A 57,671-nucleotide genomic window follows, 5' to 3' on the forward strand; every position below is an offset into this window, starting at 1 on the left:
TTGTTATGCACTAACTACCACATTTAAATTATTGAAAGTTATACTAAATATTGAATGGTTAATCAAACTTGAAAACCGGCAACCGTTAATAGCGGTTCTAGGGTTCAAATCCCTATCTCTCCGCCACATTTAAACGGAACCCCCAGCCTAGCTAGGGGTTTTTTCGTATCTAGAGCCTCGAAAATCATCTTACACATATAGATGGCACAGATGTACTTATTGAGACTTCCAAATAGCGTTTACGACACTCGTATCGCGCCTCCTCTTCCATTATGTGAAAGCGGCTACCCTAAAGAGTTCACATTCTCCTTTCTTACCCGTGATCGAAAGATTGCTTACCTAAGAAATATCGAGCAGGTTCAACTACTTCATGCACTGTTTGATAAGGCCAAATCTACAAAACTCTACTTTGCACAATTCAAAGTAGAGCTTGCTGATGCCATTAATCAATTGCGCCAACAGTACCGCTCTCTGTCAGGGACCTCGACTCACGCCCCAACGCTTAGCGGCACTACGCAGTAAAGACAGCATCACCCCGCTCTAGTGTTGGTAAAGAAGAGCTTAACCGACTCACTAAAGTGGCAGCGTATCGCTACCTGAAATACTCCTAACTGGGTATAGCGTCCCTAGAAGTGAGACCGGTTAATAATGAATTAAAATGAGCCCATCGTTTGGGTCTGATTACTCGTATTTACCGTATTATTGCTACCAGACTGCCACTCAATGAGAGCACCAGTATCGCTTTCCGAACGTTTTAAGCATTTCCATTCTAATAACTCGCCATTGGGTACTTGAACTGTACCTTGCCATGTCGGGTATGCCGATGGGTCAAGTTCAACGGCTTGAGCCGAAGCCCAGTTGCCAAGCTCACTAACACTGCCAACGGCATAGACGCTTTGCCCCCACTGGGTATAACCGTTATTACAAGTAAAGGTCACGTCGATGAGGTCTGCATTACCACCACTTCCCGCCTTGCCATGCAAGACAATCGCTTCATTCTGATCAAGGTTTAGAGTCGCAGCCCCCTGCGAAACTGTAACACCATTGCTACCAACCAGACTGGTATAGTCGTTATCAGCTAGAGACAACGCAGAGATATTAATCGTGGTCGCGGCACCTCTATTTAATGCAACTAACACCACATCATCTTCAAATTTACGTTCATAAACCAAAACATCGTCATTGAGCCATTTCTGGTTGTAATCACCTTTCTGGATAGCGGTACTGGTTTTTCTCAATTCAGTCAGTGATTGAATGATCTTAAATGCATCGCTGTCCTGAGCGAAACTCGGCATAACTTCGCGGTTGTATGGATCACTACCAACTTGACCGAACGCATTAGTGGTAAAGTTAGCGCTATAGTGCTCGGTGCCGTAATAAATCGCAGGAATGCCGCGAACCGTCATCGTAGCGACTAAACCGAGATCGACGCGTTTTTTAGCGAAAGCTTCTGACTGACCTCCACCAGCTTCATTATTTCCTGGACCGAAAGTGTTTGCAGTCGAACGGAGCGCGGTCGAAATACGGGCCATATCGTGGTTATCCATAAATACGACCTGCCAGTCATCGCTGGTGAACACTTGGTTTCGGGTTTTAAGATAGCTATTGAGAGTCTGCATGGTATTGCCGCTGCGGCCAACCAGAACTCGTTCTAAAGTGTCACGGAAACCAAAATCAAGTAACGCAGAACCAGAATTGTTGGCATAGTCGATCGCGTAACTATCAATGCCTGTCGTTGTCGCTGCGCTAGCACCGAACCACTCGCCAAAGAAGTAAAAACCGTCGCGGCCAATGATCGAAGCGTAGTTGTAGATATCACCTGTCCACTGCTGGATAAATTCTTTATCCATGTGCTTAATTGCATCAATACGAATCGCATCAACGCCCGCATCAACCCAGAACTTTGCGCCATCCAACAAGTAGTTATAAACCTCGGAATTGGACTGGTTAAAGTCAGAAAGGTTAAACAGATTATAGTTGCGAACCTGATACCAGTCATTCCAGTTGGTAACACCGCCATTGTGGTGATACCAGTTAGTACCTGCGGCAACATCAGTGTTGTAATCGGTAATATACGCACCATCACGATACAGAGCGCCGTACTCGTTTTCATCATTACCGTTTGAGTGGTTAGGCGCATAGTCCAGTACCAACTTCATGTTGTATTCCGAGCTGTGCATTAACTGGCTCAATTCTTTAAAGTCGTCCATTGTGCCCAAGTGCTCATCAACCTTAAAGAAGTCTTTGCCCCAATATCCATGGTAGCCAGCGCCACCATTTACATCGACATTATCAGCGTTATCGACTGGCGGAGTAATCCATATCGCAGTGATCCCCAAGGATTTGAGGTAAGGCAGCTTGTTAATTAAACCTCTAATGTCACCACCGACGTACTTCTTCAGATTATTTGGGTCATACGTTAGTGGATTGTGTCCACTGTTGTTGCTGACATCACCATCACTAAATCGATCTAAGAAGACAAAATAAATTGTCTCTTGTCTGAAGTCATAAGTGCTGTCTACTGTGGTTGCGGTTTCCGCACTCATTGCAGGTGCTGACAGCCCACTTCCTATTGCCAGCGTCGCAAGCAACGCGCTGCAAATCAGTGTCCGTTTTTTCATTAGAGATTCCCCGTTGTTATTATTAACTATGCCGAGTAGGGTCGACGATGGATTAAATTATTTTCATTATAAAAATCAAAGATATGACAAAATTCAGTATTGAGATTGAAGCGGAAGGTTCGACCAATATCTGCAGTGGTGATCGACTGATCTTGCACACGGGCAATCAGCTCTTTGCCACCAACTGTAAAGTAGAGGTATTTTTCGTTACCTAGGTTCTCTACCACCGATAATTGGCCTTCAAAGGTGTTCAGTGTTTCACCCTCATGCGCCAGCGATATATGCTCTGGACGGATACCGAAGCAGACAGGATTATTCACGTACTGATCCAGTTCCGCTTGCATTGCTTTAGGGATCAGAATTCGAGCAGATGGCGCAATTTCGACCATCAGATTTTCACCATCACAGCGTAGTACGGTGTCGACGAGATTCATCGCAGGAGAGCCGATAAAGCCTGCTACAAATCGGTTCGCGGGGTAGTTGTATAAGTTGGCAGGTGTATCAACCTGCATGATTTTGCCCTGATTCAATACACAGATTCGGTCACCAAGCGTCAAAGCTTCAGTCTGGTCGTGAGTCACGTAAATCATGGTGGCCGGGTTGCCTTCATCTTTGAGAGATTGATGAAGCTGAGCAATTTTTACTCTCATCGAGACACGAAGCTTGGCATCCAGGTTCGATAACGGTTCGTCAAACAGAAACACATCCGGTTTGCGAACAATGGCCCGACCTACCGCAACACGCTGACGCTGACCACCGGACATCTCTTTGGGCTTACGGTACAGCAGGTCGGTGATTTCGAGCTTTTCTGCCGCTTCCTCAACTCTTTTTTTAATCTCTTCTTTAGGCTTTTTAGCCATCTTGAGGCCAAAAGCCATGTTGTCGAAAACCGTTTTGTGTGGGTAAAGCGCGTAGTTTTGAAACACCATCGCAATGCCACGATCCTTAGGGGGCAAATCGTTCACTTTGCGCTCACCAATATAAACGTCCCCTGATGAAATCGATTCAAGCCCAGCGATCATTCTCAACGTGGTCGATTTAGCGCAACCTGATGGGCCGACAAACACCATAAATTCGCCTTCATTGATTTCGAGATCGATCCCGTGCACTGCTTTAAAGCCGTTTTCATACTGTTTTTCTACTTGTTTTAGGCTAACTGTTGCCATGGGTACTCCAAATATAGCTTGATAAACTCATCGCTTACGGCACAGCTATTGTGCGTTAAGCGATGAACTTAACACCGCCAGAGTCACTCTGGCGGTGTGGGATTACTGACAAGTGGCTATCATGGCTCGAACGGGGGTTTTGTCTTCACCAATTTGAATTGACCAAACGTATTTACCATCTACGGGAATATCGACGCGGGTATTTTTAGCAAAGCCACCACGCTTGAGGGCAACTTCTTGGTCGACGCCTATTTCTCGTCCTGAAACCGTGTATTGTGGATTCCAGTTCATAGTGGCGAACTGAACATTGACCATTCCCGCTTTCTCTTGATGAACAACCTGATAGATACCATCACCTTTATGGCTCATTTCACGGTCCTCAAGGTGAATCCACTGACCTTCATCAAATGTCCCAACCACAAACAGCGATGGGCGAATCGGACCGCGATCCTCAACCGTTGGCAAATCGCATTTCGCCAGCAGGTTATCCGCATTGGTTGGTAATACTTGACTGGTCGTGTCACTGGTACTGGAACAACCAGCAGCAAACGCACTAAGTAGCAGAGGTAGCATGATTTTTTTCATCATAAATCCTTATTTTTAATTCAGTTTAACGGCCAATGAATAGGCGTTTTAACCAATGGGTTGGCTGGTCAGTTTTTTGGCCACGATTAGATTGTTTGGCACGATCAAACTGACGAGTAAGCTTGTTGAGAACAGCGAGGTTCTTGTAATACGCACGAGCCTCCTTGGCCGGATAGCCAAATAGATCACTATGAGCAGGAAATGACTGACTAACGCCAGATTTAGCTTTGATAACAGAATGATCGCCAATGGTAATGTGGCCTGCGGTGCCAGCCTGACCATGAACGATGACATGGTTACCTAATCTGGTATGTCCCGCTAAGCCGACCTGAGAAACCAGTAGACAGTGTTGGCCTACGTGACAGTCGTGACCAATTTGGACCAAATTATCTATCTTAGTCCCTTTACCTATCACGGTATCACCTAACGTTCCTCTATCGATGGCGTTATTGCAGCCGATCTCGACATCTTCTTCGATGATAACGCGTCCAATACTTTCCACTCGCTCAAACTGACCATTGAGACCATTCATATATTCGAAACTGAAGTTACCAATAGCGTTGTTGGAATCAATGGTGACGTTATTGCCAATCACAGTCCCCTCTTTAACCACGGTGTTAGCATGAATGGCAACATTGTCACCGATAGTGACACCATTCATTATTTTAACGCCGGGCATAAAATGGCAATTTTTCCCTATTTGGCAGTGCTGCCCTATATAGACATCTGGATTGTCCGAGGTATTACCTTGTTCAAACAATTGATACTTATGCACTTTGTAATAACGTAACAATGCATTAAGTGTGTCCGCTTTAAGTGACTCAATCACTATTTTGCATTTTGCTTGGCTAGATAAGATGTTCGATGGTCCTATGATCACGTCCGCTTTTGATTGATCAATGAGCTTGAGTTCAGCTTTAGAGAAGACAATCGCCAATCCACCCTCATTAGGGCTGTTGAGCGGCACAATCGTATCCACAGATAAACTCGGGTCACCATCTATCTGACCCCCCATCAATTGAGCAATTTCTGAAACCGTGATCATAGGAATTCCTTATGCAAATAAACCTGTTTTACAGGCGGTAGATAGCCTGAAGCAAAAAGGTGTTTTGCTCGACAACCTTTTCTTCGCCAGCAAGTTGGGTGAAAGTCTCAGTATCTTGTGCCCATTCGTATTCACCTTTAAGTAGCCAGTTGTCACCAACAGACTGCTCGTAACCCATGGTCGCTTTGCGAATATCTTTAAAATACTGCTCTCCCGAAGCCCAACCTTCTGTATGTTTGGTTTCGTTATCACCGTATCGAGCGCGCACGTATAAGGTACCGGCATCTTCAAAGCTGTACTGCACAATCGGTTCAATATACTTCTCGGTAAAATCGCTCACTTCGTTGATTGAACCCTGGCCGTTACGCGCTTCATTATCTTTGATCTGGTAATAAAACTCTGCGCCGAGTTCCCAGTTACCAAAGCGCTTATAAGGTTTGAACAAAATGGAGTAACCTTCTTCAACACGAGTTCCCCACGCCGATTTATCTTCATCGTTGTAGAGATACTCAAGGTTAAACTGGAAACCCGCATCATGCTCATTGCTGTAGTAATTGAAGTAAGGGCGTAAGCTGTGCTCAGCGTTCTTAGTACGTAGGTTGCTCACGCCAGCAGTGGTCGCAATCGTACCCAATGTATATTCAAGGTCGTAAATAACCCCGGTTTCAAAACCATTCGGCAGCGAGAATTTTTTGTCTATTGAAATGAGGTGCTTAAAGCCATCTTCTGTCTCTGTATACGATCGGTCCTGACTGCGTTTGACGCGGTCAGACAATTTAAATGCGTACAGAGCAGAGAAATTCCAGTGAGCATTTTTATAAAAAACCCCAAGGACTTCATGGGTGGTCGTACGTTCATTTTCAGTCTGGCCGCCCCACGTTTTATAATTCGTGATGTCTTTATCTTCAATTTCAATCGACGTTCCAACATGCCCGCCAAAATCTAGGGCCTGAGTCAGAATGTTGCCTCCCATTGGTTGGGGAGCTGGGCCGTTATCCGCAGCAAAGGCAGTGGGTGTAGTACTCAGAGCGCAAGCAATACTGAGCGAAAGTGCAGTCCTGTTCACAGTATGTCCTTAACCTCATTGAGGTGGATTCTATCTATATTAATCGTATGTAAAGTAGTAGTTCAGCCTGAACGCCTAACCATTGTTCTGCATCTGAATAATATTTGCTCGGTGAATAAGAGTTAAATGAGATCTTGGTCACTGGCACTCAGATAAAAATTTGACAGAAATCACTAAAAATAAGGTTTAATCAGAGTTAATACTCACTGACGATAGAAATCACACTAATAATATAACTGTGCATAAACTTGTCAAAAACCCTTACAAGACAAACACTTTAATCGATTTAGATCACATTTATACGCTATTTTAAGCAATTTTCAATTGACTAAAAAATCGATCGGGCTCAATTTAGTAGTATACCTTGAACTACTAAATTGGATGCAGCAATGAAAACCAAATTATTGACCAGCCAAATACTACTTACCACTCTTGTTAGCGCCTCTGTCATGGCACAACCGATTGAACCTGAACCAGATGCAAATTTGTTAATCTGGACCGATCACACCACTGTCGATTACATGAAGTACGCCGCCCACCAATTCAATCAAGACCTTGGCTACCAGGTGACGTTTGATTTCCGTGGTCTGGCACCGATTGATGCAGCTTCAAGATTAATTCAGGATGGAGGCTCCGCTCGCGTTGCAGATGTGGCCGAAATTGAGCATGACCTACTTGGCAGATTAGTGGTCGCCGGTGGTGCGATGGAAAATTTAGTCTCTGCGGAACATGTCAATTCACATTTTTTACCAAGTGCGGCCAATGCAGCCCGATCTGAAGGCAAGGATTACGGATTTCCGGTCAGCTTTGCTACCATTGCTCTGTTCTACAACAAAGATCTTCTTCCACAAGCCCCTGAATCATTTGAAGAGATCATTGAGTTCTCTAAGTCATTTAATGACAACAAAGAACATAAATATGCTTTGTTGTGGGATGTGCAGAATTACTATGAGTCACGCATGTTTTTGACCCTATATGGTGCCTACGAGTTCGGTGATAATGGTACCGATGCCAAGGATATCGGCATTGCATCTGAAAAAGCGCAACAAGGCTTACAAGCGATGAAGAAACTGCAAACAGCCAACAGCGCTAACCCAATGGATATGCGTAATCCACAGGTTAGACGGGGTTTATTCAGCGAAGGTAAGGTTGCGGCAATTATCGATGGCCCGTGGGCAATTCAAGGCTATCAAGCATCTAAGGTTAACTATGGTGTGATTCCAATCCCTACTCTAGATGGTAAACAGCCAAGAACTTTTTCGACGGTCCGCCTAGCCGTTGTCTCCTCTTTTACAAACTACCCTAAGGCTGCCCAACTGTTCGCGAAATACCTCAGTAGCGACAAAATGCTCAAAACACGTTATGAGATGACCAAATCTATCCCACCAGTCCAATCGGTGATGGAAGAGATCATCGTTGATGCCGATGAGGCCACCTACGCGATCATCAGTCAGGGTTATTTTTCAGATGCAATGCCGTCAATACCCGAAATGGGCTACTTGTGGTCACCAATGGCCAGTGCGATGACTTCGTTATGGGTCAACGACAAGTCACCAGAGAAGGTGTTAAAGCGCGCAGAGTCAGTGATCAAAGAACAGATCAGTTTACAGGAGTAAGACATGTTGTTGTCTCAAACTCGAATGCAACCAGTGTTCAATATTTCCGCTTTGATTATGGGCTTAACGCAAATGCGTCAGGGCCACTGGGTCAAAGGGTTGGTTTGGTTGCTGATCCAAATACTTTTTGTCGTCAACATTCCAGAGCTTAGCCTAGCGTTAAAGCAACTTATAACTTTGGGAGATGTCGCCCAAACCCGTGAAGGTTTTACCATTATTCAGGGCGATCATTCTGTATTTCTATTGGTAGAAGGGGTCATTGCTCTCATCGCGGTGTTTGTCTTCCTTTGTCTTTATGTACTCAACATCAATGACGCTAAGTCATGTCAACCTTGCCAGCTGTCAGCGATTGAGCAAATTAAAGCGATATACGACCGACAGTTTGCCTTACTGGTACTTTCACCAGCGATGTTAACCAGTATCGCTTTTATCATTATGCCCATTGTCATCACGGTACTGGTCTCTTTTACCAACTACTCAGCGCCTAACCACATTCCGCCAAGGAACTTGGTTGACTGGGTCGGGTTTAAAAACTTTATCGCCTTGTTTGAACTTAGAATTTGGTCAAATACCTTTATTGGCGTTGCCACCTGGACGGTGATGTGGGCCATTTTAGCCACCATCTGTACCTGCGGCTTTGGCTTTGTACTAGCACTCGCGTTATCAAACAAAAATATTAAGGCGAAAAAGGCTTGGCGCTTTGTGTTCATATTACCTTATGCCATCCCTGCATTTGTTACTTTGCTGATGTTCCGGTTGCTACTCAATGGCATTGGTCCGGTCAACGCGACCCTAAATAGCTGGGGCTTTGATTCGGTCGCTTTTCTGTCTGACCCGTGGATGGCTAAAGTGACCGTGATTGCCGTAAGCGTCTGGGTAGGTGCTCCCTACTTCATGCTGCTCATTTCCGGTGCCTTAACCAATATTCCTCAAGATCTTTATGAAGCCAGTGAAGTCGATGGCGCAAACAAATTCCAACAGTTCAGGGAAATCACTCTGCCGATGGTATTGCATCAAGTGGCCCCCTCTCTGGTTATGACTTTTGCACATAATTTCAATAACTTTGGCGCAATTTTCCTATTGACCGAAGGTGGCCCTATCAACCCAGAGTATCGATTTGCCGGACACACTGACATCTTGATCACTTGGATTTACAAATTAACGCTCGATTTCCAGCAGTACCAAATCGCGTCGGTGATTTCGATAATTATTTTCTTGTTCTTGTCAGTGATTGCAATCTGGCAATTCCGACGGATGTCCTCGTTTAACGATGATGTAGGGATGAAGTAATGAAGTTTCTATTGCAAAAATTAGCCACTGGCTTGATCTATCTGTTCCTCTTTACCAATGCGGCACTCGTACTAGGCCCGGTTCTCTGGACAGTACTGGCGTCATTCAAACCGGGAAGCAATATGTTCAGCTCATCGTTTTCCGGATGGGACTTTTCGCTAGAACATTATGTAGCACTGTTTCAAGACACTCCTTACCTCCAGTGGTACCTCAACACCTTCGCACTGGCGACTGCGAATATGATCATATCGCTAGTGGTGGTGACCATGACCGCCTACGTATTTTCACGCTATCGATTCAAAGGTAAACGCAATGTATTGATGGGCGTTCTCGTCTTGCAGATGTTCCCAGCCTTTTTATCGATGACAGCGATTTACATCCTGCTCTCCAAACTCAACATGATCGATACCTACGCGGGGTTGCTATTCGTCTATGTTGCAGGTTCGCTGCCATTTATGACCTGGTTGGTGAAAGGCTACTTTGATGCGATTCCTACTTCGCTCGATGAAGCTGCAAAAATCGACGGTGCGGGACACATGACTATTTTCATCGAAATAATCTTACCTCTGGCTAAACCTATATTGGTGTTTGTTGCTCTGGTGTCGTTTACCGGCCCATGGATGGATTTCATTCTGCCGACACTAATCTTACGTAGTGAAGAGAAAATGACCTTAGCCATTGGTATATTCAGCTGGATCACCTCTAACTCTGCAGAAAACTTCACCCTATTCGCCGCAGGATCGCTGCTTGTCGCAGTGCCGATTACTTTGCTTTTTGTCGCGACTCAAAAACACATCACCACAGGCTTGGTGAGTGGCGCAGTAAAAGAATAATAACAGGACCATTATTTATGATTACCCGAAGCTCGCTTATACACACCGTCAAAAGTGCTGACAGCTACGCCTATGATGAGAAGACTTTGCACCTCCGATTAAAAAGTGCCAAAGGCGAAATTGATCGTGTTGGTTTATGGATAGGGGATCCTTATCGATGGGCTGAAGGAGGATTAGACGGTGGTAACCTAGGTGGCAGTGATGCCCACGGTTGGGTCGGTGGCAATGAAATTCCCATGCAACTAGAAGGTGTCACTGAGCATCACGACCACTGGTTTGCGGAATTTACACCACCAAAGCGCCGTAGTCGTTACGGATTTATCCTGTATGGCAAAGAGGGTGAGAAGATAGTGTTTGGCGAAAAACGTACTGTTGATCTCGACTGTCAGGCAATCGAAGAAAAAGAACTGAGTAATCTGAGCAACTTTTTCTGTTTCCCTTACATCAATCCCAAAGATGTTCTTAAGACACCTGACTGGATTAAATCAACCGTTTGGTACCAGGTTTTTCCTGAACGATTCGCCAATGGCAGGCCAGAAATAAGCCCTAAAGGTGCCGAACCATGGGGCAGTGTGCCCACGTCTCGCAACTTTATGGGTGGCGATCTTTGGGGAGTGATTGAACACCTTGATTACCTGCAGGAATTAGGCATCAACGGCCTCTATCTCTGTCCTATTTTTACCGCGAATACCAACCACAAATACGATACCGTAGATTACTTTAACGTCGATCCTCATTTTGGTGGCAACGAGGCATTTAGAACTCTGATTCAAGAAGCCCACGAGCGAGGCATGAAAGTCATGCTCGATGCAGTCTTCAATCACATCGGGGACCAACATCCATTTTGGTTAGATGTGGTGAACAATGGTGAGAAATCGCCGTACGCAGATTGGTTTTGGATCAATCAGTTCCCAGTTTACCCTGAGACTGACAAGTCAGAATGGGATTGCTGGAACTTTAACTACGAAACCTTCGGTAATGTACTTGAGATGCCCAAACTCAACACTGAACATCCGCCGTGCCGCCAGTACCTGTTAGAGGTCGCCCGTTATTGGGTCGAAGAATTTGACATCGATGGCTGGCGACTGGATGTGGCCAATGAAGTCGATCATCAATTCTGGCGCGAATTTCGTAACGTCGTCAAACAGGTGAAGCCCGATTGTTACATTCTCGGTGAGATTTGGCATGAAGGTATGCCTTGGCTGCGTGGTGATCAGTACGACTCACTGATGAACTACCCGATGACTCAAGCCATCACCGATTACTTTGCGCTTGATGCACATAACAAACAGCAGTTTATGGAAACAGTGACCAGTGCTTATTTGGCCTATCCGCGTAACGTTAATGAAGCGATGTTTAACTTGCTTGAAAGCCATGATACGACCCGATTGATTAGCCTTTGTGGTAAAGATCTTCGTCGAGCGAAACTGGCGTATCTGTTCATGTTCACTCAGGTTGGCGCTCCCTGTATTTATTATGGTGGCGAAGTCGCTATGGAAGGGCAAAAAGGCATGGGGCTTGAAGATAACCGCCGCTGCATGAACTGGTCTCCTAATCAGACAGAGCTCGATTTCAAAGCCTTCATTCAACACCTAATTGAACTTAGAAAAAGTGATGATTGCTTTAACCTGCCATTTATTAACTGGCTCGACACTCATCATCCAGCTGTCGTCGGCTATCAACGCGGTTCAAGACGCTTCTTGCTCAACAACAGCGAATCGCCAGCGACCGTAGAGCTTGATGGTACTGACATCAACTTAGCGGCTTACGGATACTGGTACAACTAAGCGAGGACAATGTATGTATCTAGGGATCTCGATAGATAAGATTCAACTCAAAGCGACGGTACTCGATGCGCAACTTAATACCTTGTATTCAAGTCAGCAGAGCCTTGCTCACACCGCACAAGCGGTGAAGCAGCAGGTATTTCAGGTAGTAGACAACTTCCAATGGATTTACAGTTCCTTCTGTTACATTGGGTTGGCGATAACCGGTGAAGTCCAAGATCAGCTTGAGCAGCATCAACTGGTTTTAGACACCTTGATTGAACAGCACTATCGAATCCCTTGCAGTCAAACTAACTTTGTTGAGGCTGGGTTACACAACTCTCCTGAGGTGTTATCGGAGATAAAGATTGGAGATGTACTCTGCGTTGTGGTTGATAATGAGTGTGAACTTTACTGCTATACCAGAACTCGCAGAGGCATCCCCCAACGCACTATGCGATCTATCCCATGGGCACACGTTGCTTTACCTGGCTACGATTTCGTCCTAGATGGTCTGGTCCCCGCATGCCCCTGCAACAGTGAAGCGTGCACTGAACAGTTTGTTTGCGTCTCAGGGTTAGAGCGACAGTATGAACAGATCCTGCTTCAACGAGCAAACGTGAAAGAGATTTTTAGCGCTCTGGATTCTGGCGACCTTATCGCCGCGCGTACATATCGACGCTACATTGATCAGTTAGCGCGCGCGCTCACACCACATATCGAACAGAACTTGCCCAAAAGTGTGTTAATGCTTGGCAGCGTATCGCGCTATGCGCCGATCTCAAGTGACCTCAGAGTGGCACTAAGTCGCTATTGTGCTCTCTCTCCGCTTCCGACAATAATGGCTCTGCCTTATGAGGATTTTTCGATTGCTCGCGGCGCAGTTCAAACAAAACCGCAACGACTTGCACGTCAAGTTAGGCTCAGAGCTTAACCAGTGATAACCTAACCAAAATGGAACACAATATTGAATAATTTTAGAGGGCAAACCGTGTCAGACTTGGTGACAAAGTTGATGAATTTTGGTTTTACAAAAACGGACTCCTTGGTATATATCAACCTTCTCAAAAACGGTTGTGCCAGTGGTTACAAGATCGCGAAAGATATCTCGTTGTCGCGTTCTTCTGTTTACTCTTCCATCGACAACCTATACAAGAATGGTTATATCTTTATGTCTGATGGCGATACCAAAGAGTACGAAGCCAAATCACCTGAACTTATCTTTAACCAGATCGAGAAAAACACGGTAGAAAACATTCATATCCTCAAAAAAGAGCTGTCACGAATGATGCTCACTGAGGAAAAAGAGTTTGTTTTCAATGTCTCTGGTATAGACAACTTGGTGCAAAAAGCCAAAGAGGTGATCGAATTGGCGCAGGTGGAAATATACTTAAACACCGATTTCCAACTCGACCCAAGATTCTCGCCAGAATTAAACGATGCTGCTGAGCGTGGGGTGCGCATTATCGCTTTCTCGTTTAATCGCATTGCTGTACCTCATGCAAAGATTGAACTTTATGCTCGCTCTGATATTGAAGAAACCGAATACCCTTCGCACCGCTTTATGCTCGTTGCCGACATGAAGCAAGGCTTAATGTTCTCACACCGTGAAGAAGCTGTCGGCTTGTATACCAACAACCGCCTGTTGGTCAAGATGATTGCTGAACACATCCACAGTGATATTTACCTCACTGAATACGAAAAGCTGGCTCCTGAAAAGCGTATCCGCATCGGCACAATTCACGAACTGGACAATGCGATGGTTCATGATGATATGAAACGTCAGCCCCATGAAATTACTCCGTAAAGGCAGATAGCTCTACCCAGTACACATTGTAAACACTTCAAATACAGAATATAAAGATATTGGACTTCCATCTTTATTGCTGCGATTAGAAGATAATTGTTGGATTATAGCTACTGTAGAAGCTCAATTTAGTCGTGGTATGCATTTGTAAAGATCGCCATAGGATATAGCGCCAGTTTATGACCGGTTAAATTAACTGAAGTGACGCCATACCAGTAATTTAAGGCTTCAAGATACTTTTTCTAATCACGCAGAAGCTTGTTATGCAATAGCTCTAGCTCGTTCTGTCCAAAAGTGTGACAGGTATTAGTTGAGCTTGGAAGGTTAGTAAGTTCAGTAACTAACTTGCTAAACTAACGTTATGAGGTAAGTCATCGGATTTATCTTGACGCTAAGCTATGAAGCGAGCTTTAATCTGTACCAGACAGATGACTAAATTGATTTTCTTTAAATCTAGATAACCAATTGTAAAATAATCGTATTTTTGTTTTTCCGTTGAATTTAAATCTCTATCTCTCCGCCACATTTAAGCCCTTGATTTATCAAGGGTTTTTCTCGTTTCAAGGCGATCAAATATCACCTAACACAAATAGCTGATACATATGTATTGGGCTGATTACTACCCTACTGATTTGCTTATTTATCCTCTTTTAAAGGATAACCAATATGTTAATGTAGGACCATACGCCATAACTTAGTCCTATATCTAACAATGACTAGTAAGACAACTAACCAGCTTACACTCCCACCACTGTCTTGTTGTGGTGCAATACTTGGTTTCGCTTGCTCAACCAAAGTCCGTACACCATTTCGGGTTTCGACATAATACTTGGGTAGTTCAACATTGGTAATGACTCGGTTTATCCAGGACTGATAGTCATAAAGTTCCGTAAATACCGAAGTTACGGGTTGGCTGCTGTCGCCACAAATTGCCGGGCCAAAGCTAGTTAAACCGATTTGTATATATTGAAAGCCGTTAAACCAATACACTGGACCACCTGAATCACCTGAGCAGGTGGAATTCTTATAAGAACCATTTAATGCCCCATCAAAACAGATGTGAGTTGATGTCAAAGCTGAGCCATAATATGCAGCGCACGTTGCATGATCGACAAAATCAAGCGTTGTCTCTTGCAGTCGAGTACTACCGAAAACATTCCCAGCAATAAGACCATGACCGATAGTTCTATAAACACCATTTAATGGATAGCTGTCATTAAGTTGAACATTGAGAAGGCTAGAATAGTCAGTAACGTTTAGGGGCGTTTCTAACTTAATTATCGCAATATCATCTTGCCATAACGTTTCTTCAGTACCGACGTAGCTATCGAGGTAATAGAAAGCCGACGCACGTGACTGTTGGATATTGCCGTACGGAAAATCTGCGGCATCATCAAGTTGTGGTACAACTACGGTATAAAGCATCGTGTCTGGTTCATTATAAATACAGTGGGCTGCTGTCAGAATGAACTGGTCGTTGATAATACTTGCACCGCAAAAACTATGAGTACTGTACTGCGTAGTAGTTTGATAGAAAAGACTCGCGAATGAAGGGTATGTTGCCGAAGTGGTATCCGTACCATTAACAATATAAGGTTGAATGTCGACTGCGCTTACGCTGGCAGAAAAAAGTAAAACCAATAATATCCGTTTATGCATAAGCTCACATCTTCGTTTTAAGATCATATTAATCGTCACCGATAATAAGTATAGCTGTGAATAGGGGCTATACCCTTCCTACTTGAAGTTGCAGCAGTGTTGGCTACATTCGCTCACCCCAATCACATAGTTTATCTATGCTCATGGGGATGAACTCACTTGCCGCCTACCTGCAACTTCAAGTTGTTTGGGTATATGAATGTAGAATTAAACGACCTAACTAACATAGATTCCTTGAAAAGCCAGTCAGTTGACTGGCTTGATTGCATTATACGTCAGGATAACCCTGTGGATTGTTCGATTGCCAACGCCACGTATCTTCCGTCATTGCTTGTAAGGTTCGCTTAGCTTCCCATCCAAGTTCGGTGATTGCTTTAGTTGGATCAGCCCAACATTCAGCAATGTCGCCTGCACGACGTTCAACTAATTGGTAAGGTATGGTTTGACCTGAAGCTTGTTCAAATGCTTTGACCATATCAAGTACACTGTAGCCATTACCTGTTCCTAGGTTATAGATATGCAGGCCTGATTTTTCACCCACTTTTTCAAGAGCAGCAACATGTCCATCCGACAAATCCATCACATGGATGTAATCACGAACACCAGTACCATCTTTTGTTGGGTAATCACTACCAAATACCGACAAAAATTCTCGGCGACCGACCGCGACTTGTGAAACGAAAGGCATCAGATTATTGGGAATTCCTTGTGGATCCTCGCCTAATTCGCCCGATGGGTGTGAACCAACAGGGTTAAAGTAGCGAAGTAGCGTAATGCTCCAGTCAGGGTTAGCTTTTTGAAAGTCGGTCAAACACTCTTCCACCATCAATTTACTGCGGCCATAAGGGTTGGTGGCACTGGTCGGGAAATTTTCGGTGATCGGCACTGAAGCTGGGTCGCCATAAACGGTTGCAGAGGAACTGAACACTAATGTCTTCACCTCTGCTTCTCTCATCGCTGACACCAGTACCAATGTACCGTTAACGTTATTGTCGTAGTATTCCAGTGGTTTCTCTACTGACTCACCCACTGCTTTCAAACCAGCAAAGTGGATTACCGCTTGGATATCATGCTCTTTCAGAACATTGATAAGTTGTGATTTATCACGAATATCCCCTTGAATAAAGGCTGGTTTTACACCAGAGACTTTTTCTATACGTTCTAACACTGACGATTTGCTGTTATACAAGTTATCAAAAATAACTGGTGTCATTCCTGCTTGAATCATTTGGATGCAGGTATGGCTACCGATATAACCCATCCCGCCCGTTACTAATACATTCATTTTAATAAACCTTCCGACGTTGATGGCACAATGTTAACCAGTTTCCACCAAAATTTCATTTATAAATCAATCTTCTTTAAACTTTCTCTATCAACCAAAATATAACGCCCTTTACCAGACGACTTGGCCATATACATCGCAGAATCTGCCGCTTTAAGGATGCTATCTAAGCTTTCGTTGGCATCATCAATGAAATAAACACCAATACTCACACCAACCTGCAATACTTTGCCATGATAAACGATATTCTGTGTCAACAAATCTAGTAAGCGCTGCGCCAATAATGCGACATTCATGCGATCACTCGGAATAACAACAAGCACAAATTCATCTCCCGATAACCGGGCTACCATATCTTGGCTCCGTACCTGTGACAACAAACGCTCTGCCACTTGTTTTAACACCTCGTCCCCAGCATCATGTCCATGCGTATCGTTTACTTGTTTGAACCCATCTAAATCAAGATAAAGCAACGAAAAGCTCTGCAGTTGCTGCTTATTTTTAACTAAAATTTCATCTAATCGACGATAAAGATGGGCGCGGTTTGCTAACCCCGTCAGTGAGTCATGATGAGCCAAGTGCTCAAGCCGCTCCATTTCTTTCAGGTTAGACAAGTCAGATAACATGAAAACAAAGTCATAACGATGGTGATTATCTTGCCGAGTAATGCGATTCACTTTGACAAACATCGGTACTAACGTGCCATTTTGATGCTGTTCCCAGATCTCGCCCTGCCACTGGCCATAATTCATCACAGAGGATGTAATGGTCGGCATTAATGAGGTGAACTGCTGCCATGACAACACCGTGCTCGGCTTATGATTCACTAATCTCTCAGCAGGATAACCAAGTAAGCGCGTCACGGCAGGGTTAACCATGGTAATCACGCCGTCTTGGTTAATCACCATTAACCCATCTTGACTGTTTTCAAATACTCGTGCCGCCAATCGTTGACGACTAAGCGCCGCCTCGATATCGGTGACATCTTGAATGGCGAAAAGCATTTGACCAGGACGAGATAAAGCTCGGCTGCTCAGTTGCAATAGCTGCAGTTGTTGAAAAACGTCTTTTACCGTAATAAGTTGTTCATCCAATTGCGCTCGGTTGATGATTGCACTTCGGATAGTATCAATCTCATCGCTATTCAGTATATTGAGTAAATTTTCACCTTTTAGATACCCAGGTGTACATTTAAATACGTGATTAGCCGCACCATTAAAATGGAGGATCACGCCAGAATCATTGACCACAATCAACGCATGCTGAACCGTTTCCACCACTTCATTGGCAAATGATTTTTCTTGCTCGAGTTTATCTAAAGTAAATAGAACCTGAGTCTCTCTTTTTTCCAGCCGGTCAAGCATCGTATTGAACGCGGTAACTAACTCTCCAATTTCATCATCACTGTGGCTAACCAACTGTTTACGCTCGCGGTGTTCAATAAATAGACACATCGCTTGATTGAGCGAAAAAACCGGGTCAACAATCAGTTTTTGCACCATCAAATACAGCGTAATACCGCACACAAGCAGCAATACGAAAAAGAAAAAGGCGTTATACAAAACAGTTTGGTAAATTTCATCAAACGATTGTTTCGATATCGTCACTCTTAAAAAACCAGCCTTCTCATTTTCAATAATTATTGGGACGCGTAAGTAAATAAAATTTTTCGAGACTACGTAGCTGCGCAGTCTAATGTGATTGCGTTGAGCTTCGTTAGGTATCGGCGCGATAAAATTGTTGCTTTCGTATATTCCTGTTAATTGTTCATTGTTATCAAACAGCTTTACGCGCACCACATCGCTATCGGCAGCAAAAGCCGATAATATCTCTTGAGCGGTGTAACTATCACCAAATAGCACCGCAATCTGCAGGTTATACGCTACCCCTTTAGATAGCACTTGCACCCGTTCAATCAACTCCGCTTGCTTTTGCTTTAATTCCGTTGAGATGCTGAACCACTGAGAGCCTATGAAGATCGCTGTCATAAAAAATAAAATGGGGAGCATCAATTTAAATCGTAGGGATAAATGACGAAACATAGCTATTGCCCCTCGACTGTCTGCACAATGCACCGAATACTCATTACGTTTTTATTTTCCATCGAATCCTTTACCAACCAGAATGACTCCGCGGAGCAGTAAGCTCTATAAGTACTAGCAACCTCCAAAGCCTCGCCTTTCATGCAATAAATCGACAGGGTAGCGACTTTCGCAATTCTTATATAAGGAATGTCTATTATTTCATTTATCAATATCTTATTGTGGCAAAAGGTATAGGTAAGTGATGGATAATTCCTCAAACAATGAATCGGATCACTGTTTATTGGGCACAATTCCTGCAATTTAATCAGAAATAAGGCAACCGGGACGACATTATTGGTGACAAAACGAATAATTACGCTTAATTGCGATATGGGAGAAAGTTTTGGTGCTTGGAAAATGGGCGCCGATGAACTGGTGATGCCTTGGATTGATATGGCCAACATTGCCTGTGGTTTTCATGCTTCTGACCCACATGTAATGAGCCAAACCATCGATCTCGCCATTCGTCATGATGTCATGATTGGGGCGCACCCAGGCTACCCTGACCTACAAGGCTTTGGCCGCCGTTCAATGCGCTTTAATGAAGAAGAAATTTGTGAGCTTCTAATCTATCAAATTGGTGCACTCAAAGCCTTGTGCGAAAGTAAAAACACGCAAGTCAGCTATGTGAAACCACACGGTGCGCTCTACAACGACATGATGCGTGATAAATCTATATTCCGCGCAGTGGTCGATGCCGTTTCCTGCTTTAATGTTCCACTTATGATATTGGCATCCAGTAATAATCAAGATTACCTTGATGTAGCAGACCATTACGATGTGCCACTACTGTTTGAAGCTTTTGCTGACAGAACTTATCTTGCTAATGGCATGCTAACACCAAGAGCGCAAACCAATGCAGTGCTTAGCAATGAAGAGGCGATTATTAACCAAATTAAACAGATCGTTCACTATGGCAAAGTAACCAGCGCTGATGGTTTTGTTATCCCAATTGAAGCGGACACCATATGTGTTCACGGCGATAACCAAGATGCCATTGAGCTGATTGAAAAAATTCGTCATTGTTTAGAGTAGAAATTGCTCCGTACTTATCACACTGACAAGGAACGTCCATTGAAACTCAATTTCTCCATTGAACCCATCGCGGAATGCAGCCTTCTTATCCGTTTTGCACACCCTGCATCGACGCGGCTGTCACTGGATATTGGAAATATTGCCCAGAACATCACGGAGCAACTTCAGCATTGCATCATGAATGTCACGCCATCCTATAACTCAATATTGATCGACTACCTCCCCTATCGAATTTCACAAGCCAAACTTGAATATCTGCTACTCAATACTCTACAAGCCGTGACGTCACACGATACAAAATTACCTGACTGTATTGAGTTGCCGGCCTATTATGATCTGCAAGTCGCACCTGACTTAGCTCGGTACCATCAAAAGGGGCTCTCCACTGAACAGGTCATTGAACTGCATACTCAACGAATTTACACCGTTTGTGCGATTGGCTTTACACCCGGCTTTGCCTTCATGACTGATGTTCACGATGACTTAGTCATGTCTCGTCATACAACACCTCGCTTATCGATTCCAAAAGGCAGTGTCGCCATTGCCGAGTCACAAACAGCGGTCTATCCAAGTCGTTCCCCGGGAGGCTGGAATATTATCGCCAATTGCCCCTTATCTCTATTTGATGCAAACCGTGACCCAATGACGCCTTTTACCATCGGGGCACAAGTGAAGTTTACGTCCATTTCTAGCGAGGAATATAGCGCACTCGGTGGGCAACTTATTGATCGTGGGGATTTCAAGGAGACCAAGGCATGAATGCGGCTTTACGTGTAATCAAACCTGGACAGCTCAGCTTAATTCAAGACTTTGGGCGCTTTGGCTTAAGCCATATTGGCATTACTCAATCAGGCCCTGTTGATGACTATGCGTACAGTTGGGCAAATCATTTATTAGGTAACGAGGTTAACTTACCCACCTTAGAAATAACCCTTGGACAAGCCGAATTCAAAATAGAGCATGCCTGTATGCTCGCCATTGCTGGGGGGAACTTGTCAGCAACCTTAGATGGAAAGCCTATCGGCAACTGGCTAACTTTTAGCGCGCAAGCTGGGCAAACGTTAAAATTTGGCTTGCCGAAAAATGGCTTGAGATCTTATCTAGCCGTGCGGGGAGGTTTTGCTGTCACTGCTCACTTGGGCAGTGTATCAACCAGTTTAAAGGAAACGTTAGGTGGCTTGAACCAAAATGGCGAACCTTTGCAAGCAGGAACTGCACTCAGTTTCAATCCACACCTTATCGATCACAAACCCACCCATATTACTTTTCGTTATAAGCCGGACTATGATTTACCACTCAAACTTCGAGTCATAGAAAGCTACCAAATCGACTCATTTGATCCTCAGATTATCGAGCAGTTTTACCATTCTAATTTTACGGTCAGCCAACATGCCGACCGAATGGGTTATCGCTTAAGTGGGGCAATTATCAGCCCACCAAGTGAACCGATTTTGTCAGAAGGTATCGCTTTGGGTGCAATCCAAATCCCCCCTGATGGACAACCGATTATTTTACTCAACGATAGACAAACCATTGGGGGTTATCCGAAAATAGGCTGCGTAGCGCGAATCGATTTACCGCGTTTGGCTCAAGCAAAACCGGGACAAAAAGTGCAGTTTGTTCGGGGGGACTTGCAAGGACTTCAGGAAGTGTGGAGCCAATGGGCGCTATTTTTTGGTTATTAGTTTTACTTACACTAAAAAGAATTAAGGAAGTCGCTTATTAACCGCGACTTCCTTGAACAAAAATAATGCCTTTGTTAAACGACTCCGGCTACTTTGGCTAACGCTTCAGGGTAGGCTCGAAGTCTGGCTAGTTCTATCGCCTTCTCTTCAATCTGTTCAAGGCTAAAGCTCATGCTGATCGGGTGACGATCTTCAATGGTGTCAGACACGTCGTTGTTATCGGCTAACTGCCAGTGCTTAACGATTTTTGTGGCAGCTTCTAACGCCGACGAACCTTTTACCACTTCAATGCGCGCATAATGGTTCGCTTCAAACGTGACATCAGCAGCTCTTAACGTTGCATCTTGCCCGGGAATTTGCTGAGCACCAAACAGTGGCTTACCACCCACCTTAGCTTGTGCATAAGCGGGAATGAATTGGCTCATGTGCATAATCGCACGTTCACTACGCTCTTGTAACGCTTCTTGTTGCCAACCTTGTTTGATTTTGCGCTCTAAATAATCAGGCAGTAACGGCTGTGATGACTCTGAATTCGACGCAACCAAACCGTCCTTAAACAAGGTTATACCTTCTGTCATGCCGTGCAGTTGGAATATACCATCAGCATAGGGCGTTAACTGTGCCATACCCTGAGGAGTGCCTCTCGGGCCATGGAAAATCACTTCCGGCCAGTGTTGATGACATTGTGTCCACTGCGTGACATAGGCAGCTTTAAACTCAACAAGCCTCTGTCGAGGCGCTCGAACTAAGTCATCAACCTTACCCGTCTCATAGCCACAAGCATTGATTAGGTAATCAACCGATAGCTCTTGCTCTACACCTTGTGCATCTTGATAGGTAAGTTGCCATTGATTATCGACAAAATCGGATTGAACCAAGGTCGCTTGTGTCAGGACTTGGCAATTAGGCATTGCTTGCAGCGCTAACTCCGCACTGGCCGCTAAACGAAAAACACTCCAACCGTATTCTTGTACCGCCACGACTGGGAACTTGAGTTTGCTTAAATCCGTATGTTGGGCAAAGGGGATTAACCAATCATCAAAGGTTTCCGGTGTTTCATTTTGCTCCAAAGCCACCAGCTTTTGCAATTCTGCTTGGCTGTATAACTTAAAGTAATCATCAGGTTCACCGAGCTGTTTATTTCGACTGTCTTCATCCACCAGTTGTTGATAACTGCGCTGAATAAGCTCGAGTCGCGGCAGTAAATCATGCGGGTTACCACCATCACTATGTGGCACTGCAATCACGGTTGGACGTCGGTTTAAGGTATGCGGATAAAGGCGCACTGTATCAATCGACTGTTTCAATAGTTCCAAACATTGCTGCTGAGAAATTTCACGATACAGATTGCCCCCCGCATGTAAATGACAGATAGGTGGCCCGCTCACCAACCCCTTGCCTTTTTCCAACAGTATTACATTTAACCCTAACTCTCCCATGTGGACGGCGGCCGTCGCACCGGCTACACCACCACCAACGATAGCGATACTAGGGGACTCTGCGTTTAACTTTTTATATAACATAGAATTAGGGCTACTCTTGAAATCTCGGACGTATTCTAAAGCTTATAAAGCGTTAATAAAATCACATTTTTTACGCGGTCTTATCCGTTTTATATCTAACAATCAATACGCAAGAATGATAAATAATATAAAAAATGACTTGACTCAATAATGCCAAAACGATGATTTTTCAACCTTGTGAATAACAAAACTGCTCAACCCAACGTAACCACGGGGCTAGACGAGAATAAGCAGTTATCAACATGCTAAGTTATCCCAAACTTTATCCACTGTTTTTGTGGATAACTAGGTAAGAGTTCATTCTCGCTTCTAGCTAAACTCTTTATTTATAGGGGTTAGCAGCCTTTTAATTAAACTGTTAACCACTAGCGCTAGTGTGCAAAAAGTCACGAAAGGTAAGACAAGCCACATACTGTAATGCGCTACCGGGTCTAGTTCAAAACCAAACTTCATCACCCCTGCCACCACAGCATCTGAACCAAGGCTTGCCACTGCTCCTGCCACCAATGCCATCAGTCCATATTCAGCCCAAATAGTTTGCTCAACTCGTCGCTTACTGGCCCCCAAAGTGCGATAAAGACGAATTTCCTGCTGACGCTGACTTAAGCTCAAACGCAACAGAGTAAAAATCAATAAAATGCCCGCAACCACCCCAAGCCCGGCCAGAACCGTAATTGACCAGACGATTTGTGTTAATAGGGTTTGGATCTTACTCCCCATCGAGCGAATATCCATCAGGCTGACTGTGGGATAGGTACGAGATAGATTGGTTAAAAGATCATTGTCTTTATCTTGCGCCCTAAAACTGACTAACCATGTCGCAGGGATCGCTTGCAACACATCAGGAGTGAAAATGAAATAGAAGTTCGGCTTCATTTCTCGCCATTCCACTTGACGGATCGAATTGACTTGCGCTTCAACGTGTTGACTGTTGATCACAAAGCCTAAGGTATCACCGATCTTTAGCCCTAGGTCGCGTGCAACATCAGACTCGACAGATACTCCATTTTGCTCGCTCCATTGCCCTTCGAGTACTTGATTGTATGTCGGTAACGCTTCACCCCAAGTGAAATTCAGTTCACGCCTTAACGCGTCGGTTTTTTCTTCATCTTCAGCATTCTGTTTTGCTTGCTGACCATTAATCGTAGTCAGACGTCCGCGAATAATTGGATAAGCTTGCGAACGTTCGATGCTGGCCGCATCAAGCGTATCTAGGTATGCCGCTCTCTCATAAGGCGCAATATTGAGCGCAAATGCGTTATGCGCATCACTGGGCAATGTGCGTTGCCAATCGGAGAGTAAATCGGTTCGAACTAACCACATAATGGCCAATAGCATCAATGAAAGTGCCAACGCGCCAAATTGAATGCCAGTGGTCATAGAAGAGCGGTTGATGCGGCTCAATGCCAGTTTTAGAGCGGTAGATAATGGCAAGCGCCCAAGCGACCGAGTGAGCAGCACACTCACTAACGCTAACACCGCAAATAATGCCACAATACCGACCAGCACAATCCATACTAAGCTGTTGCTCCAATAAACCACAAGCATAGGGATGATAGGAATAAGTACTAAGCTCAAGTTACGGCGATGACTAGTCTGCGCTTTCACCGTTTGCATTACATTCAATGCATTGGTGTCTAACAGATGCATCAGTGGAATACCAAGCGCTGGCACCGCAATCAGCAAACTGGCAATCACAGCAATCATTGCGGGTTTGATGCCATAACTCGGTAACGGATTCGGTAGCAAGTCAACCAGAGGGACGCGCAGTAAAAACTCTAAACCAATGCCAATTAGCACACCAAATATCGCCGCTGACACAAACAAAATCAGCACTTGTACTGCCAACCATTGGCTAATCCAACGTCGACTTGCACCCAAGCTTTTCAGCATGGCGATCGTCTTTTGGCGAGTAGAAACGTAATGCTGACACGTCAACACCAAGGTTGTCGCTGCCATGATGATCACAATCGCCACCGTCAACGATAAATATTGCTCGGTACGCTCAAACACTTCATTAGTTCGACTGCCGCTGTTTCTATCTCGCCAGCGGTCACTTGGCGTTAACGCTATCGATGATTTCAATGTTTCAATCTGTGCATCATCACCATTCACAAATAAGCTAAATCGTACCCGACTACCCAGTTGCAGGGCCCCTGTCTTCACTACATCATCTTGGTGAATCAGCACTGCCGGCATTTGCTGGAAAGGATTGAAACTCAGACCAGGCTCTTCGACGATACGCCCTGAAATAATGAAGTCTGCATCGCCTAATGTGACTTTATCGCCAACACTGACCTCTAATTGAGTAAATACGCGCTCATCAAGCCATAGTTGGCCAGGAGACACACGGTTGACCGTTGCCACACCGTCAGACAGGAGCATCTCGCCACGTAACGGATAAACGCTATCCACCGCTTTGACAGTAACAAGCTGCATGCCGTTGTCGCTAAACGCCATGGTAGCAAAGCGCGTCAATTGGGACGACGGCAATTGTAACGTTTGCAGTTGTTCTAGTAATGGCGTTGGTAATGGGTTAGATGAAATATAAACACTGTCAGCAGTAAGTGCATCCTTGCCTTGTTTGACGATCACTTGTTCCATTCGCTCAGCCAAAGCTGTAAGCGCAAAAATACAAGCGATGATCAAAGTTAAAGCAACCGAGATCGGCCATAGCTGCCCATGGCGAATCTCACCAAGGCTCCAGCTCACCAGACGCTTGTTTAATGATGCTTTTAGAGCTTGGGTCATTATCGCTCCTCCAACATACCTGCCTGCATACGCAAAGTGCGATCACACTGAGCGGCTAACGCAGGATCATGAGTTACCAACACAAGCGTGGTGCCATGTTGCTTGTTTAGTTCAAACAGCAGTTCAACCACTTTAGCCGCGGTTTCTTGATCGAGATTCCCAGTCGGCTCATCAGCAAACAGGACCTTAGGGTTGATCATAAAAGCGCGAGCTAAAGCGACCCGTTGCTGCTCACCGCCAGAAAGTTGAGCTGGTGAATGATGCATGCGATGCTCTAAGCCGACCGAAATCAACAGGGATTTAGCACGTTCAATGTCTTCTTTTTCGCCTTTTAACAAACAAGGTAGCGTGACATTTTCCAATGCAGAGAGGCTTGGGATCAAAAGAAAACTTTGAAATACAAAACCAACCGATTCACTGCGAATCGCCGCGCGCGCTTCATCATCAAGTTTGGATAGTGGCTGACCAAGCAGTTCAACTTCACCTTGAGTCGGTGTGTCCAGCCCCGCCAACAAGGTCATTAGCGTCGACTTCCCCGCACCTGAAGTCCCGACAATTGCAACACTTTCACCACTTTTGATCTCTAAATTCACTTTTTTTAAGATTGTTAAATGCTCTTGATTGGTAGAGACTGTTTTAGACAATGACTGTGCTTTTATTATGGATGTTTGCATGACTCGATTACTTTCCTTGCTTGGTATTTTATTATTCTCAGCTAACGCTAGTAGTACCACACTCTTGATACTGGGCGATAGCTTAAGTGCTGGTTATGAAATGCCCATAGAAAGCGCTTGGCCCAGCCTATTACCCAGCGCGCTCGACGCTCAAGGTAAAGAGGATGTCACGGTTATCAATGCGAGCATTTCAGGTGACACCACTGGCAATGGTTTAGCCAGGCTTCCCGCGCTATTAAAACAACACTCACCCGACGCTGTATTGGTTGAGCTTGGCGCCAATGATGGATTACGAGGCTTCCCACCAGCCTTAATCGGTAAAAATTTAACCGCGATAATCGACCACATCGAACAACAAAACGCGACGCCAATTTTGATGCAAATTCGTATTCCACCTAACTACGGTAAACGCTACAGCGATGCGTTTTATAACCTTTACCCTCAACTTAGCAGCCAAAAACAAATCACATTACTGCCCTTTTTCTTAGAGCAAGTGATCATCAAGCCCGAGTGGATGATGCCAGATGGCTTACACCCTAAGGCTGATGCTCAACCTTGGATTGCTGAATATGTTGCGCAACATTTAGCACAGCATCTCTAATTTTAATGGTCTAGCTCAATAAACTTTACTTAGCTTTACGTTATTTTGACTTCATCTCTCTATCACCAAAGGTACAAACTATGCGCATTGAACCTGTGATCAAAGGTGTGGTCGCTCGCTCTGCTCATCCCAAAGGGTGTGAACAAGCGGTTCTTCAACAAATTAATTACGTTAAATCCTGCAAACCGATCACTCATGGGCCAAAACGAGTCCTTATTTTAGGCGCCTCTTCTGGCTTTGGATTAGCCGCACGCATTGCACTAACTTTTGGTGGTTCGAATGCCGACACGATTGGTGTTTCGTTTGAGAAAGCCCCTTCAGATAAAGGCGTCGGCACTGCGGGTTGGTATAATAATCTGTTTTTTAAGCAGCATGCTGAACATGCAGGTCGAACCGCGATTAATATTGAGGGTGATGTTTTTTCTCAATCCGTTCGCGAACAGGTCATTGAAGCAATAGAGACCTACTTCGAAGGTGAAGTAGATTTAGTGATATACAGTATTGCCAGTGGACTACGCCCTAAACCAAATTCAGAGCAATTTTGGCGTTCGGCGATCAAACCTATTGGTGAATCAGTCTCTGGCGCCAGTATCTTGCTAGAAAACGATACGTGGGTAAACACCACATTAGAACCAGCCAGCGATGAAGAAGTTGAAAGCACACAAAAAGTAATGGGCGGGGAAGATTGGGAAAATTGGATCGACACGCTCATCAATACGGAATCTATCGCTCCGGGCTGTAAAACTATTGCTTTTTCCTATATTGGACCACAAATCACCCACCCTATTTATCTTGATGGAACACTTGGTCGGGCTAAAATCGATTTGCATCAAACAAGTCATGCGCTGAATCTTAAACTAGCCAATTACGGTGGTAGTGCTTACGCAACGGTGTGTAAAGCTCTGGTCACTAAAGCCAGCGTGTTTATTCCCGGTCTAAGCCCTTATATTCTTGCTTTGTATAAAGTGATGAAAGAGAAACAAACACACGAAGGCTGTATTGAACAGATGCAACGCCTATTTAGCGAAAAGCTCTATTGCCAAGGAAAAGTGCCAGTAGATAGTGAACGTCTAATCCGTTTAGACGATTGGGAACTTAACCCCGATACCCAGCAAAAAGTGGCAACACTCCTTAACGAAATGAACCAAAACAATTTCCAACAAATTGGCGATTATGCTGGTTTCAGACAAGAGTTTATGCAATTAAACGGTTTCGGCTTCGACGTAATAGACTACTCCAGCGATATAGATATCAATCAATATATAAAACTAACTTATTGATTATTAGTGTCACATTTGTGAGACGTAACCAACTATCCTCTAGTCCCGATATTTTATCGGGACTTTTTTTTGTTACATTGACGACCCGTTCTTATACTTAAGACTGACTGGTTTCTAACGAAGCCCAATTCAATGGTCGTTTACCTAGAGCAAAGGATGCTCGGCTGTTAAGCTTGGTTGCCACAGGATTTGATTATTATGTCAAAAATCAATACACAAAATCTGCCTATCCCTTCATCCATTTTGGAAAACTGGCAGCGTATTGTGGATTTACTCGCTGAGATTTTGCATGTCCCCGCGGCTCTCATTATGCGAGCAGATTCAAAACATATCGACGTGTTTTGTAAAAGCACAAATACCGCTAACCCGTACCAAGTTGGAGCCAAAGAGCCTCTACAACAAGGCCTCTATTGTGAGACAGTGATGTCGACTCAAAAAGAGCTACTGGTACCCAATGCGTTGGTGAGTGAACAATGGCAGCATAATCCAGACGTCTCACTTGGCATGATAGCCTACTGCGGCATACCGCTAGCATGGCCCAATGGCGATATTTTCGGCACCATATGTGTGCTTGATAGCAAAGAAAACCATTTCAACCACACTTACCGACAGTTGCTAGAATGCTTTTGTGAATCAATACAATCTCAACTCACAACCCTATACCAGCAGATAGAACTGCAGCAGTTGAATGAGGAGCTGAAAGCTCGTGTCAGCAACCGAACACAAGATTTGGCAAATTTGAATTATTCTCTGACGCAGGAAATTGATAAACGTCGCGCCGCAGAGCAACAAATTCAGTTCCAAAAACTTCACGACATTGGTACTGGCTTTTTAAACCGTCATGCACTTGAATTAGAGTTAAAGCAGGGGCTGATTGATGCTTTTGAACAAAACACGCAAGTTGCGGTTGTGCATATCGGTTTTACCAATGCGCGCCATATTCAATCACATTTTGGCTATCGAGCTTGGGACAACGTCATTACCCGCTACCGCGAACGGCTAGGAAGCATCGAAAAAATAGAACTTCTCACGGCTCGCCCAACGTCCACCGATTTAGTTCTAGTAGTTAAAGCCAAACAGCTGACCCGACACTTAGAAACTTTATGCCATAAATTGGTCGATATTAATCATTCCGAGTTCATGATTGAACAGCATAAAATTCACTTACATGCTTATATCGGTATCGCTACCAGTTTAGATACCAACAGCGCTAGAGAGCTACTCAAACAAGCCTCAGCAGCGATGGTTTCTTGCAAAGACTCTGGGCATAAGTTCTGTTATTATTCGCAAGCGTTTAGTGACTCACTGACACACACCAATCAATTGGAAAGTTACCTGCTGCGCGCGGTCAGAAATGATGACTTAATGCTCTATTTCCAACCCAAAGTATCGCCTGTAACGCACCGTTGGACAGGGGCAGAAGCCTTGTTGCGCTGGCGACACCCAGTGCTTGGGGATATTTCCAATGAAACCTTGATCCACATGGCAGAGCAAAATGGTTTGATATTCGAAGTGGGAAATTTTGTATTGCGCGCCGCCATCGAAAAAGCCAGCCAATGGGCAAAACAGGTCGATGATTTTAAAATGGCGATCAATGTTTCTGCGGTACAGTTAAAAAATGTGCAGTTTGCCGAGCAAGTCCGTGAACTATTAAGCACTTACCAACTTCCTGCACAATACCTCGAACTGGAAGTAACCGAGAGCTGTTTAATTGCTGACGAAGTCGTCGCGAGCAATACCTTAAGAGTTCTGCACGAACTCGGGGTGACACTGTCACTTGATGATTTTGGCACAGGCTATGCGTCGTTCAGTTATTTGAAAAAATTCCCCTTTGATTGCATAAAAATAGATAAAAGCTTTGTGCAGCAATTAGAAAATAGTGATGAAGATAAAGAGATTGTGCGCTCAATCATCCACGTCGCGAAGAAATTAAAGCTTAAAGTGATACTCGAAGGTATTGAGAATCAGAATCAAGAAGATTTTATCATTAGCGAAGGTTGTGATTTTGGTCAGGGTTATTTTTACGGTCGACCAATGCCTTGTGATGAATTTGAAATAGGGCTACTGAATCAAAATTATCCGCACACCTTTGAAGCAAAGGTGCTGTAGTTTAGTGGAAATCTTGATCATTCCTTTACTCTCAGGGTGGCGATTCCTATAATCGCCGCCTTTCTCTTTGCAAACGAGCGATATCGAGATGGATTTATTAACATCAATTCTCAAAAAGCTAGAAAAACAGAACTACCGTGCCTATCAACAGATTAAAGGCCAATACGATTTTGGTGATTTCACCCTGTATATCGATCACATCCAAGCCGACCCCTTCGCTTCTGCGTCTCGCTTTCGCGCAACGCGTGCTTGGTCACTGACAGATTTAGAGTGGCTAAGAGAAAAATCACCAGCGTATCAAATGGCCGCGAGAGACTTCATCGCACGCAGTTTTGCTGAATTTTCAAAGCAAGAGAACCACATTTCAATCGCACTAACAGGCCAAACAGTTCTTGATAGCACGGCGGTACTGTTTACTGAGCATGGTATTGAGCTACGTTTTCGCATCAATCTTCCGGCGGAAGGGCGCGATATTCTGGCCAAAAAAGCGCTGAATATTATTACCTTTTATCTGCCTAAGTTTATTCGTCGTGCGACAATCGAACGCGAGCTCAATAAAACGGCCATGCTTGAGCATTGCGAAGTGATTGAAGATCAAGAAGCAATGCGCCGCCAATTGGAAAAACATAACCTCGTTGCATTCGTGGCAAATGGTAGCATCCTCCCTCGCCTTGCAGGTAATTGCGATTTACCGATGAAAGATGCCGTTACCTTCCAAGCACCGTCATCGTTAGAAATTGAGTTAGAAACTCCTCATCAAGGTAAACTCAAAGGGCTGGGTATACCCAAAGGTATTACGTTAATCGTTGGTGGCGGTTTTCATGGTAAGTCCACCCTCTTAACGGCAATTGAACGCTCCATTTATAATCATATTCCAGGAGATGGGCGTGAGCGTATTGTCACTGATCTCAATGCAATGAAAATTCGCGCTGAAGATGGACGTTGCGTGCATAATTTGAATTTATCGAATTACATCAATCATCTTCCTATGGGCAAAAACACTTCCGATTTTAGCACTCAAGATGCATCGGGTTCGACATCTCAAGCGGCGTGGTTACAAGAATCGATTGAAGCTGGCGTCAGTACTTTATTGATTGATGAAGATACATCCGCCACAAACTTTATGATCCGCGATGAACGTATGCAGGCTCTGGTGAGTAAAGGTGATGAGCCTATCACGCCACTGGTTGATCGCATTGGGCAACTTAGAGACGATCTCGATATTTCAACACTGATTGTTATGGGTGGCTCGGGTGACTATCTTGACGTAGCCGATACTGTTATCCAAATGCATGACTATCACGCTGTTGATGTCACGGAAAAAGCTAAGCAGGTTATAAAACAACATCCTACAGAACGTCAAAATGAATGTGAAACCCCATTAGCAATCTTCGCACCTCGCTCAATAAACCGAACGGCATTACAAAAGTTATTAGTCGATGGGAAATTCCGAGTCTCAGCCAAAGGCGTCGATTCGCTTCGCTTTGGAAAAGAATTCGCTGATTTGACTGCGTTAGAGCAGTTAGAATCGGCATCGGAAGTGAACGCAATTGGTTGGACATGGTTTCAATTTGCTCAAGCTCCCGGTTGGTCAAATAAGCCAGCAGAAGAGATGAACGCCCTACTCACAGAAACTTGGTATCAAAACATGCCAAACCATGGTGACTTAGCCAAACCGCGCATACTAGACGTTATGGCTGCATTAAACCGCATGCGTAAGTCTCAATTCAAAGTCAGCGATGCTTAAACGAGTGGTTGCTAGTTAGCAAACAATAACCCACCAACGGATAACCCGGTATTTACTAATACTGGTATTAAATACAACGCGAATATAAAAAAGAAGCGAACAACGCTTCTTTTTTTATATTAAATTCAATTAGTTAACCAAATTTAATCGTGTCGTAATACGTTCCATGCTTCGCATAGCACTCTGAAGGTTTCGGCGTTACCATTGTCTCGATCGGGATGCCACTTCAGCGCCAGTTTTCGCCATGTTCTGCGAATGTCCAGTTGCGTCGCCTCGGCTGGCAATTTGAATAGCTTCAAGGCATTCATTCGATTCATATTTAGGTCATTGGTTCCACCGACCGCTTTACGGTAACGGGTCCAGAACTCATTTAACAATCGCCGAACTTCTCCTTCATTCGCCTCGTAGTTATGCCATTGTGTATAGTATTCACGTAGCGGATCGTCCAAATCGATTTCACAATGAATAGCCCTTTGCGCTGGCATTAACATAATATTCATCGCTTCAACTTGTAGCCATTTTTCCGGATACAATGTCTCTTGCAACTGATACAAGGCATTCATAATTAAAAAGTTACGCTTGAAGAGATCTTTCTCGGGGGAATCATCTAACACAGGCATAAAGCCAAGTTCACTTAAATTCGCGGCTAAAGTGTGTACCTTCCAACCTGAAGGTTGCTTGCGCAACACTTCAAGCATCGGCCAAAGCAGAGGGTTTTCCATATAGGATTGAAACGTAGCAGTAAGTTCTTGGCTTTGAGACATAGCATCGTAGTTCGCATAAAGATTCTATTGTCATTCAAATCTATGATGCACTTTTTGTCGAGTTTCTTGCTCCATCTTGTGTTTTCTTTTTGAACTGGAGTCCGTTTCTCACACCTTCTATCAACAAAGAGCTTTGCAACTTAGTCATGTCGGTGAGTGAATTTTGGACAACCGAATCCGCTGGCTACTAAATAGCAAGACAATCCTCGACATTTTTTTCTATGAAGTATGAAATGCGTCTAAATTTAGAAACTAAGATAAAGTTTCCCAACAGCGTGTAGCAATTAGTGTTTATTCTATAGATATGGAGAACTTCTTTCTCCTTTTGCTGCCGAGATATCAATATGAAACATATAAATCTAAAACAAGAAGAGATCGACTGCTGCCCACTTTGCCAGCATGATGAGTACTTGATTTCCGACAACCAGGAAAAATTCATTTGTGGTCAGTGTGGCTTTCGAACTGATAACCTACAAAGTGTTCGAAAAATGATAGCGACTCACGCGGTCTCTATCAGTTATAAGCATATTCATTCTTCTGCCCACAACGTTCACTAAGCCAGATCTTAATATCCAGTAATGAATTAATGACCACCACATTCGAATCTTTAGAGCGAGCATTCGGATTTAGAGGGGCTAGCTGAAAAGTTGGCACCTCAGCGTTGACTCCCGCCTCGACTCCTTTTTCAGAATCATCGACATAAATACACTCTTCTACTAGAAACCCCATACTCATCGCACAATAACGAATTAAGTCTGGTTCTGGTTTCCAACTGTTCGCTTCAAAAGCAGAAAAAATACGACCTTCGAAGAAGGTATTCAAACCGCAACGCTCTAAAATAAGAACCATTTTTTCTTTAGGGGCATTAGATGCGACGCAGTACTCAATACCTTGTTGATCTAGATAGTTAAGTAATTCCAGCGCACCCTCCATAGGTAATAGACGCTGCTGAAATAAGCGGTCGAGCTCAACCCGGTATCGCTTTTCGAGCAGATCAATATCGGCATCAATTTTGGCGTACGTTCGCGTTTGAACTAAGATATCGGCTATCTTACCACCTTCAAAATGATTACGGATTTGATCAAAAGAAAGCTCAGCGCCAAATTGATTGAATACCTCAACCAAGGCTTCACAGCATAAACGCTCACTGTCAACCAAAGTACCTTCACAGTCAAAAATAATGCAATTAATTTTTTTCTCAGTCATAAACGCTTCCTTTTATCAGCCTTAATCTTAATATTTGGAGCATTACTTGGAATGATTGAGTTAACAGAATGGAGCGAAGGTAAGAACGGATGCGCATAACTTCCACACCCGTCACTCTTTTTACATTAAATGATATTTTTACAATGAAGCGAGATTGATAAATGATTCGCCGGGGTATCGGGATAAAGATTACGTATTTCAACAAAATCATCCAGATGATCAAGCAGAAGCTCCACGAGAGCGGGATCGAACTGGAAGCCACATTCACGCTTGAACAAACTCACTACTTTATCCAACGACCAAGCTTCTTTATAGCAACGTTCACTGAGCAATGCATCAAACACATCAGCAATCGCCGTTATACGAGCAAACAGGTGAATCTCTTCGCCTTTTTTCTGATTCGGATAACCGTCGCCATCCCAACGTTCATGATGCTCATGGGCAATAATCGCGGCCAATTTAGTGATGTCACCATCGCTAGTATTCAAAATGTTGAATCCTACAGTAGTATGGCTTTGCATCACCCGCCACTCTTCAGGGTTTAAGTTCCCCGGCTTATCTAATATTGCCTCTGGAATCGCAATTTTACCGACATCATGCATCGGGCTGATGATTTCGATCATCTCAACCTCGCGGTGAGTCAAGCCACATAATTTAGCCAGTAAGGCTGACAATTTGGCCACCCTTTTTACATGGTTACCCGTTTCACCAGAGCGCGTCTCTATCGCCTCGCCTAGCAAATGAATCATCTCTCTCTGAACGGTTAGAGTTCGTGATTGCAATGCGACAATCTTACGATTCTTACGAGCTAATTCTCGTTTTTGTTTCAACGTCACACTTTGCATAATAATAACGATCAACAAACCAAGAATAATACCGCTAGCGGTGACTAGAACTTGCCAATTTTGCTCCAAATACGAAAGGGGACGGTTGATAACCACGGCATTTTTTGGCAAATCATTCACGTCAATATGATGTTTCTTTAATGCGTGATAATTAAAAACCGGCGTTATCACGTCGCTTATTTCAATTTCATTATCCAGCGCTAAAGGGATAAAGCGATCAAGCTCGCTTAAAACCGCCAGTCCAAGCTTCTCAGAACGACTGACATAGCCTCCCAATATATCGTCACGGATATAAAACTCCCACATGACAAAAATGGGCGCAGCACTTACCTTGCTGAGTCGATATGAAATCTCTTGATAAGTGTGCAAAATACCTTGCTTAAGTTCAGTATTAAAATGAGAAAGCAACACCGCATCATCCGCTGAAACGGAGGCAAGAAAATGCTCGGTATCGGCAAGAGAAAGATCGTTTATCTCAATAAGCTCAATGCCGTTTAGCACACCTGTCGTCAGAGCAGAATCAAGGTTACTTCTTACCAGTTGTGAGGTATTGCTTTGATCAGAAAGATAATAAACCTTTTGCAAGTTCGGCCTTAGTGAGCGAATTAACTTCAGATTGCCCAATACATCGTCTTTTTCGTAGATAATAACGTTGTTCTTCGTCAGCTCATCCAAGGTCGCATTTGGATTATTGATCCCAGCAGCAACTACAGGGGTATCCGGATGGATAATGTTAGTAAGATGTTTGGCAATCACTAACGCGTTGTCATCAGTCACGATAACGGCATCGAAAGGATAATCTCGATATTTAACATCGAAATAGTTTTTGACCTGTGCAAGGTATTCTGGACCGTAAACTCTTTTGGTATCGAGATATTCAATCGACAGCTTGATCGGTGTGTCACTGCCAGCAATCGTATTGTCAATCACCTTCTGCAACTCATGAGTCCATTGATAAGAAGCCTCATAAGAATGCAGCACTAACACATATTTTAGTTGCCAAGGATTTGATTGAGCCGAAAATGAAAAAAATAACGCATAGAAAGCAACGGAAATCCACTTTAGCCAATGTTGCCAGCGTGTTTTATTCATGTATTTTTCTCTTCAATAAGCCACGGATGATGTTTGCAAACATCATACCTAGCCATCACGATAACCTATTGTTCTATATATACATTATTACTAAATTCGTGATCGGTGGACCATTTTTTAAGTAATAAAGCTGCAAAATTTACCGAATTACCAAATGCATGTTTATCCAACATCACAAGATCGGAAACCAAAATTTCATCGTCACTATGGGTAACTAAGCCCGCCGCCACCGGCTCACCTTGGTGAAAGCCTAAATACAACTCACACGGCTGTGCATAAATGATCTGAGTAAAAAATTCGATAATATTGGCTTTGTCTTCCTCATTAGCCCATAGGCTAGCTTGTAAAACTGCAAACCAAATTGTCTGACGATGAAAATCAACCAAGTACACATCATCAAGCAAGCTTTCATCTAGAGCTTTCTCTGACGCTTCTAGCAAGCGGTAACTTCGTCCAACGAGCGCTTCTTGATACAAACTCCGCCCCTGAAGGCTTTCTTGAGTCGGAAACTCCACATCAACTTGGGAAAATAGCCACTGATTTTTAATTGCCGCCACATTAGGTAGGTTATTTGTCATGATGATCTTCTTCTTTTCATTATTGCAGGCAGGATACTAACCAACCCCTTGTGCGACAAGTAATTCCTAACAGTACTGCAATTAAATATCCTCTTCCTACTTGAAGATGTAGCGGTGTTGGCTGCGTTCGTTTGCCCCTATCACTAGCCTGTCTATGCTTATGGGGATAAACCTTGTCATTGCAACAACCAGTATCACCGCAGCTTCAATTAGGAAAAAAATAAAGGGTATGAAATTGTAGGCATTCAATAATTCGCAGCAGCAATATATACTTTTGGACCTCAAATAAGGCATGCTCTACTCTTAACAGCAATAAATTTTGATCCACATTGCGGATGATTCAAAACCAATAGTGCCAGTGTTATTTGTTTTGAAAGCCGGTAACAAAAGCACATTTGTAGGTTAATCATAAATAGGGAAAGATGATGAGCAATAAATACACACCACCGAAAATCTGGGTTCATGATACAACTGGCGGTAATAAGTGGGCTAACATTAACCGCCCTGTTTCAGGTTCAACCCATGACAAAGCCTTGCCTGTAGGAGCACACTCTTTACAGCTTTATTCCCTCGGAACACCTAACGGACAAAAGGTGACGATTCTTTTGGAAGAACTGTTAGCTTTAGGTATCAAAGAAGCTGAGTATGACGCTTATTTGATTAACATTGGCGAAGGCGATCAATTTTCGTCTGGGTTTGTTGCTGTCAACCCAAACTCAAAAATTCCGGCTCTAGTTGATAAATCGGCTGAGGAAGAGATTAATGTCTTTGAATCCGCATCAATTTTAGTACATTTAGCAGAGAAATTTGGTCAGTTTTTACCTAAGGCTGGCAGTGCTAGAACTCAAACCTTTAATTGGCTTTTTTGGGCACAAGGTTCAGCTCCATTTCTAGGTGGTGGTTTTGGGCATTTTTACGCTTATGCCGATGAAAAAATGGAATATCCAATCAATCGCTTCGCAATGGAAGTCAAACGACAACTCGATGTTTTGGATAAACAATTAGCAAAGCATACCTATATAGCCGGTGAAGAGTACACGATAGCTGATATGGCTATATGGCCATGGTACGGTAATTTGGTACTCGGCAATCTGTACGATGCCGCTGAGTTCTTGCAAGTTGAAACTTATACGCATGTGATGCGTTGGGCAAAAATGCTTGCAGCAAGAACTGGAGTGCAACGTGGTCGCTTGATCAATCGCTCACAAGGTGAAGAATGGGAACGAGTACCAGAGCGACATTGTGCACAAGACATCGATAACGTATTAACATTACGACCATAATTAGGCTAACTCATACACGTGGTCGAACTTTTTTTGACCATGCGATTTCAAATTTATTTTTGGTGAGTGAATCGCTATAAAAACTAAGGAAGTAAAATGAAAAAGTTACTGTTAGCTATCGGCCTATCAAGCTTGCTTGTGGGCTGTTCAGATAACGAAGTGGGTGACGTAGGCTTGGGCTGGTTCACTTTAAAAGACATAAAAATCGGTCAGTTAAAAGATGACGTTGTCACCGGTGTTACTTGTCATATTGCCTCTATCGAAGCAGATTTAAGCCTTTCGGATCCAAGTGACAGCTCAATTTCATGTCGTCAAACGGGTGAAATCACACCCGAGATGATCGCAAAAATTGATAAGAGTAAATCTGGTGAAGTGGTATTTAAACAGTCAAAAAGCATTTTCTTTAAGACGATGAAAGTAAGAAGAATTTATGATCCAGAAAATCAGACGCTTCTTTACCTTTCCTACACAACCAAAGAAACTGACGGCAGCTTTAAGCATAGCCTTTCCACGGTGCCGTTATGGGGTACTCAAGCTTATATCGCTCAACCTGAAACGGCTCAGTAAGCAAAGTTTGGGTAGCGTTTATTCATCTCTTAACCCGAATCGAGGTTAAGCAAATCAACACACATAGGTGACCAAGGATTTGGTCGCCTATGTGTGCAATAAAATGAAAGTAATATTTCATTTTTGTGATAACATACGGAAAATTTTCAATTCCATTTTTCAACATGAAATTTCCTGGACAGCGTAAATCTAAGCATTACTTTCCTACCCATGCTCGTGACCCTTTGGTCAATCAAATTAAACAAACTCCGAAGCTACATCGTCCGACGATAGTCGGTGTTGGGCAGACTATTGTTGATATTGAAGCTCGCGTGGACAACGAATTCTTAGAAAAATATCAATTGAGTAAAGGGCACTCTTTGGTATTAGAAGAAAGCAAAGCCGATGCACTTTATGAAGAGTTAGTGGAACGAGGTTTAATTACCCATCAGTATCCGGGAGATACTATTGGTAATACTCTGCACAATTATTCGGTCCTCGCCGACAGTAAATCTGTATTGTTAGGCGTTATGTCGAAAAATATTGAAGTGGGGTCATACAGTTACCGTTATTTGTGCAGAACTTCTTCACGAATGAACCTTAACCACCTTCAAACGGTTGATGGCCCTATCGGACGTTGCTACACCTTAATTTCGGATGATGGAGAACGAACTTTCGCCATTAACGAAGGGCACATGAATAAACTTCGCCCAGACAGTATCCCTAAAGAGGTGTTTGAAAAAGCGTCGGCTTTAGTGGTTTCTTCATATTTGATGCGCGGAAAACCAGAAGATCCAATGCCTCTAGCAGTGAAACGTGCTATCGAGTTCGCTAAAGAAAAAAACATTCCTGTCGTGCTCACCTTGGGCACTAAGTATGTGATCGAAGGCAATGCTAAGTGGTGGCAAGACTACATTAAAGAAAATATTACTGTAGTGGCGATGAATGAAGAAGAAGGTGAAGCGTTAACTGGCGAGAAAGATCCCTTACTCGCCGCCGATAAAGCACTCGAATGGGTTGACCTTATCCTCTGTACGGCCGGGCCAGTAGGTCTTTACATGGCCAGTTACACCGACGAAGAGTCAAAGCGTGAAACCGAGTTACCACTGCTGCCAGGCAATATTGCAGAATTCAATAAATATGAATTTAGCCGCGCAATGAGGAAACAAGATTGCGATAAACCCGTTAAGGTCTATTCGCATATCGGCCCTTATTTGGGTGGACCATTAGAGATCAAGAACACCAATGGTGCGGGTGATGGTGCGTTATCTGCATTACTGCATGATATGGCGTCTAATAGCTACCACCAGCGTAATGTGCCTAACTCAGCCAAACATGATAAGCCTTACTTAACCTACTCTTCTCTTTCACAGATCTGTAAGTACGCAAACCGTGTGAGCTATGAAGTACTAACCCAGCATTCTCCACGTTTATCGCGAGCCCTGCCAGAACGTGAAGATAGTCTAGAAGAGGCTTACTGGGACCGTTAACACTATCACTTTGTAGAAGCGGTGAATCAGCCGCTTCTCTTATGCTTTGCCTTCTAAGAACATTTCCCCACCAAAACAAATTTGCTAACCCTCTATATTATCTCTCTTTTTTATACACAGTTTCAGATTGAGACATCTTGTTACACACGCTATAGTATTCATATTGAGTTAAGTATTAGAATCTATACGTTGCCAAATGCGTAACTCATAAGCTTTCCCCATTTCTGCTTAGGCTAGGGTGTTTTATCTATGTCGTTACCACAGGACGAGCTTTTAATTACCGACTACGACAATGATGTTTTAAATCAACGTTTAGTCCATATCTTCGATTTTTTTAACGAAGGTCTATTTTATATGGGCAACGATGACACAATGATGCTCTATAACCCTGATTTTTATCATCAATTTGGTATTGAAAGTGACACGCTGACGTTTTCTGATTGGCTTAGTCTTGTTCATCCTATGGACAAAAAACTTCTGCAACACCGAGTCGATGAACATATCATTACTGAAGAGTCAAGAGCCACCGTTCAATACCGAGTAAAGAAAACCAATGGTCAATATATATGGCTAGAAGGAAATGCTGTCACCAAAACCATTGACGGTGAACATTTTATGATTGGTAGCCATAAAGATATCTCCGACCAAAAACTGATGGAAGACTATATTCATCAGGCGGCTTTTTTCGACAGTGCATCAGGGCTATACAACCGTAGTAAGTTACTACTTGATATCGATGAGATCACCAATAAAAATGCTGAATCTTATGCCTTAATCTACATTCAGCTCGACGACATCAAGTCCTATTTAAACCAGTACGGTACAGATATTGTTAAAGATCTACTCAACCATGTCGTCAGCGCTTTGCATGAATTACCGGATGAATTGGCTGACTTTTACCGTATCCGTTCTGATGATTTCGCTATTTTGCTTAAAGGTAATCATCAATACGATGAGCTAAAACATATTTGCTCGCAGATCATGAAGCATTATTCGAAATCAGCGACTGAACATGGGCATCTTTATGGTAATGATATCAGTATTGGTGTGTTACCTAGTCTAGACAGTACCTACCAGGCAGAAGAGCTAATTAACATCGCATCCAGAACCTGTCAGTTTGCTAGTGCTAAAAATAACTCACGAATTGAGATTTACAGTGGGCGGATCCAAAAAAGTGTCGATCGCTTCTTCTTCATTGAACGCGGGTTAAAAGAAGCACTGAATCAACGCTCTCTTTCCGTCAAGTTTCAACCCATTATCAACGCACAATCAGGCAAGGTTTCAAGCTTTGAGGCGCTAGTGCGTTGGCGTTCATCCGAATTTGGCGAGATCTTTCCTGATGAATTTATCCCAGTGGCAGAAAAGAAAGGATTAATCGTTGATTTAGGCTATTTTGTGTTTGAAAAAGCCTGTGAGTTTATTGGTCGTTATAACAAGCAAAACGGCGTCGATATTCGCGTGAATATCAATGTTTCTGTTCTGCAGTTACTCAACAGTAACTTCCCGAATAACATTTTAATTATGGCAAAGACTGCCGATGTACCTCCCTCTTCCATTATGTTAGAGCTGACGGAAACCGTGATCTTAGATGGGGATAAGAATGCGTTGAATCAGCTTCATTCACTCAGTGAAATGGGCTTCTTGCTCTCTTTGGATGATTTTGGCGCTGGTTTTAGTTCTCTCAACAGCTTTTTCGATCTACCACTGAATCAAATAAAAATTGATAAGACTATTGCCTGGAAAACGCAAACCAACCACGCATCAGAGCAATACCTTGAGTTTCTGATCCAATTATGCCGTTCAAACAATGTCGACATTGTCATTGAAGGCATTGAAACCGCTGATATGCACCAAAAATTCAAAGAGATGGGAGCAACTTACCTGCAAGGTTATTGGTTCTCCAAACCGCTCTCTCTTGCCAGTGCAAGTCGTTATACTTTAGGCGCTCTGAGCACAAATTCAGTCTAAAAGCGAGGTCATCAATGACCTCGCTTATTTACATGATCGACTAATCGTTTTTCAACACGACACGAGCATTATGCGCTTGCACAGGACGGTTATTATTGCCCATCATCGAGTTCAATACATTTTCTTGCTGCTGAGACAATGTTTGAGCATGTTTTAACACCAACCAGCGTACACCTTCGCTGCACGGTGGCGTCGTTAACGAGCCATTAAAACGATAGTATTTATTCAATTTCGGAAGTAACAAGTTAACATCGAACTCATCTGTTAACGTTACACTCTTGCCGCTTGTTGGCAGGTTTGAAGCTAATTTGGCAAGCTGTTCATTTTGTTGGCCTACTTCAAACATCACAGCGAGAACCGCTAGGTTCCCTGCATTGTCGGCATGGACGAAGTGCGCTTCCAACGGATATTGTTTTCCCTTAATAAGGTTTTCCGATGGTGTATGGAAATGAAATTGCTTTAGTTCAAAATCGACGCCATCAAGAACCATATGGTTATCACCTGAAACCGAAGCCTGTAAAGTGTGACCATTGTTGGTTAATGTGGTCACTTTCCCCGAATAGTGAATATCCAAAGGTTTTAAATCAGCCTCAAGCGCACGAGTAACATCAATCGGACTTTGATTTTTGCCCACTTCACAAGTTTTCGAAACGTGTCCCCAATGTTCTGGCCCATGCTCTCCCTCATACCCCCAATCCGATGCTTGTGCCATACCTGCAAAACACACCACCATCGACGCGACTAAACAATGTTTTTTCATTCTTATTCCTTTAATTTTGGTTCACAATAACAGCTAAACAGAAGAGCAACTATTTAACGTTTAGAGATGCTATCGTCTATGCAATAAATCTCTTAATTGGCGCATCATACTTAACTATTTCATTGAATTGTGCAGTGAAAAATAAAGTTGCCAGTTAACCATTTCACATACGCTAAGCTTGGTGAGGATTCTAAGCTGGTGATAAAGATCCAATAACAGCGGTTCTGGTACTAAGATAAAAACCAGTTACAATGTGCGCCCTATTCAATGTGCACACCATTTAAAGAGATCCAACCATGCAGCGCGACTACGCTTACGAATGTTTAAACACCATGCCACGCGAAGAACTGGAAGAATTTAGCCTTCGCATGCTTCATCGCCTGGTTCCTGAAACGATGATGAATGAGCTATTTACTTTTGAGCAAGAAGAAGTGGAAGATGAAGCACGTTTGCAAGCTGCTCAATTTGACGCCATGCTCCGTATGCACGCCATCGCGTTAAGTGAAATACCTGCGCTCTTTTCTGATTCAGATAATGCCAATCAAAATAGTGAAAGAATGATCCGGCTCGTGCTGTGGCATTTCTATGCGTTATCATTCTGCCTCGAAAAAAGTATTACCCTATCGGTTCACTGTGCTGAAGTTGAAAATATTCTTCGCCAACGTCCAACGGATGCCTTTGCTTGGTCTAAAATACTCACCGACCTACTGTATCGTTACGCCGATTTAAATGCCCAATAGCAGCACTGGTTGTGATCCACTAGATAAGCCACACGCTGATGATTTATCTAGTGGATGTGATGTACATAATCGATAATAACTTGGTTTCCCTCGATATAAACACGTTGAATTTCACCATCGACACTGACTCGATTTTGTAAACTAATCGTCCTTTCACCGATGTTTGAATTCAACTTCAGCGATGGCAACACATTTCGTGGCTCAATATGCAAATGCTGACAAAACTGATTAATAAAGCTCATCGATAACGGTGCATTACCACGTAATAAATTAGAAAGCTCAACTTGGCTAATACCTAACCTTTTCGAAACTTCCATTTGTGTTAAGTGCATTTTCGCTTTTTGCGACATCCAGGCATCGTACAACGCGTTTCTATCTTCTTGGTTAAACTCCACCATTTACCTCTTCTATCGCTATTCTGACCCTGCTGAAAATGGCAAAAACGGACCAGCATAATGTCAGACCAACGTAATAATCACCGATTGCAATATAAGGTTCTAACCATTTGGAATGCATATCTCTCTTTTTATAGGTTTTGCAAACCGTGGGGGCTGCACGCCTAGTCAAACCTAATCTGGATCCAGACTGCGAACGAAACGTTCAATGCGCGCACGAGTTGTATTAGGATTCATCAATACCGCTTTTTCTCCAGGGATATGTAAACAATGGCCTTGCAAGTCATAGCGAGTGCGCGCAATAGAGCCAACCCAGTTGGTGTTTAAGTGCATACCTTTACGCTGTAAAAATTGTTGTCGGTGATATAGCGTATTTTCAATCATTGAATCAATCGTTCCATTTTTGCCACCAGATGCCATTTCCTGTTCAAACATCTTTTCTGGGCAAGTTACTTTTTGCGGCTCATAAAGACGGAACACCACGCTTGGGCCCTGATTTGCCAGTGCTGCTACCCAACAATGAGGCAATTTTACAAGTTGGCAGCGTAAAAAATTGGCATTTTGCAAGGTATTCGCAATAGCAGTTTGATAGCCTTCAACGCCTAAATATTGCAGGGCAGAATACGCAGAAAAAACGCCAACTGCACTACGTGAACATTCAATCGTCGACTGCAAGTGTGTCTCTTCCCTTTGTGTATGTTCAAAATATGAGTAATAGCTTGGATCGGTTTTTAACGCCGCAAGATCTTGCTTATTTTTCACCATCAGTAAACTCGAGGTATAGGGCACATACCCCCATTTTTGAAAATCAACGGTAAATGAATCCGCTAATTTTAGGCTATTAATATATGGCAGTAGCGAGACGATCCCGTTTAGTGTCGCTGCATTTATCGCCAATGGATTGCGTTCGACATCGTAATTTTTGAAAAATAACAAGCTCCAACCTACCGCCGCATCAACATGCAAATGGGGTTTCGTAGCAACCGAATATTCTTTACACAACTTCTCTCTAATATTGTATACCCGTTCAATATCATCAATAGCGAAAGTATCTGTAGTGCCAAAGGTGAGCATAATGGCAGGAACTGGAATATTGTGCTTAAAACACCAGGTCAACTGCTGCTCTAGCTCTGTAATATCCATTTGATTATTATCATTGACCTTAATTCGTATCACTTTTCCTTTAATATCTAGACCAAGTAAGGATAAGTTAGTCATGTTGGAATAATGACCCGCTTCAGAATTAAAGATACGGTACTCTTCTTCAGCCAGCCCATGCATCGCCGAATGACACAACGCTTTACGGATCCCCAATAAATAGCCATACAAGTTGCAAAATGTTCCCCCTTGAGTAAACAAACCACTGGATTGCTCAACGTTGTAACCAACTAAGTTAGCAATTTGTCTAACCACCAATTTCTCAAGCTCTGCGGCATCGCCTGCATACTCGCTATACACTAAGTTAGGATTGGCAATGGTCGCAAGTAGTGCACCGTGAATCGCAGGGTCACAAGGGGTTGAAATCACATTCTCAACCGAACGCGGATCATCCCAATTTTTCGAATGTTTGGCTGCATAAAGTGCCAGACTATCGAACGGGTGCATGACATCACGCGAATCATTAGGAATATGATTTATGTTTAGTAACTGTTGTTGTAGAGAAGACGAAATCGCTGCTGGGCGATGATTTAAGCGGCGCCCGTCGAGCCAGTCAGCAATATCGTGAATTCGATACAGCGGCCATAATTTAGGATCTCTGGCAAAAAACTGCGCCCGCATTTTTTCAAATTTCAGATTAAAGGTAGATGTCACTTGATTCGCTTTTTCATCTAACCCAATACGATCTATTGCTTGTTTTTTTAACAATAAATGCTTGGACGCCGTTTTCATCGCATTTCTCCAGAGTTATTCGTGATAAGCACGAATCGCCACGCTTGCCCTACTTCAGTTTGAAATTAGCAACTAAACGATCAAGTTCATGATTGGATGAAGATAACGATTCTGTAGCACTGACCGTTTGTCGACCACTCACCACCAATGATTCAACGATATCTCTGATAGCGAGCATATTTCGACTCAGTTCTTCTGCAACCGTACTCTGCTGTTCGGTTGCCGCTGCAATTTGAGTACTTAAATCATCGATTTCAGTTACTGAGTTACCCATCATGTTCAGACTGCCTGAAACTTCAGATGTTTTGTCGGCGGTAGTTTGGCACTGCATTTTGGTTTTGTTCATAGCAGCAACCACACTGTCCGTGCCTTCAAGTAGCTTGGCTAACATGTCCGAGATCTCTGTCGTGCTATTTTGCGTCCTCGCCGCCAAAGCTCGCACCTCATCGGCCACCACCGCAAAGCCCCTTCCCTGTTCACCTGCGCGCGCAGCCTCTATCGCAGCATTCAAGGCCAGCAAGTTTGTTTGCTCGGAAATAGCACCAATGACCGTCAGTACTTCACTGATCTTAATCGCGTCTTTATTCATATTCGCAATACGTTCAGACATTTGATCTACATCACTGACCAACGAGCTAACCGTATCAACAGCATTGTTGACAATAATGATCGACTGTTTCGCTTCTTTGCTAGCAGAGTCAGTGATGTTAGTCGATTGAGTGACACTTTCAGCCACCGTCCTGGCGCTCTCGCTCATTTCGGTAATAGCAGTCACAACCTGCTCTGTCTCAGAAGAATGCGAAAGCAGCATATGCTCATTTTCTTTAGCGGTTTGTCCTAACTGTTCAATATTGGAGGAAATATTGCGACTGGCATCGGCGATTTGCAGCATCATTTTTTGTAAGTTTTCAGAGAACAAGTTAAACCCTTGGCTGATCTGAGCCAAATCATCTTCACCATGCACATCCAGACGTCGAGTTAAATCCCCAGAACCTTGTGAAAGAGCGAGTACTGCTTTTTTCAAACGTAGCAAAGGTTTATAGATCTGATTCAGGATAAAAAAGATGGCAGCAACGCTCACAACCAACAACATAATACTGGTGTAGATAGCACTCTTTTGCGCCTCATAAACTTCGGATAAAGCGGTGTTTTTATCGACGAACACCATCATTGTCCAATACATATTGTCCGTTAAGTTTACGCGCTTGAAATAACCATCAAACTCAATACCAAGATAAGGGAATGACAAGTTTCCTGAGTCCTGTTTACTAAACAGGCTCTCCATTTCGCTGAAGTTAGAACTGACTTGGGATGGTGTACGTCCAATATCACTTGGGTCATCACTAGCGAAAAATACCGCATGTTTATCAGTTAAGGTGGCAGCGCCACCAGCAAACCGTATGTTACTCACTTGCTCGATGACCTCACCAAGTTGAATATCACCTAGCAGTACACCGATAAAGCGACTTTGGGCGTAAACAGGCGTCACAGCACTGACTACACGACTACCGGTGACTTGATCTTCATAAATGTCGGTTAAGAATGCAGACTGAGACGTTTTTGCTTGCTGATACCAACTGCGGGATTTGAAGTCTTGCTTACCAGTCCACACACCATCATCGCTACCGAACGACATGTATGAGCGTCCATCGTCATAGGCCATAACCACATTAGAAATCTGTGCACTTTCCGCCAACAGGCGAACCAACTTTACATTTTCTTGATCGGATAAATCCGTGCTGAAGTGCTTAGACCCTTGCATGACCGCTTGGTAACGATTTTTCACCCAAGACTCTAATTCAGAGACATGATAATTGAGCTTGTTCTGAGTTTCAGTGGTGAGAGAGGTGATCATTTTATCTCTCAGCGACAACATATTAATCGAACCCAAAATAATTAAGGATGTTGCAATCAAAATCGCAACACTCACGTATATTCTAGTTTTAAAACCTAAAGCCATGATTCACCCTCACCGTGCTACAGTGTATAAAAATAAGGTGAAACTTGGTCATATTATTAATATGAATGAAAGACCATAGAGACACCTAGCCAACCTGATTAAGTTGGTACAAGAAAAGTAATTATGCAAGTGGTGTCACAATGATTTATTATCTGATGATGTTCATACGCGTTGACAGTTAAGAACAACACTATGATTTATAAAAGAAGTTTTATTTATAAGTTTTGAATAAAAGAACGGCGCGCAGTGAAGAAAAAGACTACACGCCTAATCATATATAACCTTATATTTAGGCTTTTGCTTTTGAAGTAGCCCAAACGTAAAGCAGTTCTAAAGCGATAGTCGCGCCAGCCAGAGCTGTCACTTCGCTTTGGTCATAAGGTGGGGAAACTTCTACAACATCCATACCGACAAGATTTATCCCTGCTAATCCACGGATAATTTTGAGGACTTTGTCTGAGTTTAAGCCGCCACAAACCGGAGTTCCGGTCCCAGGTGCAAAGGCAGGATCAAGACAATCGATATCAAACGTCAGGTAAACCGGTTTGTCACCAATTATTGCGCGAATCTGAGCGACTATCTCATCGACGGAGAGATCATTCGCTTGCATCGCATTAATCACATTAAAGCCGTGGCCTTCTTGTTTGTATTCCGTACGAATACCGATCTGAATCGAATGCTTGGCCGAGATCAACCCTTCCTTCGGAGCATGATAAAACATAGTGCCATGATCATAAGCGCTACCATTGGCATAGGTATCGGTGTGAGCATCAAAATGGATCAACGCCATTTCACCATGATATTTTGCATAAGCTCGCAAGATCGGCAGAGTGATAAAGTGATCGCCACCTAGTGCTAGCATGGTTTTACCGCTTTTCAAAATTTCGCCAGTTGCCGCTTCTAATCGATACGTGAAATCTTCTGCATCACCACAATCAAACACCAAATCACCCGCATCAATCACTTTAGTGTCATTGAAAAGGTTAAAATCCCACGGGAATTTTTTACCTTCCCACGCTAAGTTAACCGATGCACGGCGTATCGCATCAGGCCCCATACGAGCACCAGGACGTCCCGACGTCGCCATATCCAATGGCACACCTAAAACCACAACATCAGCATCTGCGCTAACTGGGTTCTTTACATATGGACGGCGAACAAAAGTCATCGCATTGGAATACAGCGAATAATCAGTTTTTGTAAACAAATCATTCATTTAAAAATCCTCTAAATAAGTGTAACCGCTCAAGCCTTGCTCTAGCTCTAGCAATACTTTTTCTTGTTCATCAGCGGCAACACGTTGGCTAACTAACTCACGATAATTGGTACGGATCTTATCAACATCGATGTGTACATAACGCATCATGTCTTCAACGCTATCGCCTTCGTTAATGGACAGTATCTCTGCTTCTCCATTATCCGTCATATTGACCACAACGCTGTGAGTATCACCAAATAAATTGTGCATATCACCCAATATTTCTTGATAAGCACCCACTAAGAAGAACCCCATTAAATACGGCTGGTCTGCATTCCAGGCAGGAACTGGCAATGTCGTTTCAATACCTTGTCCTTCTACATACTGTTCAATAGCGCCATCTGAGTCACAGGTAATGTCCAACATCACCGCCCGGCGATCTTCTACATTTTCTAAGCCAGACAATGGTAGTACAGGGAACACTTGATCAATTCCCCAAGCATCTGGTAACGACTGGAATAGTGAGAAGTTCACAAAAAACTTGTCGGCTAAACGCTCATTCAGTTCGTCCAAAATTGGGCGATGGAAGCGATTTTTGGTGCTCATCTGCAATGTCAATTCGTGATAAATACGCAGTGATAACTGCTCTGCCCAAGCGCGATGTTGAAGGTTAATCACACCAGTTGAGAATTGACTATGCGCTTCAGATAGATCACTTTGTGTATCGTTATAAATTTCAATCAACGCACGAGCATCAGAACCTTCACGTAAATTTTCCCAGTTACGCCACATGTTTTGTAGTAACACTGGGGAATCGTGTTCAATCACAGGGATTTCTTCTGGATAGTAAGCTTCTGTACCAATAACATTGGTGATCAACACGGCATGATGCGCAGTAATAGAACGTCCCGACTCTGAAATAATCACTGGCATCGGTTGGTTATATAACTGACAAACATCACCGACGGTGCTGACAATATTGCGCGCATACTCCACTAACCCATAGTTCATCGAGTTAGATGACTGGCTGCGAGTACCATCATAATCGACCGCTAAGCCACCACCGACATCGAAGAAGTCGATCTTCGCGCCAATATCGCGTAGTTCACAGTAAAAACGGGCCGCTTCATTCACACCATTACGCACATCACGAATGTTGGCCATTTGTGAACCTAGATGGAAGTGAACTAACTGCAGCGCTTCGAGTTGATCTTCTGTTTTTAAGCGATCAATCACAGTCAGCACTTGTGAAGCTGATAAACCAAATTTTGATTTTTCACCGCCGCTAGCTTGCCATTTACCCGCACCTTGAGATGCTAAGCGAATGCGTAAACCTAATCGTGGTTTCACGCCCAAGCTTTTGGCTTCTTTCAACACGAGATCCAGTTCAGACAATTTTTCTAAAACGATGAAGACTTTGTGCCCTAGTTTCTCACCAATCAAAGCTAGGCGAATATATTCCCTGTCTTTATAACCATTGCACACAATCACCGAGCTGGCTTGTTGAGCTAATGCCAATACCGCCAATAATTCAGGCTTACTACCAGCTTCAAGGCCAAGCTGCTTAGTTTCTAACTGAGCTTGGCTGGCTAGAATTTCATCAACCACTTCTTTTTGTTGATTCACTTTAATTGGGTAAACCAACAAATAGTTATTCGGGTACTGGTATTCTTCAATCGCCTGATTGAAAGCATCACAAATATTGTGTACACGTTGATGAAGGATCTGAGGGAAACGCACAAGCACAGGCAAATTTAGATCACGAGCTTCAAGCTGCTTAACGATCGAACTCAAAGGCAATTGATGTGCCTTATCATGACGAGGGGATACATACACCTCACCCTGGTTATCAATACCGTAGAAGCCTTGGCTCCAATAATGAACATTGTAGTCAGCGCGAACGCGATCTAATTTTGATGGTTGTTCCACATCTAATCTCACATGGGCAGAGAGTAAAACGTGAATCAGAAATGCTGAAATCACGACCTGACACTTTGTGTGTCAGGCGCATTAACGTAGAAAAGTAGGTATGTGTCTAATGATAATAATTTATCGTTAAGATTACGTTTAGTTGTTGCAAGACCGATCAGAAAAACCACTGAAAATTAATGTAAAACTACGCTCCACCAACGATCAATTCGTCAAATTTCGGGTTACCATGTAGGCCTTCTAAATCCGCTTCTTCTGCGATCATTTCGCGCAACGATGCACTGATCTCCGTCGCGCGCTGCAGATCTTCAATCGCTTGCTCTTCAGCACCGATACGAGCATAAGCACAAGCTCGTTGGTACAAAGCCGGAGCATTTCTATCATCAAGTTCTAATACTCGGTTAGATAGACTCAATGCCCAGTAGTACTCACGAATTTCCATCGCTGCATCGGCTTTGTATGTCAATGCTTCTAAATCTCCTGGGCGTATTTTTAAAATTTCATCATACACTTCAATTCGTTGTTCGGGGGTTTGCATACTCTGAGCACGCAGCCATAAGTTATGGATTTCGTTAATAATTTCTATTTCGCGGTTATTTTCTGTGATAATGCGCGTTTTCCGCTTTAGATCCCTTTCCAGCGCGAGGAATTTCTTTTCATACTCTTGAGCTATCTTGTTTAAGCGCTTATCGGCTAAATCGCGCGTATTGTGTTTTAACTCCTTTAGCGACTGCCAGCCTATCAATGCCACTAGCGATGCTACACCCGCAATAACATAGAAAAAGTATGTCACTGTCACATTGGAATAGTTGAGTGATTTATCGGCGACGGATAGCTCGCGGTCTGTAATTTGGATAGTCATCCGCCGCTCAAGATCTTGCTGCTCTTGTCGTAATGATTTTAGTTCATCCAAGATATAACGCTCGACTAGGGGCCTATCGAGAATCGGCGATTCTGAATAAGCCTCTTCCGCTTTAAGCGGTGTTGATACAACCAACATCAATGTAAAAATAACTACTAACAATCGAGACACAACGCACTTCCTTTCTAGTCCATTTCTTTCTTCAACACAGAAAATGTTCTGAATACAAACAATTTTCCAGTATCAACACTACTGAAAATCTATTTTATTAAACACGGCCAAACAACACTTAATTCGTCATCAAAACATTTCAATTCAAATTATTTTCAATTAATTACTCGCATAAAAACCATGATAAATAAAAAGAATAACCATACAGCATCAAACAAAGTGGCAATAACAACCTTGAAATAACCTTAACTAATGTTTAGTGTACTATACATAATTGCTATCTGCTATTAAATAGCAACGACGAAAACAAAGGATGTAAATCATGTCACCCATGTTAGAAGTGAAAAACCTCTACAAGGTATTTGGGGAAACGCCACAACAAGCCTTTCCTCTTTTGGCTCAAGGACTCGACAAAGACCAAATTTTCGAAAAAACAGGACTGACTGTTGGCGTTAAAGACGTATCACTTTCGATCAATGAAGGAGAAATATTTGTCATTATGGGTTTATCTGGCTCAGGTAAATCAACTTTGGTTCGACTATTGAACCGACTCATAGAGCCAACTCAAGGTAATGTCTTACTCAAAGGCAAAGACATTGCTCATATTTCAGAACAGGAACTACGCGAAGTCAGACGAAAAAATATCTCCATGGTTTTTCAAAACTTTGCGCTCATGCCGCATATGACAGTGCTTGAAAACGCTTCTTTTGGTTTAGAACTAGCGGGTATTGCTGCACCTGAACGCAATAAGAGTGCTAAAGAAGCGCTAGCTCGCGTTGGCTTGGAGGCATATTGTGATTCGTATCCCGATGAGCTATCAGGCGGGATGAAGCAGCGGGTCGGACTTGCTCGAGCTCTCACTAACGACCCTGATATATTGTTAATGGACGAAGCGTTCTCGGCACTTGACCCATTGATTAGAACAGAAATGCAAGATGAGTTAATTCGTCTGCAAAACGACGACAAACGCACCATTGTATTTATTTCTCATGATCTTGATGAGGCAATGCGCATTGGTGACCGAATCGCCATCATGCAAGACGGCGTTGTTGTACAAACTGGCACGCCCGATGAGATATTGCACCACCCAGCAAATGATTATGTGAGTTCGTTCTTCCGTGGTGTCAATGTCGCCAGTGTTTTTTCCGCTAAGGATATCGCTCGTAAAAATCCAGCGGCCGTGTTCAAGAAACATGACAACGATGGTCCTGCCGCCGCAATGCAGTTATTGATGGATAACGATAGAGACTACGGCATTGTTGTCGACCGTAGTAATAAATACTCGGGTATTGTCTCTCTCGACTCTTTAAAACAAGCACTCAAACAGCAAGCATCTTTAAGCTCCGCACTGCTTTCCGACACGATCACTATTGACCCTGAATTATTGGTCGGTGAATTGATTAGCCAAGTCGCTGAAGTGCCATACGCCGTGCCTGTTGTCGATAAGCAGGGACACTATTATGGCGTCATCACCAAATCACGCTTATTACAGACTTTAGACAGGGAATAGTCATGACTACCGAAAATACAACGCAAGCCGCCGAAGCTCTTGATCCATGGGCTTCTACTGCGCCAACTCCCGCCAGTAGTGACCCATGGTCAACGGCTACCGCAACGCCAACTGGTGGTGACTGGTTAAGTAGCACTACAGACGCTCCCGTACCTTTCGATTGGCTTCACCCCTTCCAAGACGCGGTGATTCCTTTTGATAACTGGGTAGAAACGGGACTGAATTGGTTGGTACAGCACGGCCGCCCATTATTTCAAGCGATCCGAGTACCCATCGATTTCATATTAACTTCTTTTGAAACTACGCTTGTTTCAACACCAGCTCCATTTATGCTGCTGATCCTATTCCTCATTGCTTGGCAACTTGCAGGCCCAAGAATGGGAATCGCCTCACTAGCGTCATTAATAACTATCGGTTTAATTGGCGCTTGGTCAGAAGCGATGGTGACACTTGCTCTGGTTATGACCTCGGTATTCTTCTGCCTACTCATAGGGCTACCTCTGGGGATATGGCTTGCTAGAAATCAGACCGCTGGCAAATTCATTAGGCCAATATTAGATGCCATGCAAACCACACCCGCTTTCGTGTACTTGGTACCGATCGTTATGCTGTTCGGTATTGGTAATGTACCCGGTGTTGTTGTCACCATTATTTTTGCGCTGCCACCAATTGTTCGCTTGACCATATTAGGCATTCAGCAAGTGCCAGAAGAACTAATCGAAGCGGGGCACGCTTTTGGTGCTAGTCCAAAACAGATGCTTTACCGCATACAGTTACCTCTTGCCATGCCAACCATTATGGCTGGCGTCAACCAAACCTTGATGCTTTCGCTATCGATGGTAGTGATTGCTTCAATGATTGCTGTCGGTGGTTTAGGGCAAATGGTACTGCGTGGTATTGGTCGCTTAGATATGGGGCTTGCTGCTGTCGGTGGCTTAGGCATTGTAATACTGGCGATTTTATTAGACCGCCTCACCCAGCATATAGGGACAGAAAATCGAGATAAGAAAACGCGTTGGTACCAAACCGGTCCCGTATCCATTTTTTACCTCATCAAACAGAAAATGACTCACCAGCAAAGTATCAACAACCTAGGAGAACAGAAATGAGTTACGCATGGAAGACGTTAATCACCACTAGCATCATCGCTTCAACAGCACTATCAAGCAGCGTGTGGGCTGAAAAATTGCCAGGAGAAGGCATCAGTGTTCAACCAGTACAATCAACCGTTGCCGAAGAGACGTTTCAGACTCTAATTGTCAACAAAGCAATGGAAGCTTTAGGCTATGACGTCAAAGAGACCAAAGAGGTCGATTATAACGTTGCTTACACTTCAATTGCGGAAGGTGATGCAACCTATCTAACCGTAGGTTGGTTCCCACTTCATGCTGAAAAATATTTAATGTCCGGCGGCGATGCAAAATTCTACCGCAAAGGTCAATATATTTCAGGCGCTGCGCAAGGATATTTGATAGATAAAAAAACCGCTGAACAGTATGGCATCACCAATATTGCGCAATTGAAAGATCCCAAAATAGCTAAACTCTTTGATGCCAACGATGATGGCAAAGCCGATTTAACTGGCTGTAACCCTGGTTGGGGTTGTGAATTAGTGATTGAAGAGCAACTGACTGCATTCGGTCTACGTCCTACGGTCACTCATAACCAAGGAAATTACGCCGCCATTATAGCCGATACTATTTCACGCTATAAAAAAGGCGATCCCATTCTTTACTACACATGGACACCTTATTGGGTCAGTGGTGTTTTAGTTCCGGGTAAAGACGTGGTATGGCTTGAAGTACCGTTTTCTGCTCTACCCGGTGAACGTAAAAATATTGATACCACGCTAGCAAACGGTAAAAACTTTGGCTTCGAAATGAACAGCATGCGCATTGTGGCCAACAAAAAGTTTGCTCAACAAAACCCTGCTGCTGCCAAACTTTTTGAAATCATAAAGTTAGATATCAATGACGTCAGCGCTCAAAATATGATCATGAGTAAAGGGAAAAACTCAGCCAAAGATATTGAATCCCATGCCAATGGTTGGATTAAAGCACATCAACAGTTGTTTGATTCCTGGATTAATGCGGCTAAACAAGCGGCCAAATAGTCGAATGGTGGCTGCTCATAACCTTGAGCAGCCCAACTCATTTTCACGGAGGAAAGTGTGAATATTCATGAAGAAGTACTCATCGCCATACGCCAGATTATTCGAGCAACCGATCTCCACTCAAAAAAAATCAATAAAGATTTCGGACTAACCAGTCCGCAACTATTATTAATGAGAGAAATTAAAAGTTCCGAGAACGTGACCATCAGGCAATTGTCCAATAACACCAACATGAGCCAAGCAACCGCAACCAGTATTCTTGACCGACTGGAAAAACGCGGCTTAATTACACGTCAGCGAGACCAACAAGATAAACGTAAAGTGCATGCGCTACTGACAACAGAAGGTAACCAACTGCTGCTAAATGCACCTACCCTGCTACAAGACAATTTCATCGACCAATTTCAAGCCTTAAGTTCTTGGGAACAAACGCTGATTCTGTCATCTTTGCAGCGTATCTCAAGCATGATGAAAAACCCAGAAATTGAAACATCAGCGTTGCTTCCCATCTTAGAAGCTAACGATCCGCTTTAGCCTTAATTAATTATAAAAACAAAGCGTTGTCGACTTTTTTCGCAACACCGCTCTAATTAAACAACTTTCCATAATTAGAGGTTGTAATTCATTGAATTTCAGCTATTTTTGAAGCAAATTTCAAAGCATAACTAACCATGGATTACTTAAACTTATTTCAACTGCATTACCAATGGTTCATCACCGCTATCGTGCTAATCTGTTACCCAACACTTGCCAAATATTGTTTGCGATTTTTTGAAAACATGGTGATCGGTAAAGCGGATATTCATCGTTTAAAACGAGCTCGTTGGTTGGTTAAATCGATGCTGTTTACACTACTGATGCTTACTATTTTAATGATGTGGGGAGTTGAACTACGAGGTCTGCTTGTCGTAGGTTCATCCTTATTTGCTTTACTCGGAGTCGGTCTATTTGCGGCTTGGTCTTTGCTCAGTAATGTGACCTCTTTCCTCATCTTATTTGTACAAAATAACTGCCGAATTGGCCTGTGGGTACGAGTGGTCGACGGAGCAAATATGATTGAAGGCAAAATTGTCGATATGAATTTACTGAATGTGGTTTTAGAGAATATCGATGGCAATAAGATACTCTACCCCAATAATTTATTTATCATTCGTCCTGTCATTGTTCTGAATACGGCCCCCGAAAAAGCCGTGAAGAAAAAAGAGAAACGACAACTTCCAACTGGAGTAACGCGTTGAACGAATACCAAGATTTATCATTTCAGATTGAAGCCATTTCAAAAGCGGATGACGAACAACAGATCGACTTGCTTGGCGAGTATGTTGAAAACGGCCTTGATGAAGGTTCAATAGCGATCATTTTAGAAGCGTTTCCTGTTGAGCAACGTGTCCGGTTATGGCGCAGCCTTCCGCTAGAAATGCACATTGATGTATTAACGGAAATGCGTGCTGATGTACGTTTCTCAATTATTGATGCGTTATCTGAAGTCGAACTCAAACTGACGTTAGCCAAACTCGATAACTTATCCCTCATCGAATGGGCAGACTCTTTGCCTGACGAGATTATCAGTGAAGCACTTCGATTAATTAGCCGCGATGAACTGGAACTGTACGACCAAGCAAGCGCCTATGAGGATGATGAAATCGGTCACTGGGCAGACCGTAAGGTCTACACTTTACCTTTCAGTATCAGCGTAGATAAAGCAAAAATACTACTCGAAAAATACCACAATGATTCTCCTCAGCACATTTATTTGATTAACAAAGCCAAAAAATTCCGCGGCATTGTTACCTACACCGATATTTTACTGGCCGATGGAAAAACGTTACTCAAAAACTTAAAGCAAGAGGAAATATTTACCCTTAATGCCCATCAATCCTTATCTGAAGCCGTCGAAGCTTTAGAGCACGCTCAGTTGCCAACGGTTGCTGTGATTGATGAAACGGATACTTTAGTTGGCGAAATTGACTGGCAATTTGCTCTCAGTACTCAACGAGAAATTTATGAAGCGCGCTTAATGGCGGGCACGGGTATGGACGAAGGCGATGACCTATTCGCCCCCATAATAAAAAGTTCGAAAAAGCGCGGCCTTTGGTTAGGTATCAACTTATTAACGGCAATTCTGGCTTCAATCACCATCGGT

The 57,671-nt window shown here is 43.4% G+C and carries 47 protein-coding genes (1 of these 47 running past the window's edge); 25 read left to right on the forward strand and 22 right to left on the reverse strand.

Annotated elements, in window-relative coordinates; genetic code table 11:
* Nucleotides 1-210: 210 nt before the first annotated feature.
* Nucleotides 211-522: a hypothetical protein gene (locus HGG78_RS07560; protein ID WP_254068162.1), complete on the forward strand. Its 312-nt coding sequence runs from the start codon at nt 211-213 to the stop codon at nt 520-522.
* A 131-nt stretch (nt 523-653) separates the two neighbouring features.
* Here the strand turns inward: HGG78_RS07560 and HGG78_RS07565 are convergent, their stop codons facing one another.
* The 5 genes from HGG78_RS07565 to HGG78_RS07585 form a co-directional block, all read right to left on the reverse strand.
* Entirely contained in the window at nt 654-2,621 is a 1,968-nt protein-coding gene (locus tag HGG78_RS07565) for an alpha-amylase family glycosyl hydrolase (RefSeq protein WP_172532501.1), read from the reverse strand.
* Nucleotides 2,622-2,647: 26 nt separating this feature from the next.
* Complete coding sequence (locus HGG78_RS07570) at nt 2,648-3,787, reverse strand: ABC transporter ATP-binding protein (protein ID WP_053311022.1); 1,140 nt, start codon at nt 3,785-3,787, stop codon at nt 2,648-2,650.
* Between the two features lie 102 nt (nt 3,788-3,889).
* Nucleotides 3,890-4,375 (reverse strand): hypothetical protein, encoded by a 486-nt coding sequence (locus HGG78_RS07575; protein WP_053311023.1) that lies wholly within the window; start codon nt 4,373-4,375, stop codon nt 3,890-3,892.
* Nucleotides 4,376-4,397: 22 nt separating this feature from the next.
* Nucleotides 4,398-5,417: a UDP-3-O-(3-hydroxymyristoyl)glucosamine N-acyltransferase gene (lpxD, locus tag HGG78_RS07580; RefSeq protein WP_172532502.1), complete on the reverse strand. Its 1,020-nt coding sequence runs from the start codon at nt 5,415-5,417 to the stop codon at nt 4,398-4,400.
* Between the two features lie 28 nt (nt 5,418-5,445).
* The gene (locus HGG78_RS07585; RefSeq protein ID WP_172532503.1) at nt 5,446-6,483 is read right to left on the reverse strand and encodes a porin; all 1,038 of its coding nucleotides are present in this window, start codon (nt 6,481-6,483) and stop codon (nt 5,446-5,448) included.
* Nucleotides 6,484-6,932: 449 nt separating this feature from the next.
* Here HGG78_RS07585 and HGG78_RS07590 point away from each other — a divergent pair, with 449 nt between their 5' ends.
* The 6 genes from HGG78_RS07590 to HGG78_RS07615 are packed head-to-tail and all read left to right on the forward strand — an operon-like array spanning nt 6,933 to nt 13,795.
* The gene (locus HGG78_RS07590; RefSeq protein WP_420911092.1) at nt 6,933-8,099 is read left to right on the forward strand and encodes a sugar ABC transporter substrate-binding protein; all 1,167 of its coding nucleotides are present in this window, start codon (nt 6,933-6,935) and stop codon (nt 8,097-8,099) included.
* Nucleotides 8,100-8,102: 3 nt separating this feature from the next.
* Nucleotides 8,103-9,389 (forward strand): carbohydrate ABC transporter permease, encoded by a 1,287-nt coding sequence (locus tag HGG78_RS07595; RefSeq protein ID WP_053311027.1) that lies wholly within the window; start codon nt 8,103-8,105, stop codon nt 9,387-9,389.
* On the forward strand, nt 9,389-10,222 hold the full coding sequence (locus HGG78_RS07600) for a sugar ABC transporter permease (protein ID WP_053311028.1): 834 nt from the start codon (nt 9,389-9,391) through the stop codon (nt 10,220-10,222). Before HGG78_RS07595 ends, HGG78_RS07600 begins: the two co-directional genes overlap by 1 nt.
* A 17-nt stretch (nt 10,223-10,239) precedes the next feature.
* Nucleotides 10,240-12,009, forward strand: a complete 1,770-nt coding sequence (locus HGG78_RS07605; RefSeq protein WP_172532505.1) for a glycoside hydrolase family 13 protein — start codon at nt 10,240-10,242, stop codon at nt 12,007-12,009.
* Nucleotides 12,010-12,022: 13 nt separating this feature from the next.
* Nucleotides 12,023-12,922 carry an ROK family protein gene (locus HGG78_RS07610; RefSeq protein ID WP_172532506.1) on the forward strand — a complete coding sequence of 300 codons (900 nt, stop codon included), beginning with the start codon at nt 12,023-12,025 and terminating at the stop codon, nt 12,920-12,922.
* Between the two features lie 57 nt (nt 12,923-12,979).
* Nucleotides 12,980-13,795: a TrmB family transcriptional regulator gene (locus tag HGG78_RS07615; RefSeq protein ID WP_171980757.1), complete on the forward strand. Its 816-nt coding sequence runs from the start codon at nt 12,980-12,982 to the stop codon at nt 13,793-13,795.
* Nucleotides 13,796-14,464: 669 nt separating this feature from the next.
* Here HGG78_RS07615 and HGG78_RS07620 read toward each other — a convergent pair.
* The 3 genes from HGG78_RS07620 to HGG78_RS07630 form a co-directional block, all read right to left on the reverse strand.
* Nucleotides 14,465-15,454 (reverse strand): S1 family peptidase, encoded by a 990-nt coding sequence (locus HGG78_RS07620; RefSeq protein WP_172532507.1) that lies wholly within the window; start codon nt 15,452-15,454, stop codon nt 14,465-14,467.
* Between the two features lie 268 nt (nt 15,455-15,722).
* Nucleotides 15,723-16,739: a UDP-glucose 4-epimerase GalE gene (galE, locus tag HGG78_RS07625; RefSeq protein ID WP_053311032.1), complete on the reverse strand. Its 1,017-nt coding sequence runs from the start codon at nt 16,737-16,739 to the stop codon at nt 15,723-15,725.
* 59 nt (nt 16,740-16,798) lie between these two features.
* Complete coding sequence (locus HGG78_RS07630; protein WP_172532508.1) at nt 16,799-18,781, reverse strand: diguanylate cyclase; 1,983 nt, start codon at nt 18,779-18,781, stop codon at nt 16,799-16,801.
* Nucleotides 18,782-19,120: 339 nt separating this feature from the next.
* Between HGG78_RS07630 and HGG78_RS07635 the strand changes: the two genes are divergently transcribed.
* From HGG78_RS07635 to HGG78_RS07645, 3 genes are read left to right on the forward strand one after another with little or no spacing between them, the layout of a single operon-like run.
* Entirely contained in the window at nt 19,121-19,858 is a 738-nt protein-coding gene (locus HGG78_RS07635; RefSeq protein ID WP_172532509.1) for a 5-oxoprolinase subunit PxpA, read from the forward strand.
* A gap of 39 nt (nt 19,859-19,897) precedes the next feature.
* On the forward strand, nt 19,898-20,617 hold the full coding sequence (locus HGG78_RS07640; RefSeq protein ID WP_172532510.1) for a 5-oxoprolinase subunit B family protein: 720 nt from the start codon (nt 19,898-19,900) through the stop codon (nt 20,615-20,617).
* Entirely contained in the window at nt 20,614-21,543 is a 930-nt protein-coding gene (locus HGG78_RS07645) for a 5-oxoprolinase subunit C family protein (RefSeq protein WP_172532511.1), read from the forward strand. The genes HGG78_RS07640 and HGG78_RS07645 overlap by 4 nt, the downstream gene beginning before the upstream one ends.
* A gap of 74 nt (nt 21,544-21,617) precedes the next feature.
* On the opposite strand, the gene HGG78_RS07650 is transcribed toward HGG78_RS07645, so the two are convergent.
* From HGG78_RS07650 to HGG78_RS07660, 3 genes are all read right to left on the reverse strand, one after another.
* Complete coding sequence (locus tag HGG78_RS07650; protein ID WP_172532512.1) at nt 21,618-23,066, reverse strand: FAD-dependent oxidoreductase; 1,449 nt, start codon at nt 23,064-23,066, stop codon at nt 21,618-21,620.
* A 309-nt stretch (nt 23,067-23,375) separates the two neighbouring features.
* Entirely contained in the window at nt 23,376-25,817 is a 2,442-nt protein-coding gene (locus tag HGG78_RS07655) for an ABC transporter permease (RefSeq protein ID WP_172532513.1), read from the reverse strand.
* A complete protein-coding gene (locus HGG78_RS07660) occupies nt 25,817-26,491 on the reverse strand; it encodes an ABC transporter ATP-binding protein (RefSeq protein ID WP_172532514.1) in 675 nt (224 codons plus the stop codon). Before HGG78_RS07660 ends, HGG78_RS07655 begins: the two co-directional genes overlap by 1 nt.
* On the opposite strand from HGG78_RS07660, the gene tesA reads away from it, so the two are divergent.
* The 4 genes from tesA (at nt 26,490) to HGG78_RS07680 (ending at nt 32,228) form a co-directional block, all read left to right on the forward strand.
* Entirely contained in the window at nt 26,490-27,092 is a 603-nt protein-coding gene (tesA, locus tag HGG78_RS07665; protein WP_172532515.1) for a multifunctional acyl-CoA thioesterase I/protease I/lysophospholipase L1, read from the forward strand. The genes HGG78_RS07660 and tesA overlap by 2 nt on opposite strands.
* Nucleotides 27,093-27,172: 80 nt before the next feature.
* On the forward strand, nt 27,173-28,372 hold the full coding sequence (fabV, locus tag HGG78_RS07670; RefSeq protein WP_172532516.1) for an enoyl-ACP reductase FabV: 1,200 nt from the start codon (nt 27,173-27,175) through the stop codon (nt 28,370-28,372).
* 198 nt (nt 28,373-28,570) lie between these two features.
* Nucleotides 28,571-30,481, forward strand: coding sequence for a sensor domain-containing phosphodiesterase (locus HGG78_RS07675; RefSeq protein ID WP_172532517.1), 1,911 nt, complete (start codon nt 28,571-28,573; stop codon nt 30,479-30,481).
* Nucleotides 30,482-30,569: 88 nt separating this feature from the next.
* Entirely contained in the window at nt 30,570-32,228 is a 1,659-nt protein-coding gene (locus HGG78_RS07680) for an ABC-ATPase domain-containing protein (RefSeq protein ID WP_172532518.1), read from the forward strand.
* A gap of 143 nt (nt 32,229-32,371) precedes the next feature.
* Here HGG78_RS07680 and HGG78_RS07685 read toward each other — a convergent pair whose 3' ends face one another.
* The 4 genes from HGG78_RS07685 to HGG78_RS07700 all read right to left on the reverse strand — a co-directional run bounded on the left by HGG78_RS07685 (nt 32,372) and on the right by HGG78_RS07700 (nt 36,713).
* The gene (locus HGG78_RS07685; protein ID WP_172532519.1) at nt 32,372-32,992 is read right to left on the reverse strand and encodes a DNA-J related domain-containing protein; all 621 of its coding nucleotides are present in this window, start codon (nt 32,990-32,992) and stop codon (nt 32,372-32,374) included.
* Between the two features lie 513 nt (nt 32,993-33,505).
* Nucleotides 33,506-34,198, reverse strand: coding sequence for an HAD family hydrolase (locus tag HGG78_RS07690; protein WP_172532520.1), 693 nt, complete (start codon nt 34,196-34,198; stop codon nt 33,506-33,508).
* A 125-nt stretch (nt 34,199-34,323) separates the two neighbouring features.
* Nucleotides 34,324-36,135, reverse strand: coding sequence for an HD domain-containing phosphohydrolase (locus HGG78_RS07695; RefSeq protein ID WP_172532521.1), 1,812 nt, complete (start codon nt 36,133-36,135; stop codon nt 34,324-34,326).
* Nucleotides 36,136-36,200: 65 nt separating this feature from the next.
* The gene (locus HGG78_RS07700) at nt 36,201-36,713 is read right to left on the reverse strand and encodes a hypothetical protein (RefSeq protein WP_172532522.1); all 513 of its coding nucleotides are present in this window, start codon (nt 36,711-36,713) and stop codon (nt 36,201-36,203) included.
* A gap of 425 nt (nt 36,714-37,138) precedes the next feature.
* On the opposite strand from HGG78_RS07700, the gene yghU reads away from it, so the two are divergent.
* The 4 genes from yghU to HGG78_RS07720 all read left to right on the forward strand — a co-directional run bounded on the left by yghU (nt 37,139) and on the right by HGG78_RS07720 (nt 42,000).
* Entirely contained in the window at nt 37,139-37,996 is an 858-nt protein-coding gene (yghU, locus tag HGG78_RS07705; RefSeq protein WP_172532567.1) for a glutathione-dependent disulfide-bond oxidoreductase, read from the forward strand.
* A 96-nt stretch (nt 37,997-38,092) separates the two neighbouring features.
* Nucleotides 38,093-38,563 (forward strand): CreA family protein, encoded by a 471-nt coding sequence (locus tag HGG78_RS07710; protein ID WP_172532523.1) that lies wholly within the window; start codon nt 38,093-38,095, stop codon nt 38,561-38,563.
* 164 nt (nt 38,564-38,727) lie between these two features.
* Nucleotides 38,728-40,032, forward strand: a complete 1,305-nt coding sequence (locus HGG78_RS07715; protein ID WP_053311050.1) for an inosine/guanosine kinase — start codon at nt 38,728-38,730, stop codon at nt 40,030-40,032.
* Between the two features lie 249 nt (nt 40,033-40,281).
* Entirely contained in the window at nt 40,282-42,000 is a 1,719-nt protein-coding gene (locus tag HGG78_RS07720; RefSeq protein WP_172532524.1) for a GGDEF domain-containing phosphodiesterase, read from the forward strand.
* A 40-nt stretch (nt 42,001-42,040) separates the two neighbouring features.
* On the opposite strand, the gene HGG78_RS07725 is transcribed toward HGG78_RS07720, so the two are convergent.
* Nucleotides 42,041-42,760 carry a carbonic anhydrase gene (locus tag HGG78_RS07725; RefSeq protein WP_168524246.1) on the reverse strand — a complete coding sequence of 240 codons (720 nt, stop codon included), beginning with the start codon at nt 42,758-42,760 and terminating at the stop codon, nt 42,041-42,043.
* Between the two features lie 296 nt (nt 42,761-43,056).
* Here HGG78_RS07725 and HGG78_RS07730 point away from each other — a divergent pair, with 296 nt between their 5' ends.
* Nucleotides 43,057-43,500, forward strand: coding sequence for a hypothetical protein (locus HGG78_RS07730; protein ID WP_053311053.1), 444 nt, complete (start codon nt 43,057-43,059; stop codon nt 43,498-43,500).
* Between the two features lie 47 nt (nt 43,501-43,547).
* Here HGG78_RS07730 and HGG78_RS07735 read toward each other — a convergent pair whose 3' ends face one another.
* From HGG78_RS07735 to HGG78_RS07760, 6 genes are all read right to left on the reverse strand, one after another.
* Nucleotides 43,548-43,895, reverse strand: a complete 348-nt coding sequence (locus HGG78_RS07735) for a helix-turn-helix domain-containing protein (protein WP_172532568.1) — start codon at nt 43,893-43,895, stop codon at nt 43,548-43,550.
* A gap of 174 nt (nt 43,896-44,069) precedes the next feature.
* Nucleotides 44,070-45,785 (reverse strand): pyridoxal phosphate-dependent decarboxylase family protein, encoded by a 1,716-nt coding sequence (locus tag HGG78_RS07740; protein ID WP_172532525.1) that lies wholly within the window; start codon nt 45,783-45,785, stop codon nt 44,070-44,072.
* 49 nt (nt 45,786-45,834) lie between these two features.
* A complete protein-coding gene (locus tag HGG78_RS07745) occupies nt 45,835-47,745 on the reverse strand; it encodes a methyl-accepting chemotaxis protein (protein WP_171980762.1) in 1,911 nt (636 codons plus the stop codon).
* A 289-nt stretch (nt 47,746-48,034) separates the two neighbouring features.
* Nucleotides 48,035-48,961, reverse strand: coding sequence for an agmatinase (gene speB, locus HGG78_RS07750; RefSeq protein ID WP_172532526.1), 927 nt, complete (start codon nt 48,959-48,961; stop codon nt 48,035-48,037).
* Nucleotides 48,962-50,872, reverse strand: a complete 1,911-nt coding sequence (speA, locus tag HGG78_RS07755) for an arginine decarboxylase (protein ID WP_172532527.1) — start codon at nt 50,870-50,872, stop codon at nt 48,962-48,964. It lies immediately after the preceding gene.
* 187 nt (nt 50,873-51,059) lie between these two features.
* Nucleotides 51,060-51,872, reverse strand: coding sequence for a TPR end-of-group domain-containing protein (locus HGG78_RS07760; RefSeq protein WP_172532569.1), 813 nt, complete (start codon nt 51,870-51,872; stop codon nt 51,060-51,062).
* Between the two features lie 355 nt (nt 51,873-52,227).
* Between HGG78_RS07760 and proV the strand changes: the two genes are divergently transcribed.
* From proV to HGG78_RS07790, 6 genes are all read left to right on the forward strand, one after another.
* Nucleotides 52,228-53,415 carry a glycine betaine/L-proline ABC transporter ATP-binding protein ProV gene (proV, locus tag HGG78_RS07765; RefSeq protein WP_172532528.1) on the forward strand — a complete coding sequence of 396 codons (1,188 nt, stop codon included), beginning with the start codon at nt 52,228-52,230 and terminating at the stop codon, nt 53,413-53,415.
* 2 nt (nt 53,416-53,417) lie between these two features.
* Nucleotides 53,418-54,524 carry a glycine betaine/L-proline ABC transporter permease ProW gene (gene proW / locus HGG78_RS07770; RefSeq protein ID WP_172532529.1) on the forward strand — a complete coding sequence of 369 codons (1,107 nt, stop codon included), beginning with the start codon at nt 53,418-53,420 and terminating at the stop codon, nt 54,522-54,524.
* Entirely contained in the window at nt 54,521-55,528 is a 1,008-nt protein-coding gene (gene proX, locus HGG78_RS07775; RefSeq protein WP_172532530.1) for a glycine betaine/L-proline ABC transporter substrate-binding protein ProX, read from the forward strand. Before proW ends, proX begins: the two co-directional genes overlap by 4 nt.
* A 57-nt stretch (nt 55,529-55,585) precedes the next feature.
* Nucleotides 55,586-56,062 carry a MarR family winged helix-turn-helix transcriptional regulator gene (locus HGG78_RS07780; protein ID WP_172532531.1) on the forward strand — a complete coding sequence of 159 codons (477 nt, stop codon included), beginning with the start codon at nt 55,586-55,588 and terminating at the stop codon, nt 56,060-56,062.
* Between the two features lie 137 nt (nt 56,063-56,199).
* Entirely contained in the window at nt 56,200-56,766 is a 567-nt protein-coding gene (locus HGG78_RS07785; RefSeq protein ID WP_172532532.1) for a mechanosensitive ion channel domain-containing protein, read from the forward strand.
* A protein-coding gene (locus HGG78_RS07790) for a magnesium transporter (protein WP_172532533.1) crosses the window boundary here: on the forward strand, nt 56,763-57,671 show its 5' portion. 438 nt of this gene lie beyond the right edge of the window; only the first 909 of its 1,347 coding nucleotides appear in the window; it begins with the start codon at nt 56,763-56,765; its stop codon lies off the right edge, out of view. Before HGG78_RS07785 ends, HGG78_RS07790 begins: the two co-directional genes overlap by 4 nt.

It is taken from the genome of Vibrio aestuarianus (assembly GCF_012395185.1).
In the GTDB taxonomy this organism is placed as follows: Bacteria; Pseudomonadota; Gammaproteobacteria; order Enterobacterales; family Vibrionaceae; genus Vibrio; species Vibrio aestuarianus.

What these genes read in the sequence shown, in the direction of transcription:
- HGG78_RS07620 (WP_172532507.1), bottom strand. Translation starts at nt 15,454, where the DNA reads ATGCATAAACGGATATTATTGGTTTTACTTTTTTCTGCCAGCGTAAGC.
- HGG78_RS07720 (WP_172532524.1), top strand. Translation starts at nt 40,282, where the DNA reads ATGTCGTTACCACAGGACGAGCTTTTAATTACCGACTACGACAATGAT.
- HGG78_RS07605 (WP_172532505.1), top strand. Translation starts at nt 10,240, where the DNA reads ATGATTACCCGAAGCTCGCTTATACACACCGTCAAAAGTGCTGACAGC.
- HGG78_RS07715 (WP_053311050.1), top strand. Translation starts at nt 38,728, where the DNA reads ATGAAATTTCCTGGACAGCGTAAATCTAAGCATTACTTTCCTACCCAT.
- HGG78_RS07660 (WP_172532514.1), bottom strand. Translation starts at nt 26,491, where the DNA reads ATGCAAACATCCATAATAAAAGCACAGTCATTGTCTAAAACAGTCTCT.
- HGG78_RS07650 (WP_172532512.1), bottom strand. Translation starts at nt 23,066, where the DNA reads ATGTTATATAAAAAGTTAAACGCAGAGTCCCCTAGTATCGCTATCGTT.
- HGG78_RS07590 (WP_420911092.1), top strand. Translation starts at nt 6,933, where the DNA reads ATGGCACAACCGATTGAACCTGAACCAGATGCAAATTTGTTAATCTGG.
- HGG78_RS07570 (WP_053311022.1), bottom strand. Translation starts at nt 3,787, where the DNA reads ATGGCAACAGTTAGCCTAAAACAAGTAGAAAAACAGTATGAAAACGGC.
- proV (WP_172532528.1), top strand. Translation starts at nt 52,228, where the DNA reads ATGTCACCCATGTTAGAAGTGAAAAACCTCTACAAGGTATTTGGGGAA.
- lpxD (WP_172532502.1), bottom strand. Translation starts at nt 5,417, where the DNA reads ATGATCACGGTTTCAGAAATTGCTCAATTGATGGGGGGTCAGATAGAT.
- proW (WP_172532529.1), top strand. Translation starts at nt 53,418, where the DNA reads ATGACTACCGAAAATACAACGCAAGCCGCCGAAGCTCTTGATCCATGG.
- HGG78_RS07680 (WP_172532518.1), top strand. Translation starts at nt 30,570, where the DNA reads ATGGATTTATTAACATCAATTCTCAAAAAGCTAGAAAAACAGAACTAC.
- HGG78_RS07595 (WP_053311027.1), top strand. Translation starts at nt 8,103, where the DNA reads ATGTTGTTGTCTCAAACTCGAATGCAACCAGTGTTCAATATTTCCGCT.
- HGG78_RS07760 (WP_172532569.1), bottom strand. Translation starts at nt 51,872, where the DNA reads ATGTTGGTTGTATCAACACCGCTTAAAGCGGAAGAGGCTTATTCAGAA.
- HGG78_RS07730 (WP_053311053.1), top strand. Translation starts at nt 43,057, where the DNA reads ATGCAGCGCGACTACGCTTACGAATGTTTAAACACCATGCCACGCGAA.
- fabV (WP_172532516.1), top strand. Translation starts at nt 27,173, where the DNA reads ATGCGCATTGAACCTGTGATCAAAGGTGTGGTCGCTCGCTCTGCTCAT.
- HGG78_RS07700 (WP_172532522.1), bottom strand. Translation starts at nt 36,713, where the DNA reads ATGACAAATAACCTACCTAATGTGGCGGCAATTAAAAATCAGTGGCTA.
- speB (WP_172532526.1), bottom strand. Translation starts at nt 48,961, where the DNA reads ATGAATGATTTGTTTACAAAAACTGATTATTCGCTGTATTCCAATGCG.
- HGG78_RS07725 (WP_168524246.1), bottom strand. Translation starts at nt 42,760, where the DNA reads ATGAAAAAACATTGTTTAGTCGCGTCGATGGTGGTGTGTTTTGCAGGT.
- tesA (WP_172532515.1), top strand. Translation starts at nt 26,490, where the DNA reads ATGACTCGATTACTTTCCTTGCTTGGTATTTTATTATTCTCAGCTAAC.
- HGG78_RS07690 (WP_172532520.1), bottom strand. Translation starts at nt 34,198, where the DNA reads ATGACTGAGAAAAAAATTAATTGCATTATTTTTGACTGTGAAGGTACT.
- HGG78_RS07685 (WP_172532519.1), bottom strand. Translation starts at nt 32,992, where the DNA reads ATGTCTCAAAGCCAAGAACTTACTGCTACGTTTCAATCCTATATGGAA.
- HGG78_RS07675 (WP_172532517.1), top strand. Translation starts at nt 28,571, where the DNA reads ATGTCAAAAATCAATACACAAAATCTGCCTATCCCTTCATCCATTTTG.
- HGG78_RS07560 (WP_254068162.1), top strand. Translation starts at nt 211, where the DNA reads ATGTACTTATTGAGACTTCCAAATAGCGTTTACGACACTCGTATCGCG.
- HGG78_RS07710 (WP_172532523.1), top strand. Translation starts at nt 38,093, where the DNA reads ATGAAAAAGTTACTGTTAGCTATCGGCCTATCAAGCTTGCTTGTGGGC.
- HGG78_RS07785 (WP_172532532.1), top strand. Translation starts at nt 56,200, where the DNA reads ATGGATTACTTAAACTTATTTCAACTGCATTACCAATGGTTCATCACC.
- galE (WP_053311032.1), bottom strand. Translation starts at nt 16,739, where the DNA reads ATGAATGTATTAGTAACGGGCGGGATGGGTTATATCGGTAGCCATACC.
- yghU (WP_172532567.1), top strand. Translation starts at nt 37,139, where the DNA reads ATGAGCAATAAATACACACCACCGAAAATCTGGGTTCATGATACAACT.
- HGG78_RS07745 (WP_171980762.1), bottom strand. Translation starts at nt 47,745, where the DNA reads ATGGCTTTAGGTTTTAAAACTAGAATATACGTGAGTGTTGCGATTTTG.
- HGG78_RS07575 (WP_053311023.1), bottom strand. Translation starts at nt 4,375, where the DNA reads ATGATGAAAAAAATCATGCTACCTCTGCTACTTAGTGCGTTTGCTGCT.
- HGG78_RS07645 (WP_172532511.1), top strand. Translation starts at nt 20,614, where the DNA reads ATGAATGCGGCTTTACGTGTAATCAAACCTGGACAGCTCAGCTTAATT.
- HGG78_RS07565 (WP_172532501.1), bottom strand. Translation starts at nt 2,621, where the DNA reads ATGAAAAAACGGACACTGATTTGCAGCGCGTTGCTTGCGACGCTGGCA.
- HGG78_RS07600 (WP_053311028.1), top strand. Translation starts at nt 9,389, where the DNA reads ATGAAGTTTCTATTGCAAAAATTAGCCACTGGCTTGATCTATCTGTTC.
- HGG78_RS07630 (WP_172532508.1), bottom strand. Translation starts at nt 18,781, where the DNA reads ATGTTTCGTCATTTATCCCTACGATTTAAATTGATGCTCCCCATTTTA.
- HGG78_RS07610 (WP_172532506.1), top strand. Translation starts at nt 12,023, where the DNA reads ATGTATCTAGGGATCTCGATAGATAAGATTCAACTCAAAGCGACGGTA.
- HGG78_RS07740 (WP_172532525.1), bottom strand. Translation starts at nt 45,785, where the DNA reads ATGAAAACGGCGTCCAAGCATTTATTGTTAAAAAAACAAGCAATAGAT.
- HGG78_RS07655 (WP_172532513.1), bottom strand. Translation starts at nt 25,817, where the DNA reads ATGACCCAAGCTCTAAAAGCATCATTAAACAAGCGTCTGGTGAGCTGG.
- proX (WP_172532530.1), top strand. Translation starts at nt 54,521, where the DNA reads ATGAGTTACGCATGGAAGACGTTAATCACCACTAGCATCATCGCTTCA.
- HGG78_RS07695 (WP_172532521.1), bottom strand. Translation starts at nt 36,135, where the DNA reads ATGAATAAAACACGCTGGCAACATTGGCTAAAGTGGATTTCCGTTGCT.